At 62.2% G+C, this 55,832-nt stretch carries 55 protein-coding genes (1 of these 55 running past the window's edge); 29 read left to right on the forward strand and 26 right to left on the reverse strand.

Going from position 1 to position 55,832, the window contains the following annotated elements; genetic code table 11:
* Positions 1-192 precede the first annotated feature (192 nt).
* From glgA to rsmC, 3 genes are all read right to left on the reverse strand, one after another.
* Positions 193-1,653: a glycogen synthase GlgA gene (gene glgA, locus PG900_RS15255; RefSeq protein WP_124251894.1), complete on the reverse strand. Its 1,461-nt coding sequence runs from the start codon at positions 1,651-1,653 to the stop codon at positions 193-195.
* Positions 1,643-2,860, reverse strand: a complete 1,218-nt coding sequence (gene glgC / locus PG900_RS15260; protein ID WP_011707513.1) for a glucose-1-phosphate adenylyltransferase — start codon at positions 2,858-2,860, stop codon at positions 1,643-1,645. The genes glgA and glgC overlap by 11 nt, the downstream gene beginning before the upstream one ends.
* Before the next feature lie 150 nt (positions 2,861-3,010).
* Positions 3,011-4,039, reverse strand: a complete 1,029-nt coding sequence (gene rsmC, locus PG900_RS15265) for a 16S rRNA (guanine(1207)-N(2))-methyltransferase RsmC (protein WP_270797864.1) — start codon at positions 4,037-4,039, stop codon at positions 3,011-3,013.
* A gap of 280 nt (positions 4,040-4,319) precedes the next feature.
* On the opposite strand from rsmC, the gene dapA reads away from it, so the two are divergent.
* From dapA to PG900_RS15285, 4 genes are all read left to right on the forward strand, one after another.
* A complete protein-coding gene (gene dapA, locus PG900_RS15270) occupies positions 4,320-5,192 on the forward strand; it encodes a 4-hydroxy-tetrahydrodipicolinate synthase (protein WP_011707511.1) in 873 nt (290 codons plus the stop codon).
* Between the two features lie 94 nt (positions 5,193-5,286).
* Positions 5,287-6,927: a GGDEF domain-containing protein gene (locus tag PG900_RS15275; RefSeq protein WP_270831747.1), complete on the forward strand. Its 1,641-nt coding sequence runs from the start codon at positions 5,287-5,289 to the stop codon at positions 6,925-6,927.
* A 4-nt stretch (positions 6,928-6,931) separates the two neighbouring features.
* Positions 6,932-8,035 (forward strand): EAL and HDOD domain-containing protein, encoded by a 1,104-nt coding sequence (locus PG900_RS15280; protein ID WP_011707509.1) that lies wholly within the window; start codon positions 6,932-6,934, stop codon positions 8,033-8,035.
* A 65-nt stretch (positions 8,036-8,100) separates the two neighbouring features.
* Positions 8,101-8,691, forward strand: coding sequence for an HAD family hydrolase (locus PG900_RS15285; RefSeq protein ID WP_270831748.1), 591 nt, complete (start codon positions 8,101-8,103; stop codon positions 8,689-8,691).
* 139 nt (positions 8,692-8,830) lie between these two features.
* On the opposite strand, the gene hfq is transcribed toward PG900_RS15285, so the two are convergent.
* Complete coding sequence (gene hfq, locus PG900_RS15290; protein ID WP_011707507.1) at positions 8,831-9,193, reverse strand: RNA chaperone Hfq; 363 nt, start codon at positions 9,191-9,193, stop codon at positions 8,831-8,833.
* Positions 9,194-9,370: 177 nt separating this feature from the next.
* Between hfq and PG900_RS15295 the strand changes: the two genes are divergently transcribed.
* The 3 genes from PG900_RS15295 to PG900_RS15305 are packed head-to-tail and all read left to right on the forward strand — an operon-like array spanning position 9,371 to position 12,859.
* The gene (locus tag PG900_RS15295) at positions 9,371-10,651 is read left to right on the forward strand and encodes a paraquat-inducible protein A (protein WP_270831749.1); all 1,281 of its coding nucleotides are present in this window, start codon (positions 9,371-9,373) and stop codon (positions 10,649-10,651) included.
* A complete protein-coding gene (gene pqiB, locus PG900_RS15300) occupies positions 10,644-12,290 on the forward strand; it encodes an intermembrane transport protein PqiB (RefSeq protein ID WP_270831750.1) in 1,647 nt (548 codons plus the stop codon). Before PG900_RS15295 ends, pqiB begins: the two co-directional genes overlap by 8 nt.
* A complete protein-coding gene (locus PG900_RS15305; RefSeq protein WP_270831751.1) occupies positions 12,290-12,859 on the forward strand; it encodes a PqiC family protein in 570 nt (189 codons plus the stop codon). Before pqiB ends, PG900_RS15305 begins: the two co-directional genes overlap by 1 nt.
* An 85-nt stretch (positions 12,860-12,944) precedes the next feature.
* Here PG900_RS15305 and ompA read toward each other — a convergent pair whose 3' ends face one another.
* The gene (ompA, locus tag PG900_RS15310) at positions 12,945-14,003 is read right to left on the reverse strand and encodes a porin OmpA (protein WP_270797867.1); all 1,059 of its coding nucleotides are present in this window, start codon (positions 14,001-14,003) and stop codon (positions 12,945-12,947) included.
* A 233-nt stretch (positions 14,004-14,236) separates the two neighbouring features.
* Here ompA and PG900_RS15315 point away from each other — a divergent pair, with 233 nt between their 5' ends.
* Positions 14,237-14,971, forward strand: a complete 735-nt coding sequence (locus PG900_RS15315; protein ID WP_270831753.1) for a substrate-binding periplasmic protein — start codon at positions 14,237-14,239, stop codon at positions 14,969-14,971.
* A gap of 59 nt (positions 14,972-15,030) precedes the next feature.
* On the opposite strand, the gene PG900_RS15320 is transcribed toward PG900_RS15315, so the two are convergent.
* Complete coding sequence (locus PG900_RS15320) at positions 15,031-16,047, reverse strand: SGNH/GDSL hydrolase family protein (RefSeq protein WP_270797869.1); 1,017 nt, start codon at positions 16,045-16,047, stop codon at positions 15,031-15,033.
* 237 nt (positions 16,048-16,284) lie between these two features.
* On the opposite strand from PG900_RS15320, the gene PG900_RS15325 reads away from it, so the two are divergent.
* Entirely contained in the window at positions 16,285-16,665 is a 381-nt protein-coding gene (locus tag PG900_RS15325; protein ID WP_011707500.1) for a YgiW/YdeI family stress tolerance OB fold protein, read from the forward strand.
* A 68-nt stretch (positions 16,666-16,733) separates the two neighbouring features.
* Here the strand turns inward: PG900_RS15325 and mltC are convergent, their stop codons facing one another.
* From mltC to exeA, 5 genes are all read right to left on the reverse strand, one after another.
* A complete protein-coding gene (mltC, locus tag PG900_RS15330) occupies positions 16,734-17,834 on the reverse strand; it encodes a membrane-bound lytic murein transglycosylase MltC (protein WP_270831755.1) in 1,101 nt (366 codons plus the stop codon).
* 93 nt (positions 17,835-17,927) lie between these two features.
* Positions 17,928-18,200 carry an oxidative damage protection protein gene (locus tag PG900_RS15335; RefSeq protein ID WP_005305420.1) on the reverse strand — a complete coding sequence of 91 codons (273 nt, stop codon included), beginning with the start codon at positions 18,198-18,200 and terminating at the stop codon, positions 17,928-17,930.
* An 8-nt stretch (positions 18,201-18,208) separates the two neighbouring features.
* Complete coding sequence (gene mutY / locus PG900_RS15340; RefSeq protein WP_270831756.1) at positions 18,209-19,270, reverse strand: A/G-specific adenine glycosylase; 1,062 nt, start codon at positions 19,268-19,270, stop codon at positions 18,209-18,211.
* Positions 19,271-19,467: 197 nt separating this feature from the next.
* Positions 19,468-20,148: a GspB family T2SS assembly factor variant ExeB gene (gene exeB / locus PG900_RS15345; protein ID WP_024944708.1), complete on the reverse strand. Its 681-nt coding sequence runs from the start codon at positions 20,146-20,148 to the stop codon at positions 19,468-19,470.
* Positions 20,148-21,794 (reverse strand): type II secretion system protein ExeA, encoded by a 1,647-nt coding sequence (exeA, locus tag PG900_RS15350; protein WP_270831757.1) that lies wholly within the window; start codon positions 21,792-21,794, stop codon positions 20,148-20,150. The genes exeB and exeA overlap by 1 nt, the downstream gene beginning before the upstream one ends.
* Positions 21,795-22,066: 272 nt before the next feature.
* Between exeA and PG900_RS15355 the strand changes: the two genes are divergently transcribed.
* Complete coding sequence (locus PG900_RS15355; protein WP_270831759.1) at positions 22,067-23,305, forward strand: multifunctional CCA addition/repair protein; 1,239 nt, start codon at positions 22,067-22,069, stop codon at positions 23,303-23,305.
* An 82-nt stretch (positions 23,306-23,387) separates the two neighbouring features.
* Here the strand turns inward: PG900_RS15355 and PG900_RS15360 are convergent, their stop codons facing one another.
* The 4 genes from PG900_RS15360 to PG900_RS15375 form a co-directional block, all read right to left on the reverse strand.
* Positions 23,388-24,266: a hypothetical protein gene (locus PG900_RS15360; RefSeq protein ID WP_269384284.1), complete on the reverse strand. Its 879-nt coding sequence runs from the start codon at positions 24,264-24,266 to the stop codon at positions 23,388-23,390.
* 76 nt (positions 24,267-24,342) lie between these two features.
* Positions 24,343-25,257: a hypothetical protein gene (locus PG900_RS15365; RefSeq protein WP_029302122.1), complete on the reverse strand. Its 915-nt coding sequence runs from the start codon at positions 25,255-25,257 to the stop codon at positions 24,343-24,345.
* A gap of 96 nt (positions 25,258-25,353) precedes the next feature.
* Complete coding sequence (locus tag PG900_RS15370) at positions 25,354-26,043, reverse strand: LrgB family protein (RefSeq protein ID WP_011707492.1); 690 nt, start codon at positions 26,041-26,043, stop codon at positions 25,354-25,356.
* Positions 26,036-26,437 (reverse strand): CidA/LrgA family protein, encoded by a 402-nt coding sequence (locus PG900_RS15375; RefSeq protein WP_011707491.1) that lies wholly within the window; start codon positions 26,435-26,437, stop codon positions 26,036-26,038. Before PG900_RS15375 ends, PG900_RS15370 begins: the two co-directional genes overlap by 8 nt.
* 127 nt (positions 26,438-26,564) lie before the next feature.
* Here PG900_RS15375 and PG900_RS15380 point away from each other — a divergent pair, with 127 nt between their 5' ends.
* Positions 26,565-27,458 carry a LysR family transcriptional regulator gene (locus PG900_RS15380; RefSeq protein WP_270831761.1) on the forward strand — a complete coding sequence of 298 codons (894 nt, stop codon included), beginning with the start codon at positions 26,565-26,567 and terminating at the stop codon, positions 27,456-27,458.
* A gap of 15 nt (positions 27,459-27,473) precedes the next feature.
* Here PG900_RS15380 and pdxR read toward each other — a convergent pair whose 3' ends face one another.
* On the reverse strand, positions 27,474-28,901 hold the full coding sequence (pdxR, locus tag PG900_RS15385; protein ID WP_269384285.1) for a MocR-like pyridoxine biosynthesis transcription factor PdxR: 1,428 nt from the start codon (positions 28,899-28,901) through the stop codon (positions 27,474-27,476).
* A gap of 128 nt (positions 28,902-29,029) precedes the next feature.
* Here pdxR and PG900_RS15390 point away from each other — a divergent pair, with 128 nt between their 5' ends.
* Genes PG900_RS15390 through PG900_RS15400 form a run of 3 tightly spaced genes read left to right on the forward strand, consistent with a single transcriptional unit; the run spans position 29,030 to position 30,670 of the window.
* Positions 29,030-29,497 (forward strand): OsmC family protein, encoded by a 468-nt coding sequence (locus PG900_RS15390; RefSeq protein WP_011707488.1) that lies wholly within the window; start codon positions 29,030-29,032, stop codon positions 29,495-29,497.
* A gap of 17 nt (positions 29,498-29,514) precedes the next feature.
* Positions 29,515-29,952: a rhodanese-like domain-containing protein gene (locus tag PG900_RS15395; RefSeq protein ID WP_017409504.1), complete on the forward strand. Its 438-nt coding sequence runs from the start codon at positions 29,515-29,517 to the stop codon at positions 29,950-29,952.
* Complete coding sequence (locus PG900_RS15400) at positions 29,942-30,670, forward strand: GNAT family N-acetyltransferase (RefSeq protein ID WP_039214023.1); 729 nt, start codon at positions 29,942-29,944, stop codon at positions 30,668-30,670. The genes PG900_RS15395 and PG900_RS15400 overlap by 11 nt, the downstream gene beginning before the upstream one ends.
* A 51-nt stretch (positions 30,671-30,721) precedes the next feature.
* On the opposite strand, the gene ybaK is transcribed toward PG900_RS15400, so the two are convergent.
* From ybaK to PG900_RS15415, 3 genes are all read right to left on the reverse strand, one after another.
* Positions 30,722-31,192 carry a Cys-tRNA(Pro) deacylase gene (gene ybaK, locus PG900_RS15405; protein WP_016352096.1) on the reverse strand — a complete coding sequence of 157 codons (471 nt, stop codon included), beginning with the start codon at positions 31,190-31,192 and terminating at the stop codon, positions 30,722-30,724.
* 147 nt (positions 31,193-31,339) lie between these two features.
* Positions 31,340-32,605 (reverse strand): inorganic phosphate transporter, encoded by a 1,266-nt coding sequence (locus PG900_RS15410; protein ID WP_016352095.1) that lies wholly within the window; start codon positions 32,603-32,605, stop codon positions 31,340-31,342.
* Positions 32,606-32,628: 23 nt separating this feature from the next.
* A complete protein-coding gene (locus PG900_RS15415) occupies positions 32,629-33,309 on the reverse strand; it encodes a TIGR00153 family protein (RefSeq protein ID WP_005305357.1) in 681 nt (226 codons plus the stop codon).
* Between the two features lie 169 nt (positions 33,310-33,478).
* Between PG900_RS15415 and PG900_RS15420 the strand changes: the two genes are divergently transcribed.
* Positions 33,479-34,438: a CYTH domain-containing protein gene (locus PG900_RS15420; protein ID WP_270831762.1), complete on the forward strand. Its 960-nt coding sequence runs from the start codon at positions 33,479-33,481 to the stop codon at positions 34,436-34,438.
* A 110-nt stretch (positions 34,439-34,548) separates the two neighbouring features.
* Here PG900_RS15420 and PG900_RS15425 read toward each other — a convergent pair whose 3' ends face one another.
* Together PG900_RS15425 and lpxL are read right to left on the reverse strand one after the other, a co-directional pair.
* A complete protein-coding gene (locus PG900_RS15425) occupies positions 34,549-35,016 on the reverse strand; it encodes an energy transducer TonB (RefSeq protein WP_042064773.1) in 468 nt (155 codons plus the stop codon).
* 152 nt (positions 35,017-35,168) lie between these two features.
* Positions 35,169-36,092, reverse strand: a complete 924-nt coding sequence (lpxL, locus tag PG900_RS15430; RefSeq protein ID WP_077095186.1) for an LpxL/LpxP family Kdo(2)-lipid IV(A) lauroyl/palmitoleoyl acyltransferase — start codon at positions 36,090-36,092, stop codon at positions 35,169-35,171.
* Positions 36,093-36,397: 305 nt separating this feature from the next.
* Between lpxL and hldE the strand changes: the two genes are divergently transcribed.
* Positions 36,398-37,825 (forward strand): bifunctional D-glycero-beta-D-manno-heptose-7-phosphate kinase/D-glycero-beta-D-manno-heptose 1-phosphate adenylyltransferase HldE, encoded by a 1,428-nt coding sequence (gene hldE / locus PG900_RS15435; RefSeq protein ID WP_016352090.1) that lies wholly within the window; start codon positions 36,398-36,400, stop codon positions 37,823-37,825.
* 103 nt (positions 37,826-37,928) lie between these two features.
* Here the strand turns inward: hldE and tolC are convergent, their stop codons facing one another.
* The gene (gene tolC / locus PG900_RS15440; protein WP_024944694.1) at positions 37,929-39,254 is read right to left on the reverse strand and encodes an outer membrane channel protein TolC; all 1,326 of its coding nucleotides are present in this window, start codon (positions 39,252-39,254) and stop codon (positions 37,929-37,931) included.
* 304 nt (positions 39,255-39,558) lie between these two features.
* Here tolC and nudF point away from each other — a divergent pair, with 304 nt between their 5' ends.
* The 12 genes from nudF (at position 39,559) to PG900_RS15500 (ending at position 51,900) form a co-directional block, all read left to right on the forward strand.
* Positions 39,559-40,200 (forward strand): ADP-ribose diphosphatase, encoded by a 642-nt coding sequence (gene nudF, locus PG900_RS15445; RefSeq protein WP_162498783.1) that lies wholly within the window; start codon positions 39,559-39,561, stop codon positions 40,198-40,200.
* Positions 40,201-40,246: 46 nt separating this feature from the next.
* A complete protein-coding gene (locus tag PG900_RS15450; protein ID WP_198426826.1) occupies positions 40,247-40,648 on the forward strand; it encodes a DUF1249 domain-containing protein in 402 nt (133 codons plus the stop codon).
* Positions 40,649-40,674: 26 nt separating this feature from the next.
* Positions 40,675-41,493, forward strand: coding sequence for a 3',5'-cyclic-AMP phosphodiesterase (gene cpdA / locus PG900_RS15455; protein ID WP_011707475.1), 819 nt, complete (start codon positions 40,675-40,677; stop codon positions 41,491-41,493).
* 9 nt (positions 41,494-41,502) lie between these two features.
* Positions 41,503-42,090, forward strand: coding sequence for a YqiA/YcfP family alpha/beta fold hydrolase (locus PG900_RS15460; protein ID WP_270831764.1), 588 nt, complete (start codon positions 41,503-41,505; stop codon positions 42,088-42,090).
* Positions 42,091-42,092: 2 nt separating this feature from the next.
* Positions 42,093-42,716, forward strand: a complete 624-nt coding sequence (locus tag PG900_RS15465) for an NUDIX hydrolase (RefSeq protein WP_241871703.1) — start codon at positions 42,093-42,095, stop codon at positions 42,714-42,716.
* Positions 42,717-42,753: 37 nt separating this feature from the next.
* The gene (locus PG900_RS15470) at positions 42,754-43,155 is read left to right on the forward strand and encodes a GFA family protein (RefSeq protein ID WP_101614321.1); all 402 of its coding nucleotides are present in this window, start codon (positions 42,754-42,756) and stop codon (positions 43,153-43,155) included.
* A gap of 66 nt (positions 43,156-43,221) precedes the next feature.
* Positions 43,222-43,491: a DUF1656 domain-containing protein gene (locus tag PG900_RS15475; RefSeq protein WP_043158843.1), complete on the forward strand. Its 270-nt coding sequence runs from the start codon at positions 43,222-43,224 to the stop codon at positions 43,489-43,491.
* On the forward strand, positions 43,484-44,350 hold the full coding sequence (locus tag PG900_RS15480) for an efflux RND transporter periplasmic adaptor subunit (RefSeq protein ID WP_270831766.1): 867 nt from the start codon (positions 43,484-43,486) through the stop codon (positions 44,348-44,350). Before PG900_RS15475 ends, PG900_RS15480 begins: the two co-directional genes overlap by 8 nt.
* A 1-nt stretch (position 44,351) precedes the next feature.
* A complete protein-coding gene (locus PG900_RS15485) occupies positions 44,352-46,361 on the forward strand; it encodes an FUSC family protein (protein ID WP_270831767.1) in 2,010 nt (669 codons plus the stop codon).
* Between the two features lie 114 nt (positions 46,362-46,475).
* Complete coding sequence (gene parE / locus PG900_RS15490; protein WP_206865898.1) at positions 46,476-48,386, forward strand: DNA topoisomerase IV subunit B; 1,911 nt, start codon at positions 46,476-46,478, stop codon at positions 48,384-48,386.
* An 83-nt stretch (positions 48,387-48,469) separates the two neighbouring features.
* Positions 48,470-50,761, forward strand: a complete 2,292-nt coding sequence (gene parC, locus PG900_RS15495) for a DNA topoisomerase IV subunit A (RefSeq protein ID WP_270831769.1) — start codon at positions 48,470-48,472, stop codon at positions 50,759-50,761.
* Positions 50,762-50,883: 122 nt separating this feature from the next.
* A complete protein-coding gene (locus PG900_RS15500) occupies positions 50,884-51,900 on the forward strand; it encodes an alpha/beta hydrolase family protein (RefSeq protein ID WP_270831770.1) in 1,017 nt (338 codons plus the stop codon).
* Between the two features lie 92 nt (positions 51,901-51,992).
* On the opposite strand, the gene PG900_RS15505 is transcribed toward PG900_RS15500, so the two are convergent.
* Positions 51,993-52,901: a LysR family transcriptional regulator gene (locus PG900_RS15505; protein ID WP_270831771.1), complete on the reverse strand. Its 909-nt coding sequence runs from the start codon at positions 52,899-52,901 to the stop codon at positions 51,993-51,995.
* A gap of 87 nt (positions 52,902-52,988) precedes the next feature.
* Between PG900_RS15505 and PG900_RS15510 the strand changes: the two genes are divergently transcribed.
* Positions 52,989-54,233, forward strand: coding sequence for an MFS transporter (locus PG900_RS15510; protein ID WP_270831772.1), 1,245 nt, complete (start codon positions 52,989-52,991; stop codon positions 54,231-54,233).
* A gap of 191 nt (positions 54,234-54,424) precedes the next feature.
* On the opposite strand, the gene PG900_RS15515 is transcribed toward PG900_RS15510, so the two are convergent.
* From PG900_RS15515 to atcC, 3 genes are all read right to left on the reverse strand, one after another.
* Positions 54,425-54,799, reverse strand: coding sequence for a hypothetical protein (locus tag PG900_RS15515; protein WP_270831773.1), 375 nt, complete (start codon positions 54,797-54,799; stop codon positions 54,425-54,427).
* A 59-nt stretch (positions 54,800-54,858) separates the two neighbouring features.
* On the reverse strand, positions 54,859-55,110 hold the full coding sequence (locus PG900_RS15520) for a hypothetical protein (RefSeq protein ID WP_026080289.1): 252 nt from the start codon (positions 55,108-55,110) through the stop codon (positions 54,859-54,861).
* Positions 55,111-55,346: 236 nt separating this feature from the next.
* Positions 55,347-55,832: the 3' portion of a cold adaptation protein AtcC gene (gene atcC / locus PG900_RS15525; RefSeq protein WP_270831774.1), read on the reverse strand. Its footprint extends 417 nt past the window's final position; 486 of the gene's 903 nt are visible here — the last part of the coding sequence; the start codon falls outside the window, past its right edge; the stop codon is at positions 55,347-55,349.

Raw genomic sequence — 55,832 nt, forward strand, 5'->3', positions numbered from 1 at the left:
AGAGGGACTCGAACCCTCACATCCGTGGGACACTAACACCTGAAGCTAGCGCGTCTACCAATTCCGCCACCTTCGCATCACTGCGGTGGGGGATTCTATAGAGTTTTGAAGGAGCGTCAACAGCCAAAGGGGACTTTTTTCGCTGTTGACGTTCAAAGCAGCATCAAGGGGACAAAACTTCAGCAATCAGCCTCAGTGGCGGGCCAGTGCGTCCTGATACATCTGCTCGTATTGAGTGACCGAATCCGGCCAGTTGAAGCGGGTGTTCATGGCATTGCGCTGCACCCTGGCAAACTGTTCGGGATCCTGCAGGTAGTAGAGCAGGCTGCGGCGCATGGCATCGAGCAAGATGTTGGCGGTCGGATCGTTGAAGCAGAAGCCGGTGGCGTGCTCCGGGTCGGCATCCCAGTCCACCACCGTATCTTTCAGGCCGCCGACGGCCCGCACCAGCGGCAGGGTGCCATAGGCCAGGCTGTACATCTGGTTGAGTCCGCACGGTTCGAACAGGGAGGGCATCAGGAAGAAGTCGGCACCCGCTTCCACCAGATGAGCGAGCCGGTCGTCATAGGTGTTGATGAAGGCGAGCCGGTCCGGGAATTGTTGCGTCAGGGTCTGCAGCTGAGCTGCGAGGGAGGGATCCCCCGAGCCGACGATCACCACCTGCACCTTGTGATGCAGAAACTTGTCCAGCACCGGCAGCAGCAGGTGAACGCCCTTCTGCTCGGTCAGCCGGCACACCATGCCATAGATGGGCAGATCCACCACCGGCAGGCCGGTCTCCTGTTGCAGGCTCTGTTTGCAGATGCACTTGCCGGCGAGGTTGTCGACGTCATAGGTGGCCGGCAGGAAGTCGTCAAACGCCGGATCCCAGTCCTGATAGTCACAGCCGTTGAGGATGCCACGCAGATCCGCCGCCCGTTGCTGGAAGATGCTGGCCATGCCGTGGGCACCCAGGTGGGTCAGCAATTCGCTGGCATAGTTGGGGCTGACCGCGTTGATCTTGTCGGCATAGAGCACACCGCACTTGAGCAGGTTGACGTGGCCGTAGTCGTAGCTGATGCGCTGTTCGTAGTCGGCAATCTCGGGCACGGCCCAGAACTGCTGGCGCTCGAATACCCCCTGAAAGGCCGCGTTGTGAATGCTGATCACGCTGCGAGTGTGCTGGAAGAAAGGGTTGTGGGCGTGACGGGTTTTCAGCAGCAGCGGCAGCAGGCCAGTGTGCCAGTCGTTGCAGTGCACTATGTCGGGGGCAAAGGCGAGCTGCTCGCTGGCATGCAGCGCGGCCGCGGCCAGAAAGGCGAAGCGCTCGCCGTTGTCCGGATAGGCCTGGTTGTTCTCGGCGTAGAGCTGGGGGCGATCGAAGTACTGCGGACAGTCGAGCAGGTAGACGCAGACTCCCTCCAGATCCATCTGATAGATGCGATAGCCGATATCCGGCAGGCCCGGGTGGGTTGGCAGCCAGCGCGAGACCAGCAGTTTGGCCTCATCCCGTCGCTTTATCGTCTTGTAGAAGGGCAGCATGATCCTGACATCATGCCCCTTCTGGGCCAGGTACAGCGGCAGGGCTCTGGCCACGTCCGCCAGGCCCCCGGTCTTCACAAGCCCCTCAACTTCCGAGGCAACGAACAGGATTTTCAGTGGGTTAATAGCCAACTCTTGCTCCCTTAGGTACCACGACGATACCGCCTTCGGACACGGTAAATCGTTCTCTGTCATGGTCCAGATTTTCACCGATCACGGTGCCGGGCGCAATTTCAACGTTCTTGTCGATGATGGCGCGGCGAATGGAGCAGCCCTCGCCGATCTTCACGTCCCCGAGCAGAACCGACTCGCTGATGTGGCTGCAAGGCCCCACGTTGCAGCGAAAACCCAGGATGGAGCGCTGGATCTGGCTGCCCTGGATGAAGCAGCCGCCGGAGATCAGCGAGTTGGCAATCTTCACCTTGCAGTCGTCGGTATCGACGAAGGTGGCGGGCGGCAGCGGCGGGTAGTGGGTATGCAGCGGCCACTTGCGGTTGTAGAGAGAGAAGGGGGCATCGTCGGCCACCAGGTCCATGTGCGCCTGCCAGTAGGAGTCCAGCGTCCCCACGTCGCGCCAGTAGACGTTGGGTTTCTCGCCCGGAATGACGTTGGTGCTGTAGTCATAGACATAGACGGGAGCGCGCGGGAACAGGCTGGGGATGATGTCCTTGCCGAAATCGTGGCTGGAGTTCTCCTCGGCGGCATCGCGCTTCAGTTCGCGATAGAGCGCCTCGGTCTCGAAGATGTAGTTGCCCATGGAGACCAGCGCCTGGGTGGGATCGCCGGGGATGTGCTTGGGCCGCTTGGGCTTCTCTTCGAAGCCGATCATCCGGCCCTCCTGATCCACCTCGATCACCCCGAAGGCGCTCGCCTCCTCGATGGGCATGCGCAGGGCGGCGACGGTCAGGGCGGCGGCCTTCTGCTTGTGGAAGGTCACCATCTGGCTCACGTCCATCTTGTAGATGTGGTCGGAGCCGAAGATGCAGACGTGCTCGGGGTCGGAGATCTCGATGAAGCGCAGGTTCTGGTAGATGGCGTCGGCGGTACCGTCATACCAGCGTTTGCCCATCCGCATCTGGGCCGGGATCGGGTCGATGAAGCGATCCGTGATGCCGACGATGTTCCAGCCCTTCTTCATGTGCAGATAGAGGGACTGGGACTTGAACTGGGTCAATACGTAGATGCGCAGGAAGTCGGCGTTGACGAAGTTGTTGAGGACGAAGTCGATCAGTCGGTAGCTGCCGCCGAAGGGAACCGAGGGCTTGCTGCGGGTGGTGGTGAGTGGCTGGAGGCGAGTACCTTCGCCGCCGGCCAGGATCATGGTGAGTATGCCTGCCATCGTATTTCTCTCCCTGAATTCATACTATGAAAAGGTTTTCAGCTTGATGCAAAAAAAACACCCCTAAAGGGGTGGTTTGAGGTGTGACAATTACCTTATCAGATCCCGTATGGGGCTCTCTACCTGTTTCCGGTGACTGGTTACACTTATTTACACTTTGCTCAGATAGACCTTGAATTTGGCATCGCTGCTGATCACTTCAGTCCGTTTGAAGTGCGTCTCCAGTATAGGCTGATATCGCAGGAAGGCGTTGGCAACTATCGTCAGCGAGCCCTGGGACTGCAGATGATCCGGCGCCTTGGCCAGGAAGGTCTCGGTGGCCGCGTAGAAGGTCTTGAGGCCGGCGTGGAACGGCGGATTGGAGACGATCCGGTCAAATTTCCCCTGAATGTCGGAATAGACATCGGATGCCCGCACCTCGCCCTGCAGGCCGTTGATGGCCAGAGTGCGGCGGCTGGACTCCAGCGCCAGCGCGTTGATATCCACCATGGTGACCTTGAGCCCGGGATTGCGCTTGGCCAGCACCGAGCCAATCACCCCGGCGCCGCAACCGAAATCGAGCAGCGATCCCTGCATGGCCGGCAGGCTGGCCAGCAGCATCTGGCTGCCGAGATCCAGTTCGGATGCACTGAACACGCCGGGTAGGGCCAGCACGGTCAGTTCGGTGTCGCCGGCCTGGCATTGATAGCGACCAAACCAGCTATCCAGCTCGAACGGTTCAACCGGTTTGCTCAGCTCGCCGTGATAGAGCGAGCAGCGGCGCGCCGAGTCGCGTTTGACCGGCTTGTCGCCGTAGGGGGCCAGCAGCTTGTCGGCCCCATTGATGCCACCGCGGTTTTCACCGGCGAGGAACAGCTCGGCACCGGCTTCCAGCAGCGGGGTCATCATGGCCAGCAGATACTGGGCCTCGGCCTTGGCCTTGGGCATCAGCAGCAGCAGAGCATCGAAACGGGGGGCGCCGCCGAGCTGATGGTCGAACAGGATGGCATCCCCCAGCGCGGCCTGCTGGCTGCGGTAGTAGCAGTAGTCCGTGGTAAAGACGGTGAGGGAGTGGGCCAGGGTCGCCAGCTGGCGGGGATAGTCATCCTCCAGCGCGCCGCACACCAGCAGCCGCTTGCCGACAAAGAGGGCTTGGTTTCGTTCCAGCATCTGGCTGACGGCACTGATCGGGCTGCTCATCGGGTCTCTCCACGCAATTTTGGGCGGCCATTATACATAGCCGCTTTCGCCTTGACATTTATGCCGTGTTCCCGAAATATGCCCAGACACTATTTTTTGAGCAGAGATGACGCAATGCGGTTCAACGGGTTGAAACGAAAGCATAAAAAAAGCCTGACATTCGGGCCTGCCGACGTTCGCGCGTAACCTCTCATCCCTGAGCAGATTCAAACCCCGGTTGCGCACATCGTACCGGGGTTTTTTATTGCCACATTCATGAGTCAACGGAGAAGGAAATTCCATGTTCAAAGGTTCAATCGTCGCCCTGATCACCCCCTTTCGACAGGGCAAGCTGGATGAAGAAGCGCTGGCGCGTCTGGTGGAGTGGCATATCGAACAGGGTACCCACGGCATAGTGCCGGTGGGCACCACGGGCGAGAGCCCGACCCTGACCCATGACGAACACTGCCGGGTGGTGGAGCTGGTGGTCAAGCTGGTGGCGGGCCGCATTCCGGTGATCGCCGGGGCCGGCTCCAACAACCCGGTCGAGGCGATCGAATACACCCGTCATGCCGAGCAGGCGGGGGCTGATGCCACCCTGCACGTGGCCGGTTACTACAACCGCCCCAATCAGGAGGGGCTCTACCACCACTTCAAGGCGGTGCACGACGCCACCAGCAAGCCGATCATCGTCTACAACATCCCGCCACGCGCCATCGTCGACGTGCAACCGGCCACCCTGGCCCGCCTGGCCGAGCTGCCGCGCATTGCCGGGGTGAAAGACGCCACCGGCGATCTGGCCCGCCCCTGGACCGAACGCCAGCTGATCAAGAAGCCGTTTGCCTGGCTGTCCGGTGAAGATGCCACCGCCGTGGCCTACAACATTGGCGGCGGTCAGGGCTGCATCTCGGTGACCGCCAACGTGGCGCCCAAGCTGGTGGCCGAAGTGCAGAACCTCACGCTGGCCGGCCAGTGGCAAGCCGCGCGTGAGCTGCAAGATAAGCTGATTCCGCTCCATCAGGCGATGTTTGCCGAGCCGAGCCCCGCCGGCGCCAAGTATGCGGTCTCCCTGCTGGGCTTTTGCAGCGAGGAGTGCCGCCTGCCGGTGATGCCGCTGTCCGAGGCGACGCGCACCCGCATTCGTGACGCGATGCAGGCATTGAATCTGTTATAAAAAGTGGGCTCTGGATCGCGCTTTTGACTGGCTAGTCAATTAAAGTGCAAAGTTTGCCGATATACTCGCTTGGATACAACCAAGGATGGCAGGCATGCAGGAATGGGATCCAGAGCACTTCACCAGTTTTGAACATCTCTGTGAAGTGACGCTGGCGGCAGTCAGGGAAAAAACCGAAGCCGAACAGATCTACTTGTGGCTGCGGGCGCCCGAGTCCCAGCTATACAGCTTTCAGCTCGAACAGGGGCTGATCTGCCTGACTGCCGACGCCCTTGCTACGCTCCAGCTGCCAATCGTTTTCATCGAGCATGCCCTCGACAAGGGACAGCTGGTGGTGGAGCAGCTAGCCCACCCTCACGACATCTGGGAGACGGTTGAACCGCAGACGACACGCCTGCGCGCCTGTTTCCCGCTCAAGCGCCACAAGGGGCTGGAGGCGGTGGTCTATCTGGAGACCCGTCGTCGCCTCGATCGCCTCTCCCGTCGCCAGCAACAGAGCATTCAGCTGCTGATGCACTATCTTGCCGCCGAGCTGGAGAGCCGGTTGCTCGCCAGCCAGATCGATCTGGAGCGGGATCAACGACTGCATACCCAGGCAGACCTCATCCGCAGCCAGGCGCTGCAAGGCTCCTTCCTCAGCATGTTGCAGGCGCTACATCAGGTGGGAGTTCAGCTCTCCCGCTGCGACAGCGAGCATCAACTGCTGCGTGAGGCCGTGGTGCTGGCCCGCCAGGATCTGCAGTTCGATCGCATCGCCATCTTCCTGGTCGACGCCGAGTTCAAGACCATGCACGGCACTTGGGGTACCAACGAGACGGGCGAGCTGATCGACGAACATCACTTCATCAGTCCCATTCCGGATCACCCCACGGTGCAGGAGGCGCTGCGCCGCAAGGATTATGTGCTGGTGCTGGAGGATGCGCCGCTCTACTACGAAAAGCAGGAGGTGGGTCGCGTCTGGAACGCCATGGTGTCGCTGTGGGACGGCGCCACCCCGATCGGCTGGATTGCGGCCGACAACCTGCTGTGGCGTCGACCGCTCAAGGCCTATCAGAGCGAGATCTTCAAGCAGTATGCGGCCATGCTCTCCCAGTTGCTGATCCGTCAGCGTACCCAGGAGGCGCTTGAGCGTTTCAATCGTGAACTGGAGCAGCGGGTCAGCGAGCGCACCATGCAGCTGGCGGAGACCAACCGGGCGCTGGAGGAGGCCAACAAGCGCCTGTCGCTGCTGTCGCTGGAGGACCCGTTGACCGGCATCGCCAACCGCCGCCACTGGGATCTCACCATGCAGCGGGAATGGGAGTGGGCGCGCCGCCATCAGAACCTGCTGGCGGTGCTGATGATCGATGTGGATGAGTTCAAGTCCTACAACGATCACTTCGGTCACGCCAAGGGGGACCAATGTCTGCAACAGGTGGCCCGTCTGCTGCAAGAGGCGGAGCGGCGGCGCACCAACCTGGTGGCACGCTACGGTGGCGAGGAGTTCGTGATCCTGTTGTGTGGTCCGCAACCCGGCGAGGCGGAGCGATTGGCGGAACAGATTCACCAGGGGCTCAGCGAATTAAAGATCCCGCATCCGGCCTCTCGAGTTGCTGATTTCATTACGGTTAGCATAGGCTTTAGCTATCTGGTTCCCTCGCTGGATGGAACATGGCAGAGCTTGACCGAACAGGCTGATCAGGCGCTCTATCATGCCAAATCGCAGGGGAGGGCGTGTACGCTAGCCTATCGGTGAGCCCATGTTGTTACGTCGCTATCCCATCTTCAACCGCCGCCTCGCCCTCGTTGCCTATGGCATCGACTATCAGCTTGCCGACCCGTCCGAATGGACGCTGCTGGCGGCCCAGTGCCGGCTGCTGGCACAGGGGCGGCAATATCTGCTGCCCTTCACCCACGAGCAGCTCGATGAACTGCGCCCCCTGCTGTTCGATCAGGACACCATACCACTGGTCGAGGCCTCGGCCGATCGGTTGCCCGCCTCCTTCCCCGTGCTGGAGCAGTGGCGAGACTACCGGCGCCGGTTGGCGGTGCACGGTGCTCAGCGCGAGCCGCGCTGGTTCAACGCCTCCCGGCTGCTGGTGTTCTGGATGGGTGAAGAAGGGATCCGCCAGCCGACCGAGCACAAGCGGATGGCGCTCGACATCGAGACCTGGGGAGACTTCCTGCCGCTCAAGGAGGCGGGAGTCGACTTCTTCGCCGGCGGTTTTCTCGCCCGCCCCGAGCTGGTCAACCAGCGCGCCGCCCAGCCGGACATGAAGCTGGTGCAGGAGATACTGCAGCTGATCTGCCGGGAGGAGTTCTCCTTCGCCCGGGTGGCCACCCTGCTGGAGCAGGATGCCTGGTTGCCGGGGCAGTTGCTGAGCTATGTCAACGCCCCCGGTTTCGATCATGCCAGCCCCATCGTCTCGGTCACTCGGGCGCTCTCCTATCTGGGGGAGCAGGAGATCCGCAAGTTCGTGCTCATCTACGGGCTGGCCAGAGTCAGCCAGCACATGCCGGAGGCCTGCACCCGCATGGCCATCGCCCGCGGCCGCTTCTGCGAGCTGATCGCCCTGAATGCGCTCGGCAAGGCGGCTGCCAGCTGGGCCTTTCTGGTGGGGTTGGTACTGGATGGCTCGCTGCTCTCCGAGCAGCTCAAGGCCCACCTGCCCAAGGACGTGAGGCGGGCGCTGGAGTCTCGCGAGGGGCCGCTCTTTCATCTGTTCCAGCTGGTGAAGAGCTATGAACAGGGGGATTGGCCCTTGCTGGCCCAGCTGGCGCCCACTTATCAGCTGGAGCCCGCCAGACTGACGCCCATCTATTTTCAGGCACAAATGTGGGGGCAAGCGTTTCTCGCCACCTAGGTCGTGGCGAGCGGGGATGGCTCTGATTAGAATGGGGACCCTTTGTTCAGAGACAGACTCCACACATGACCCTATCCGGATTTCAAGGCCTGGTATTTGACCTCGACGGCACCCTGGTGGACTCCATGCCGCTGCACCTCGTCGCCTGGGCGCACACGGCCCGCGAATTTGGCTTTCACTTCGATGCCGACTGGTTCTATGAGCTGGGTGGCATGCCGAGCCGCAAAATCGCCCTGCTGGTGGCCGAGCAGCAACAGATCGCCCTGGATCCGCTCATCGTGACCCGCTGCAAGACCGAACACTACGTGGCCAACCTGCACAAGGCGACCGTCTTCCCGGCCATGCTGGAACTGGTTGAGCGCTACCATGGCCGCATCCCGATGGGGATCGGCACCGGTTCGCCCCGCATCAATGCCGAGGCCGTGCTGCGCAACACCGGGCTGGATCGCTACTTCCCCGTGGTGGTGACCGCCGACGATGTGGAGCTGCACAAACCCCATCCCGATACGTTTCTGCTGGTCGCACGTCGGCTGGGGGTCGAGCCGGCAGGCTGTCTGGTATTCGAGGATACGGGGATCGGCGTGCAGGCCGGTCAGGCTGCGGGGATGCAGACCTGCATGGTCAAGGATGGCAGACCGGTCGACTTGCAGTATTGAAGGAAAGAGAGAGAAAACGGATGGGTCCACTCGGAGGAAGAGTGGAGTCCATTCTCATACGGGACAGACGTGATACATGAGAATGGACTCGGTCACCCTTTGACGCAGCAGTGGCGTCGGGGTGACTCAGGCAAGAGCATTACTGCTCGCTGCTACCGCCGCCCTGGTTGTCGTCATAACGACCGGGCGCGCCGTGGGGGCGCGGCGCCATGGAGACGCGGGGTTTGCGGGCACGCTGGATGCTGACCTGCGGCCGGCCGGAGTGCATGGCGATGGTGGAAATCTTGGCCTTGTAGACCAGCTGCTGGTTGCCGTGGGCATCGGTCAACAGCACGCTGTACTGGTCGAAACCGCTGATGGTCCCCTCCAGCTTGATGCCGCTCACCAGGAAGATGGCGACCTGACTGCGATTCTTGCGCAACCAGTTGAGGGCAGAATCTTGCCCGTTCCCGAGGGAGAAGGCTTGCTCAATCGTGGAGTAGCTTGGGGATTCAGTTGTCATAAATTATTGTCCCGCGGAAAAAAAGTGGCGTTTGATTGTGCTAAATGGTCACTTGCTTGTCAAAGTCATTCTCACACCTGACCCGGATGGTGCAACGACAGGGCTGGTCGGCGCGGGCCGCTGCTGTAATAATTGGCGGCTCTGGCCCCGTGGCGGGCCTCATGCTGGGGTTTCATCTTGCATCCGGTTTCACACCAACACCAACCCACCTATACCCATGACGCCACCGCGTGCGAAGAGTGCGACCTGCTGGTGCCGGCCACCACGCTGGCCGTGGGGGAGGCGAGCAGCTGCCCGCGTTGCGGTCACACCCTGAGCCGCCATCTGCCGGAGCAGGAGCGCAGGCCCATCGCCTACGGCTTTGCGGCCATCATCATGTTCGTGCTCTCCAACTCTTTTACCTTCATGTCCTTCTCCGCCAAGGGGGTGGGGCAGGAGATGACCTTTCTGCAGTGCATCACCACCCTGGTGGATCAGGGCTACCTGTTCCTCGGGGCCGTGCTGAGCCTGACCCTGATCGGCCTGCCGCTGGTCTATATCGGTTCCATCATGCTGGTGTTGTGGCGGGTCGACAAGGATCTGCACAGCAACGCCCTGCGCTCCCTCGGCCGCCTGCTGTGCCGGATCAAGCCCTGGCTGATGGTGGATGTGTTCCTCATCGGAGTGCTCATCTCGCTGGTCAAGCTGATGGGGATGGCCGACATCAAGATGGGCCTGTCGTTCTGGGCGTTCGTCGGCTACACGGTGCTGCTGATCAAGATGATCTCGTCGCTGGACCGGATGTGGCTGTGGCAACGGTTGTTCGGGCCGAGCGAGCTGCACGGGCTGACGGTGGAGGATGACGAGGCCAGCGCCATGACCTCCGGGCTGGTGGGCTGCCACATCTGTGGCGCCCTGAGCGAGGCCGGTGTCGACAGTTGCAAACGGTGCGGCGATCATCTGCACAGCCGCAAACCGGGTGGGCTGAACCGGACCTGGGCGCTGCTCTTCACCTCGGTGATCCTCTACATCCCGGCCAACCTCTATCCCATCATGGACACCGTCTTCCTCGGGGATGACAGCCCCTCCACCATTCTCGGCGGGGTGGTGCTGCTGTGGGCCATGGGCTCCTATCCCATTGCCGCGGTGATTTTTTTCGCCAGCGTGGTGGTGCCGCTGGTCAAGATCCTGGCGCTGCTGTGGCTCTGCTACATGGTGCAGCGCGGCCAGGGGGCATCGCCCCTTGGCAAGCTCAAGCTTTATCGCATGACTGAATTCGTGGGACGCTGGTCGATGATCGACGTCTTCGTGGTGGCCATCCTGGCGGGCCTGATCCGGCTCGACAACCTGATGACCATCTATCCGGGCCCTGCGGCCGTCGCTTTTGCGGGTGTGGTGCTGATCACCATGGTGGCAGCCATGAGCTTCGATTCCCGCCTGATCTGGGATTTACAACAAGGAGAACGCGAACGTGAGTGAGCGTAAGAAAAGGTGGAAACCCGGCTCTGATTTTCTGAGCTCGGCCGCCGCTATCTGGATGGTGCCGCTGCTGGCGCTGTTCATCGGGATCTGGATGCTGTTCCAGCACTGGTATTCACAAGGTCCCAGCTTCACCCTGACGGTGGCGACGGCCGAAGGCATAGTGGCGGGCAAGACGGTGATCCGCTCCCGCGAGGTGGAAGTAGGCCGCATCGAGGCGGTGGAGCTCAGCGAGGACTACAGCCATGCGGTGCTGAAGGCCCGTTTGACCAACGCTGCCGCCGGCATGCTCAAGAAGGACAGCCAGTTCTGGGTGGTCAAGCCCAGGGTCGGCCGGGAGGGGGTCTCCGGTCTCGGCACCCTGCTCTCCGGCGCCTACATCGAACTGGCACCCGGCAAGAAGGGCAAGGCGCGCGACGAGTACGCCATGCTGGACAAGCCGCCACTGGCCTCCCAGGACGCCAAGGGGCTGCGACTATCGCTGAGCAGCCGCGACACCCGGGCGCTCGGGATCGGCTCGCCCATCAACTACCAGGGCTTCACCATCGGCCAGGTGGAAGAGGCGAAGTTCCTGCCCGAGAAGAGCGAGATGCAGTATCAGATCTTCATCAACGCCCCCTATGACGTGCTGGTGAGCAGCAACTCCCGCTTCTGGATGACCCCGGGTTTCGAGGTCTCCATGAGCAGCGAGGGGATGAAGGTGAAGATGGATTCGCTGGAGAGCCTGCTGGACGGCGGCATCACCATGGGGCTGCCGCCCGGCTGGGCACCCGGCGAGCCGGTCAAGCAGATGGACGACTTCACCCTGTTCCAGGATCAGGCCAGCGTACTGGCCGGTAGCCTGGATCAGTTCATCGACTACGTGTTCCTGTTCGAGGACAGCGTCGGTGGCCTGCATCCGGGCGCGGCGGTGGAGTATCGCGGCATCCGGGTCGGCACCGTCATCTCGGCCCCCTATCTCATCGACGAGAAAGGGGTGCAGATGTTCCAGAGCCGGCAGATCCCGGTACTGGCGCGGATCGAGGTGCAGCGCCTCTCTCACCGCTATGCCAACGCGGAGAAAGAGCAGTGGCGGGCACTGTTCGGCCGGCAGTTCAAGGAGGGGCTGCGGGCGACGCTCAAGACCTCCAGCCTGCTGACCGGGGGCAAGGTGGTGGATCTGAACTTCTATCCGGATGCGCCCAGGTTCCAGCCCACCAAGCTGGCGGGCTATCAGGTGTTCCCGACCGTGCAGGCCGGGCTGGATCAGATTGAGCGCAAGGTGAACCAGATCCTCGACAAGTTCGTCGACATGGACACCGCCAAGACGCTGAACCAGGTCAACCACACCCTGGTGACCCTGGAGCAGACCCTCAAGAACGTCAGTGCGGTGAGCGCCAACCTGGACAAGTTCACCGGTCAGAGCGCGACCCAGCAGTTGCCGGCGTCCCTCAACGACAGCCTGAAGCAGTTGCAGAGCACGCTGCAGGAGTATGACGCCAACTCCCAGACCAACCAGGATCTGCGGCAGTCGGTGCAGTCGCTCAACCAGCTGATGCGCGAGTTGCAGCCGCTGGTGCATTCGCTCAACGAGCAGCCGAGCTCGTTGATTTTCGATCGGGCTCGTCCCCGTGATCCCGAGCCCAAGCGAGGTCAATGATGAAGAAACAGATGATGGCGCTGGCCTTGCTGGGCCTGCTGGCGGGTTGCAGTTCTGCGCCGACGCAGCTGCACTACTACTCCCTCGACGCCGAGGTGCAGCAAGCGGCCGCAGTGGTGACTCAGCCGCAGCACCAGCTGGTGCTCAAGCCGGTGTCCCTCTCCGGCCAGCTGGATCGGATGAGCCTGGTCTATCAGCTGGAGGGCAAGGAGCTGCACTTCGCCGAGTACCATCGCTGGGCGGGGTCGCTGGATGCCCAGCTCGATCAGCTGACCCTGAACGGCCTCTCCAGCCGCTTGCCGGGTTGGGTGGTGCGGCAGGACGGTGCCCGCAAGGGGCCGGTGTTGACCATTTCGGTGGAGCGCTTCCAGGGCCGCCACGACGGTCGCGCCGTATTGAGCGGCCGCTGGCGCCTGCTGACCGAAGAGGGCACGGTACTGCGTGACGTTCCCTTCCAGCAGGTGCGGGTGTTGCCGGCCGATGGTTACGGCACTCTGGTGAGCGAGCTGGGAGCTGGCTGGCAGCAACTGCTCGACCAGATTGCGGCAGAGGTGCGCAAGGGCGCCTGACGCTGTGCTTATGCACGACCCAAAATGAAACGGGAGGCCTTGGCCTCCCGTTTTTTCATTCGTGGCCGTCAGCCACGCTTGAGGATCACTGCTGAACTTCCGAGATCCCTTCGACCTTGACCTCAACCCGGCGATCCGGGGCCAGGCAGACGATCAGCTCTTTCTTGGACTTGCTGGTGCAGCTGTCGCCGGTGACCGGATTGCCCTTGCCGCGACCTTCCACGTTGACCTTGCCTGCCGGCAGGCCCTTGCCGACCAGATAGTCGGCGACGGTCCGGGCGCGCTGCTCGGAGAGCTTCTGGTTGTAGGCATCGGAGCCGATGCGGTCGGTATAGCCGATCACGGTGGCGACGCCATCCTTGGGTCTGGCCTGCTCAATCTGGCTGTAGAGGTTATCCAGCGCCTGGCCGGCGGCCGGTTTGAGGGTGGCCTTGTTGAAGTCGAACAGCACGTCCGAGCTCAGGGTGAACTGTTTGTCGACCACCACCGGCTCGGGCGCCGGGGCCGGCACCGGTGCGGCCACCACGGGGGCTACCTGACCGAAGCGATAGACCACGCCGACCGCCAGCAGACCGTTGTCGAGTTCGGCCCCGGTCTTGTCGAGTGCCTTGTCGCCGAGCGGGGTGGTGTATTGGTATTCGAGACGGGCGGCCCAGTCGCGGTTGAAGGCGTATTCGGCGCCCAGGGCACCGACGAAGGCGGCGCCGTTGTCATTGTCCAGCTGCTTGCTGTCGGTCCAGGCGTAGGCGCCACCCAGGCGGGTATAGAGATCCAGGCTCTCGCTGACCGGCAGGCCGATCTTCATGGTGAGCTGGGCCAGCTGGGCCTTGATCTCGTCCCGGCTGATGTCGGTGGGGACCAGCTTGTCGGTCGCCGTGTACTTGTATTTGCCGAGCCAGTCATAACCGAGCTCGACACCGAGGTTCTGGTTGATTTGATAGCCGAGGAAGGCGCCGGCGCCGACGTCATTCTTGTCTTCTTCGCTGATGGCGTAGTTGTCCTTGATGTCCTGGTTGTGATCGACGCCATAGAAGTTGGACCAACCCAGCTTGGCACCGCCATACCAGGTATTGTCTTGTCCGGCTGCCTGGGCGTTGGCCGTAAGCAAGCCTGAAACCAGCAAGGTAATCAGTGTTTTATTCATGTTGAGCCTCTGCAATTTCATATTGTCGGGGGGAGGTTGACAGGGTCGCCTCTCCTTATGGGTCGGGGCTTATAGCATAGCCACAACAGATTAAGGGTAGTCGCTTTAAGCAGGTTCTCAACCAACTGATATAAAACATAATGTGATTACCATTGCCGCAATTTGCCGCGGGGATTTGCGCTCTGGCGAGGGAGCGCAATAGTTAACCGAGGCGGATTTGCTGCGAGGTGGGCATGAACATCAGATGGATATGGCTGTGCTGGGCATTGTGGCTGGCGCCGGGCTGGGCGGCCGAGACCCTGCAGGTGGTGACCGAGGACTATGCGCCCTACAACTATCTGGAGGAGGCTGACGTCAAAGGGCTGGGCACCGAGGTGGTGGAGGCCATGCTGGAGCAGGCCGGCTTCGAATATACGCTGGACATCTACCCCTGGGCGCGGGCCATCTCGCTGGCGCGCAGCCGCCCCAACGTGCTCATCTACAGTATCAGCCGCTTCCCCGAGCGCGAGGCGCAGTTCCAGTGGATCGGGGCGATAGCGCAGATCAATTTTCACGTCTTCGCCCTGGCCAAGCGGGACGACATCAAGCCGTTCAGCCAGCTGTCGCAGGCACGGGCCTGGTCCATCGGTACGGTGCGCAACGACGCGCTGGAGCAGTACCTGATCAGTCGCAAGTTCTCCAACCTGCAACGCAACAACAACCACGAGGCCAACATGCTCAAACTGCTGATGGGGCGCATCGATCTCTGGCCGGTCTCGCAGGAGACGGCCAACTACTATGCTCGCCAGGCGGGCTATGGGCCGGAGGCCCTCAAGATAGTGCACGACATCGAGGATTTTACCGGGGGCGATCTGTACGTGGCGGCGAGTCTGAAGACGCCGCCCGAGGTGATCAAGCGACTGCAGGAGGCGCTGGCCACCATCAAGCAGAACGGCATCTACGACGGCATCGTCAAGCGCTACCGCTGAGCGGTGGGCCCGCCGGGGCTGCACAACAAAAAGGGCCGACTGTCGTCGGCCCTTTTTCATCAGTGGGCGAGGAACTCGTATTGAGCCTCGATGAAGGCTCCGGCCCGCTCGCTCAGGGCGGCGTGTACGACGGTGGTGGGGTGCACCTGATCCCAGAACATCTTGCCTTCGCAGTCGAGGGCGCTGGCACTGCGCCGTACCATGGGGCTGGCAACGGCCTGGGCCAGCAGCGGGTTGCCGGCGATGGCGAGCCGCTCCTGCGGGTTGAAGGCGGAGAGGCTGCTGTCGCTGGCGACGCTGGCTGCACTGCGGGAGGCAAACGGCTTCCACACATAGCCGCCGCCGTAGCAGGCGTTCTCGGTGTCGCTCAGACCGAAGTTCTGCGGCTCGCGCAGCATCTCGGCGAACTGCTTGTCGATCTCGAACAGCTTGACGATGCCGGTGGGGGCCAGCTGGCGTGCCAGGTTCAGCAGCAGCTGGTTGTGGTAGGCGGAGACATGGCTGGCCGCCTCGACCACTTTCTGGCTGCGGGCCGAGGGGTTCTGGCCCAGATCCGGCAGGTTGAACAACAGAATCTGCTTGGCGCCGTTCAATACCATGCGGTTGGCCGCATCGCTGATGGCGTCGCGCACCCGCTTGGCATCCTGCTCGGTGTTCCAGCCATAGGCCAGGTAATCGTTGGCACCGACCCAGAGGATCACCAGATCATCGGGCTTGAAGCTGTCCTTTTGCAGGAACTGGGTCACCTCGTAATCCAGGTTGTTGATGACCTGATACTTGGGATTCCAGGAGATCTTGTTGTAGGCCACCGCGGTGGCGCCCCCTTCCGCCTCGTTGGCGATGGTCAGCCCCGGGAACTGCTGGGTCAGCTGTTCCAGCCAGACCGGCCCGTTGGAGAAGCGGCCCTGATAGTAGGGGGGGCTGGAGGGGAGGTAACCGCGCATCTTGCTGTACATCTTGCCGGTATCGGAGAGGCTGTCGCCAAACATCACGATCCGGGAAAAGGCGGGGCGACTGTCGGCTGCCTGAACTGTCAGCGCGAAGAGTCCCAATAAACACACAAACCATTTCTTCATCTTGTTGTTCTCATTGGTTGGAAGCAGGTGGTGCCTGCAGACTGTTCCTCGATAGGCAAAGGTGCTGGGAAGCTGTTTTGCCATCTTGCAGGGTATCTAGCCGAATTTAATTTCGCAGTATGCGATATGGATTAAATCGATTACGGTCACACCGCTGTCCCCCAGATGGGGAGGCTTCACGTTTGTTTCACGCACCGGCCGGCACACTGCTCCCGTACCCAATGACAGGAGCATGAAATGAACAAGGCAAGCGTAATCGGTCTGTTGACCCTGATGTCCATCTCTTCTTTCGCCATGGCGGCCTATACCGGCCCGCAGGAGCAGAACAAGGTGTCCGTCGCGCAGTTGAAGGATCTGGCCGATGACAGCTGGGCCACCCTGGAAGGGAAGCTGGTCAAGCACCTGGGCGGCGAGAACTACATGTTCCGCGACGCCAGTGGCGAGGTGGAAGTGGAAGTGGATCAGGATGTGTGGCGTGGCACCGAGGTGGGCCCGGACGATCTGATCCGCATCCGTGGCGAGGTGGACCACAGCTGGAACAAGACCGAAGTAGAGGTGGAGAGCCTGGAGAAGGTGGGCGCCGCCCCGCAGAGCAAGGGCGGTTTCATCGCCAAGTAAGGCCTGAACCCCTACGCCAGACGTAACAAGGGCGCCTCCATGGAGGCGCCCTTTTGCTGTTGATCTGCTTAGCCGGTGCGGGCCAGCGTGCGCTTGAAGCCCTTCTCGGCCTGATTGACCTTGTAGAGATAGCGCCTGGCTTCCGCCTTGGGGTGCTGTTCGGTCAGGATCTGGTATACCGCCTCGGGCGAGAGCTGGTTGATCATGCCGGGCGCCGCCTTGCGGTCGCTGGAGAAGGTGTTGAGCACCCCGCCGGCGCCGCCGTTGTAGGCGGAGATGACGGCGTAGCGGCGCGAGCGCGGATCCTGGATATCCACCAGATAGACGGTCTGCAGCAGGTGCAGGTAGGCGGTCCCGACGTCGATGTTGTAGGCCGGGTTGAACAGAGCCTCCCGGGTCGGCTGGCCGCTCTTGCCCTTGACCCGCACGTAGACGTCCCGCCCGGCGGTGGCCGGGATCACCTGCATCAGGCCGTAGGCGTTGGCATGGCTGACCGCATAGGGGTTGAAGCTGCTCTCGGTCTTGATCACCGCGTAGATCAGGCTCTCGGCCACCCCGTACTTGCGGGAGGCTTCCCGGATCAGGCTGGCGTACTTGTAGCCCCGTCGATCCTCGTGGTTGGCTACCATGGGGATGTCGACGAAGAAGATGGTGCGAATGCCCAGGGTGCGCTTCTTCATCGCTGTATTGAGCAGGTAGTCGGCATAGCGCTCGGCGCGCCAGTCGAAGCGGATCGGCTGGCCCTGGTTGTCCAGCACCTGGCCGTAGAGGAAGGGCTCGCCGCCGGGCAGGATCTCGGCGTCGGAGTAAAGATCCACTTCCGCCGGATCGTCCGGGGTGAGCAGGGTCTCGATGATGGCGCGGCGCAGGTGGGAACGCGGGTCGATGCCGGAGACGGTCTCGACCATGATGTGGCCGCTGGAGAAGTCGATGTGGGCCCGGCTCTTGTACTGATCCGTGTATTTGACGTAGTCAAACTTGCCCGCAAACAGCGCCTCACGCCCCCATATCTCGTTCACGTTGTGGGAGAGCGCGCTGATCATGTGTTCGAAACCGCGGATGTCCTTGCCGTTGACGAGATCGTCATCCTCGTTGCCATTGGGCTTGGGGGAGGATGAGCAGGCAGAGAGAAACAGCAGGGTGCACAGCAGCCAGAAAATTCGGCCCATAGAGTCCTCAAACTGGGCGGCGGGCCGCCCGTCACTTCCGTCGTTGCCGTGAGTCGGCGGGGCCGGCCTGCGCAGGCCGGCCCCGTTCACGGATTATTTGCTGGGCGGGGTATAACCGTCGATGGCCACTTCACCCGCTTCGAACAGGTAGTTCACCATCTCTTTCTCCAGCAGCTGGCGATGCTCGAGGTTCATCATGTTCAACTTCTTCTCGTTGATCAGCATCACCTGCTTCTTCTGCCACTCGGTCCAGGCTTCCTTGCTGATGTTGTCAAAAATGCGCTTGCCGAGTTCACCGGGGTAGAGCTGGAAATCGAGACCCGGGCCCTCTTTTTTCAGGCGCTGGCAAAATACGGTACGGCTCATGTTGACCTCTATGGTTGTAAGTCCGGATAGGCGAGCAGACGGGCCGTGGCGGCCGCCAGACCCACCTCTGCAGGATGGCGTAAGTTATACCAGAGTCGGTTATCCGCTTCCATGAGCAGGGGGGCCGGCGGCGCGTCGGTTTCGAGCAGCATGGGCCGGATATCGAGGTGAAAGTGGCTGAAAGTATGGCGAAAACCGGCCAGTTCACGGGGTTCGCTGCCGGTCAGGCCGAGCCGCTGCAACAGCCCCGCCACCTCGGCGTCCGACTCCACCTGGGGGAAGCAGTAGAGCCCGCCCCAGATCCCTTGCGGTGGCCGTTTTTCCAGCAGCAGCTGATCGCCGTGGCGGATGAGCAGCATGATGCCGGTACGGGCCGGGATGCTCTTCTTGGGCTTGCTGTTGGGGTAGGAGGTGGGGTTGCCCTGCGACAGCCCCTGGCAATCCTCCCGCACCGGGCAGCGCTCGCAAGCGGGCTTGCTGCGGGTGCAGACGGTGGCCCCCATGTCCATCATGGCCTGGTTGTAGTGGGCCACCCCGAGCTTGGGGGTGAGGCGGGTGGCCAGCTCCCACAGATTGTTCTCCACCTGCTTCTGGCCGGGCCAGCCGGGCAGGGCCAGCCAGCGGGTGAGTACCCGCTTCACGTTGCCATCCAGAATGGCGTGGGGCTGGCCAAGGGAGAGGGAGAGCACGGCGCCCGCGGTGGAGCGGCCGATCCCCGGCAGCGCTATCACCTCCTCCAGCCGCTCCGGGAAGAGTCCACCATGGAGGTCGCGGATCTGCTGGGCCGCCTTGTGCAGGTTGCGGGCGCGGGCGTAATAGCCGAGCCCGGTCCAGTGGTGCAGCACTTCGTCGATGGGGGCGTCGGCCAGCGCCAGCACATCGGGAAAGCGGGCCATGAAGCGCTGATAGTAGGGAATGACCGTAGCGACCTGGGTCTGCTGCAGCATGATTTCCGAGACCCAGACCCGGTAGGGGGTCTTCTCCTGTTGCCAGGGCAGGGTCTTGCGGCCGTGGATCTGATACCAGTCCAGGATCCTGGTGGCGAAGGTCGCGTTATCTGAGTTGCTCACATTATGCTCATGTTATTGATTTAAAACTAAATTGACTAACGTGCAGCGGTCTTGGCGCTGATACCAGTGCAACGCCCGGTTGGCGAAGGTGGTGTTGTCCGGATTGCTCACGTTGTTCTCATGTTATTGATTAAAAAGGGGAGCTCTCAGGCTCCCTCTTGAAATGGTGGCCAGCCTCGGGCTGGCAGGGGCGCGCTTCAGCCGCGCCAGTCCTGCAGCGCCTTGAGGCTGACGTTCTGGCCGCCCACCTGCAGGATGATGTAATCCTGGGCGATGGCGAGCAGGGTGACGCCGGGGGCGACCTCGCTACCTTCCCGGTAGGTGCGCCCGTTCAGGGTCACGGCCCGGTTGGCCGGGTTGGAGGAGAAGACGTGGGCACCGTAGGCCAGCGGCGGCACCTGCTGGCGGAGCGCCTGCGGCAGGGCGCTGAGCGGCGTGGCCTGCAGTTCGGCCGGCACCTGCGGTGGCGTGCTCTGCTGCAACGGGGTGTTGTTGAGGGCATTGAGGATGCGCTCGGCCAGCCCCTGGCTGCTGTCGGCGGGTGCCGGTGCGGGTTGGGCATCGGCCTTGGGGATGACCACGGGTTCGGGCGGCGGCGGTGGCAGCGGACGGGTGATCATCGGCCTGGGCTCGACCCGCACGAAGGGCGGCGTCACCACCTCTTTCACCTCCACCGTCTTCTCGATGGGGCGGTTGTTGAGCAGGTGCCAGCCGTAGTTGGCGGCGGCCCCCATCACCAGCGCCAGCGGGGCCAGCAGCCACCAGATCCAGCGCCTGGGTTGTTCCTCTTCCTGGCTGACCGGCAGCCCCATCGCCGGGATGTGCGGGGTGAACTGGGGCTGGTCGGCCCGCCGCAGCGCCTTGAGCAGGGTGGACATCAGGAAGCCTCCTCCGACAGTGTGTTGATAGCCTCGTCATCCTCTGCCGGATCCAGCTTGGCCGGCTTGCTGGCCCGCTGGGCAGGGTCTTCCAGCTTCGGCATGGGTTCGCCAGCCATCACGTTGAGGCGCAGCAGGGTGTTGCTGCCGGCGATGCCGTCCGGGTTCAACCCCTGGGCGCGCTGGAACTGCTGCAGCTTGGTCTTGAGCTCGGCATCGAAGCGGCGGACCTTGCGATCCGGCTGCTGCAGGGCCCGGCTGAGGGCGTTGTCGAGCCACTGCACCTGGTTGGGGCCGGCGTTGTTGCCGATCAGGGTGACGCCCCCCTTGGGCATGCGCCACAGCAGGGTGTAGCTGCCGCCCCAGTAATCGCTCAGCCACTGCCTGTCCACCTGCCAGCTTTGGTTGCCGATGAGCAGGTTGGCCTTGTCGGGCCCGAGGTTGACCAGGGTGGCGTAATAGGTGCCGCCGGTCTCGTCGGTCAGGCTGACGAGGGCGGGATACTGCAGGGCCTGCAGATCGGCCAGGGAGGCCTCGCCCTCCTGGCAGCGCAGGCCGGCGCGCGGCGCGTTGTCGCAGGTCGCCTCTTCCAGCTCGGTCTGGTAGCCCCACACCTTGTAGAGATTCTGCATGGCGCTGTCCGGTTCCAGCGCCTGATTGATGGCGCGGGTCAGCTGTTCCTGCTGCTCCGGGGTATCGTCCACCTTGACCGGCACCTCCACCGTGACCACCGGGCGGGTCGGGAAGAAGCCGAAGAACTGCCAGCCCCACCAGCCAGTGGCCACCAGCAAGGCGCCGACCAGCGCCACCATCAAACCGGACTGCCAGGTGCCCTCGTCACGGATGCCGCTCACCTCGAAGGCCGCCAGGCTGATGTCACCGTGGACTATCTTGTGGCTGCCGCGGGCGAAGGCGGCGATCAGGGCGCGGTCGCAGATGAGGTTGATGAGGCGCGGGATGCCGCCGGAGAGGCGGTGCAGGGTCTGGATCGCTCTGGGGGTGAAGATGGGCTGCACGCAACCGGCCACCTGCAGGCGAAAACGGACATAGGCGTCCACGTCCTGGCAGGAGAGCGGCAGCAGGTGGTAGCGGGCGGTGATGCGCTGGGCCAGCTGGCGCAGCAGGGGCTGGCGCAGCATCTGCTGCAGCTCGGGCTGGCCGATGAGCACCACCTGCAGCAGCTTCTTCTCGTCGGTCTCCAGGTTGGTAAGCAGGCGCAGCTGCTCCAGCACGCCGGGCAGCAGGTGCTGGGCTTCGTCCACCAGCACCACGCTGCGCTTGCCTGCCGCCAGATTGGCCAGCAGGTGATCGCGAATGAGGTCGAACAGCTGCTTGAGGCCGGCATCCTGGCCATAGGCCAGCTGGAACTCGTCGCAGATGGCCGCCAGCAGATCTCGTTCGGTCAGGGATGGATTGAGGATGTAGGCGATCTCGGTCTCGGCCGGCAACTGCTGCAACAGGCAGCGGGAGACGGTGGTCTTGCCGGTGCCCACTTCCCCGGTCAGCAGCACGAAGCCGCCCCCATCCTGCAACCCGTAGTTGAGGTGGGCGAGTGCTTCCCCGTGGCGTTCACTCATGTAGAGGTATTTGGGATTGGGCGAGATGGAGAACGGGTGCTCCGACAGACCGAAGAACTGTGTGTACATAAGGATCCATTCCGTTGTTATGGGCGGCAGGTTAAAGCCTCCCCAAAGGGATGTCAAAGACCCGGATGCCATAAGGGGGGCCAGCGCGCACCCTGATTTGCCGGCGGGAGAAAGGGCGTTGCCGGGTTGGCTGGCGAGGCGGGTGGCGAGGGGCGTTTTGCCTCTCACTGGGCCGTCATGGGCTCGTTCCCGCCGACGGGGGATGGGGGCAGCCATAGTCTCCACCGGCCAAACCGGTATAATCGGGACAGGTTTATCAAGGGAGACACAGCTTGCAGACTTATCTGGTTGGGGGCGCGGTGCGGGATCGCCTGCTGGGATTGCCGCAGGGCGACAGGGATCACCTGGTGGTCGGGGCGACCGTGGAACAGATGCTGGCACTGGGCTTTACCCAGGTGGGCCGCGATTTCCCCGTGTTCCTGCACCCCAAGACCCAGCAGGAGTACGCGCTGGCCCGCACCGAGCGCAAGCAGGGGCGCGGTTATACCGGCTTCGTCTGCCACGCCTCGCCGGAGGTGACGCTGGAGCAGGATCTGCTGCGCCGGGATCTCACCGTCAACGCCATCGCCGAGGATGAGGCGGGGCAACTGCACGATCCCTATGGCGGCATCGAGGATCTGAAACAACGGCTGCTGCGCCACGTCTCCCCCGCCTTTGCCGAGGATCCGCTGCGCATTTTGCGGGTGGCCCGCTTTGCCGCCCGCTTCCACGCCCAGGGCTTCGTGGTGGCCCCCGAAACGCTGGCGCTGATGCGCGAGATGACCGAGGCCGGCGAGCTGGCTCACCTGACCCCAGAGCGGGTCTGGAAGGAGCTGGAGAAGGTGCTGCTGGGACCGACTCCGCAGGTGTTCTTCGAGGTGCTGCGCGAGTGCGGCGCCCTGGCGGCGCTGTTCCCCGAGCTGGATGCCCTGTTCGGGGTGCCTGCCCCCGCCAAGTGGCATCCGGAGATCGATACCGGCATCCACACCATGATGGTGCTGGCACAGGCCTGCCGGCTTTCGTCCGAACTGGCGGTGCGCTTCGCGGCGCTGTGCCACGACTTTGGCAAGGGGCTGACCCCGCCGGAGTTCTGGCCGAGTCACCACGGCCACGGCCAGAAGGGCTTGCCGCTGATCCGCGACTTCTGCGAGCGCTTTCGGGTACCGAACGAGTGCCGCGATCTGGCGCTGCTGGTGAGCGACCTGCACACCCATATTCACATCGCCTTCGAGCTCAAACCGGCGACCCTGCTCAAGGTGTTCGACAAGGCCGATGCCTGGCGCAGGCCGGAGCGCTTCGCCCAGCTGCTGGACGCCTGCCGTGCCGACTTCCACGGCCGCACCGGCTTCGAGGTGCGGGTCTATGCCGAGCCCGACTATGTGGCGCAGGCGCTGGCGGCGGCCCAGGCCGTGCCGGTGAAGGATATAGTGGCAGCCGGGTTCAAGGGGGAGGCTATTCGCGAGCAGCTGGCCAAGCGGCGGCTCGACGCCATCAGCCGGGTGCGCGACGAGTGGACCTTCCTCGAAGATTGACGAGGCAGGAGACGAAGCATGGACAAAAAAGCCCGGGTCACTGACCCGGGCTTTTTCATTGCTGCGCTTGCACGGCAGGCGGCTATTCACCGAGGCCGAAGCGCCCCTGTACGGGGTCGTAGTAGTAGGCCTCATAGTTGAAGTCAATCCCCTCGATGTAGGGATTTTCCAGCCGAAACAGCCGGCGGGTATGGAGGTGGGCGAAGCTCAGGGAGGGTTTGAAGGTCTTCAGCCAGAGTGCTTGCAGGGAGCCGTCGCGCCAGGCGGCCTTGAGCCCCTGTTGCACCCGGGCGATGGCCTGTTGGTTGCTGTTGTGGGTGAAGAAGACCCTGGGCAGCGGATAGTAGAGCGCCACATTCTCATCCATCACCAGCCCGGGGACATCCCTGTGATTCAGCTTCTCCTGGGGCAACTCGTTGATCCCGCGGCAGAAGAGTGCGAAACGGCCGCGTGCCACCATCTTGAACAGCTGCTCGTAGCCCTCTACCTCCTGCACCTTGAAACCGGCCCGCTGCAGGATCTGCACGTCGAGCCAGCCCTTGCCCTGACCAATGTCGAAGCGTTTGAGCCCCTCCAGGCTGGTCACTCCGGCGACGGCGCTCTGCTGCTCAGGACTGACGAAGCAGATGCGGTAGCTGACGATGCCGAGGTGGATGGGAAAGCGCACGTAGTCGATGCCGCTCATGTCCCGATCGGAGCGGTAACTGTCCATGGCGAACAGGTTGGGGTAGTCATTGAAGCGCAGGCTGACCCACATCCGGGCCAGGGTCATGGGGGGCGCGGCCTGCATCCGGTAGTCGCCATGGCTGGCGCGGGTCTTCTCCAGCGCCAGGCGCAGCAGCTCGCGATCATAGGTGCTTCTGGGATCGTGCTCGCTCTCCGGACTCATGTAGGTGAACAGGGTCGGGCTGGCCAGCACGGGCAGGGCCAGCAGCAGGGCAAGCAGCGGGGTCCAGTGCATCATGAGCTCCTGTGAAAGGCTGAGACTCCTCTGAGTGTAGTGGCTCTCCCCGGCGGTGAGCGGGGAGCCGCCGGGCTCACTGCTTGCCGCTGGCCGGCTCGCCGGGCCCGAAGCGCTGGGTGAGGGGATCGTAAAGGTAGGGCTGGTAATCGAAGTCGAGCCCCTGCAGCAAGGGGTTGTCCAGCCTGAACAGCAGCCGCTGGTCCAGCCTGGCGAAATCCAGCGCCGGCTTGAAGGTCTTGAGCCAGAGCGCCTGCAGGGAGCCGTCCTGCCAGGCCAGTTGCAGGCCGGCCCGAACCCGGCGCAGGGCGTGCTGGTTGTCCTTGTGGCTGTAGAAGAGGTGGATGAAGGGGTAGTAGAGCGCCAGATGCTGGTCGACCGTCAATTGCCCCAGATCCCGGTGCGTATCCAGCTCTGTCAGCAGCTCGTTGGCCCCCCGGCAGAACAGATCCACCCGGCCGCGCACCACCAGCTTGAACAGCCGCTCGTAACCCTCCACCTCCTGCACCTTGAAGCCGGCACTGCGCAGTATGTCGGCATCCTGCCAGCCGCGGCCCTGGCCATGGCTGAACTGCTGCAGCTCGTGCAGGGTACGTACCCGGGCCACGGCTTGCTGCTGTTTGGGGCTGACGAAGCAGATGCGATAGCCGAGGATGCCGAGATCCACCGGAAAGCGGACATAGTCGAGATCGTGGCTGCCCTCCGGGCGCGGGAAGCTGTCGATGGCCAGCAGGTTGGGGTAGAGGTTGTACTGCAGCACCTGACGCAGCCGGGTTCGGCTCATGGGCGGGGCCGGGCGCAGCTCGTAGTCGCCGAAGCTGTCGCGGGTCTTCTCCAGCGCCAGTTGCAGCAGCTGCTGGCCGTAGAGGGTGCGCAGGTCCCGCTCACTCTCCGGGCTGACGTGGGTCACTATGTCCAGGGCCGGCAGAAGGGGGGAGAAGAACAGGCTGCCGGCCAGCAACCCGAGGATCATCACTCTGTGGTTCATCATACCGCTCACTGCTGTCACATTGAGTTGAGTGTAGCGGCTGTGGCGCCAAGGCTGGGGGCCTGGGCCCGGGAAACGCGGCTTTTACCGACGCGCTGGTTACCAGAACAGCTGGCCGAGCAGGGGGGCCAGCAGCACGGTCACCATGCCGGCGATCATCATCACCATGCTGGAGACCACCCCCTCCTCGTTGCCCATCTGATAGGCCTTGGCGGTGCCGGCGCCGTGGGCCGAGGCACCAAACCCCGCCCCCTTGCCGAGGCGGCTGCGAATGGCCAGCAGGGTGAGCACGCTCTCGCCGACGGCCATGCCGATGACGCCGGTCAGCACCACGAACAGGGCGGTGAGATCGGTCTGGCCGCCGATGGCGCGGGTCGCTTCCACCGCAAAGGGGGTGGTGATGGAGCGCATCGCCAGACTGCGCTGCAGCATGTCGGAGAGATCGAGCCAGCGGGCCAGCAGCACGGTACTGCCCACCGCCATCACCACCGAGGCGACCACTCCCACCGACAGCGACAGCCAGTGGCGGCGAATGAGCTGGCGGTTCTCGTAGACCGGCACCGCGAAGGCGACGGTGGCCGGACCCAGCAGCCACAGCAGCCAGTGAGATTCGGCCATGTAGTCCTGATAGGGGATGTGGAACAGCATCACCACCGCCACCAGCAGGGTCGGGGCCAGCAGCAGAGGCATCAGGGGCAGGATGCGCTTCTTGCCGTAGAGCCACTTGCTGGCGTAATAGAACAGCAGGGTGAGGGCGAAGCAGAGCAGGCCGAGCAGGGTATCAGACATGACGACGACTCCGGCGGGCCAGTTTCAACTCGAGGCGATAGACCCGGTCCACCACCAGCGCCGTGGTGCCGAGCACTAGTATGGTGCTGAGCAGCAGCACCACCATGATGCGCCACCCCTCCTGCAGCAACAGATCCTGATAGTTGACCACCGCCACCACCGCCGGCACGAAGAACAGCAACATCTCGGCCAGCAGCCAGCGGGCGCCGGCGCTGAACCAGTGGGTCTTGACCACGCCGAGCAGGATCAGGGCCAGTAGTGCCAGCATGCCGGTGAGGTTGGCAGGCAGCGGCAGATGGAAGGTACGTACCGCCAGATCCGCCAGCAGCCAGATGGCGGCCAACAGGGCGATTTGGAAGGGGGTCTGGAACCAGCGAATGCAGAGGGCTTTCATGATCTAGGTCTTTCTGTGAACTTGCTCACAGTATAGAGAGAGGCCAAACCTGCAAAAAATGAATTTAAATTATCAAAATTATGCCAAAGATGCATGATCAGGTTTTGCCGTCCGCCAGGAGAGAGCCATGGACATCCGCGCCCTGCGTTACTTTGTCGAACTGGTGCGGGAACAGAGCTTCACCCGCGCCTCCGAGAAGCTGTTCGTCACCCAGCCCACCATCAGCAAGATGATCCGCAACATGGAGGAGGAGCTGGGTCAGCCGCTGCTGAGCCGCGTGGGGCGCCGTTTCACCCTGACCGACAGCGGCCGGGTGCTGTTCAACCGGGCCCAGACCATCTTGGCCGAGATGCAGCAGCTGGAGGCAGAGCTCGCCGATCTGCAGAGCCTGCAATTCGGCCGGCTGGCGCTTGGCATTCCGCCCATGGTGGGCCACGTCTATGCCGATCTGATCCGCGCCTACCGCAGCCGCTACCCCAAGGTCGAGCTCTCCATCGTCGAGTACGGCGGCAGGCGCATCGAGCAGGCGGTGCTGGAAGGGGAGCTGGATCTCGCCATCACCATGCTGCCGACCAGGGAGGGGGGCGCCCTCAGTGCGCTGGAGCTGGACCAGTACCCGATCCAGGTGGTGCTGCCCGACCTGCCGCGCTGGCGGGATTGCCCTGAAATCCGGCTGGAGGCGCTCTGCGACGAGCCCTTCCTGCTCTACACCCAGGCCTTCACCCTGAGCGAGCGGCTGGAGCAGGCGTGCCGAGCGGCCGGCTTCGAGCCTCAGGTGGCGGCACGCAGCAGCCAGTGGGACTTTCTCACCGCCATGGTGCGCAGTGGTATGGGGGTCGCTTTTTTGCCCGAGCCCATCTGCCGGCGGCTGGCGCCGGATGGCCTGGTGTTGCGACCGCTGGTGCCCGAGCTGAGCTGGCGGCTCGGGGTGATCTGGCCGAGCGAGCGCTATCTTTCCCGCACCGCCGAGGCCTGGCTGGCGCTCTGCCGCGAGCAGGGGCAAACCGGCTCCCAAGGCTGAGTAGACGGGCCGCCTTCAGCCGGTAGCCAGCAGGCTGCCCAGCTGGCGGCAGAGACGGCGCAGGGCCTGGTTGTCGAGGGAGGCAAAGCCGAGCAGCCACCCCTCCTGTGTCGGCGGGCTCAGGTAGAACTGGCCGAGGGGGCGCAGCCCCAGCCCCTGTGCGTTGGCGGTCTCTGTCCAGCGCGCCTCGCCGCCGGGGGGCAGCAGCACGGCGCACTGCAGGCCGGCCCCGCTGTGAATGGGGGTGAGGGTGGGGCAGTGGCTGGCCAGCTCGGCCAGCAGCAGGTCGCGGCGGCTCTGGTAGACCAGCCGGCTCTGGCGCAGGTGGGTGGCGAAGTGGCCGGCGCGGATGAAGTCGGCGGTGACCGCCTGCAGCAGCTGGTTGCTGTGGCCGTCGACCGCGGCCCGGGCCCGACAGAAGGACTCCATCAGCGGCCTGGGCAGCACCAGGTAGGCGAGGCGCAGCGAGCCGAACAACACCTTGCTGAAGGTGCCCACGTAGAGCACCCGTCCCTGACCATCCAGCCCCTGCAGGGCGGGGAGCGGCCGCTGATCGTACTGGTACTCGCCGTCGTAGTCGTCTTCCAGGATCCAGGCGCCGTGCCGCTCGGCCTCGGCCAGCAGCGCCATCCGCCGCGGCAGGCTCATGGGCACGCCGAGCGGATACTGGTGGGCCGGCGTGGTGTAGATGAGCCGCGGCGCCGGGTGTTCCCCCTGCGGGTTGAGCCCCTCTTCATCCACCGGCACCGGGTGCACCCGGGCACCGGCACTCTCCATGGCGGTGCGGGCCCCGGGGTAGCCGGGATCCTCCACCCAGACTGTATCGCCGGCATCGATCAGCAGCTGGGTCGCCAGCAGGATCCCCTGCTGGGAGCTGGTGAGGATCAGGATCTGGTCCGGCTCGCACACCACGCCGCGCGATTGCACCAGATAGCTGCTGATGGCGCCGCGCAGCGCCTCCAGCCCCTGCGGCTCCCCGTAATTCATCCAGTCGCCGGCGTGCCGGCGCCACTGCTGCTGCATCAACCGGCCCCACAGGGCCTGGGGGAAGAGGCGGGGATCCGGCTGGCTGGAGGCAAAGGAGCGGCCCACCTCGGGCACGTCGTGACAGGCGCCGCTGTCGGCCATCTCCTGACCTCGGCGCGACAGGCCGGCCGCCGACTGGGGCGGGCGCGGAGTCGGGGAGACCGCGGCCAGCGCCACGAAGCTGCCGGCCCCCACCTTGCGCACCAGATAGCCCTCTGCCTCCAGCCGGCCATAGGCCAGCTCCACCGTGCTGCGGGATACCCCCAGATCGGCGGCCAGCATGCGGCTGGCGGGCAGCCGGCTGTGCTGGGGCAGGTGGCCGGCCAGCATGGCCGAGCGCAGGGTGCGGACCAGCTGTTCGTGCAGCGGCAGATCGCTGGCTTGCTGGGTGGCAAACAGGGTGGGCAGGGCAGGCATGGGGATCTCCCGGGCGCTAATTGGTCTGCTCATATTGGCAAAATTGGTCGGCGTGGCAAGGCCATTATGTCGCTACATTGAGGCTCAAGGTTCGGGATTCACAACTATTGGCAATGAAAGGAGTCTACATGTCGGAGTACAGCGCCACCATCAGCTGGCAGCGCGGGGCCAGCGAGCCCTTCGTCGATCAAGGTTACAGTCGGGCCCACTGGTGGGAGTTCGACGGCGGCGTCAGGGTACCCGCCTCCTCGTCTCCCCACGTGGTGCCGCTGCCCTGGTCGGTGGCCGAGAACGTCGACCCGGAAGAGGCCTTCGTCGCGGCGATCTCCAGCTGCCACATGCTCACCTTCCTCTGGCTGGCAGCCAGGGCGGGTTACCTGGTGGAGAGCTACCGGGACGAGGCGGTGGGCATCATGGAAGCCAATGCCCGCGGTCGTCAGGCCATCACCCGGGTCACCCTGCAGCCGCTGGTGCAGTTCGGCGGTGAACGTCAGCCGGATCTGGCCGCGCTGGAGCAGTTGCACCATCAGGCACACGAGGAGTGTTTCATCGCCAACTCGGTCACCACCGACATCACCACCCGGATCCGGGTTTGAGTACAAGGAGCGTCACTATGAGTCATGTATTGAGCAGCGGGTTGGCCAGTGCCGAACAAGCCCGCCTCTTCTTCGAGGCCCAGTTGGCCTTGCGCACCGATCCGGCGGATCTGGCCGCCGATCTGCTGGCCGGCGAAGAGCGGATCGTCGTCATCGACACCCGCTCTGCCGGTCACTATGCCGAGGGACACATCCCCGGTGCCATCAGCTTCCCCCACGCCACCATGAACCCGGCCACCACGGCCGCGCTGGCGCGGGACAAGGTCTATGTCTGCTATTGCGACGGCATCGGCTGCAACGGCTCGACCCGGGGCGCCTACAAGCTGGCGGCGCTCGGTTTTCAGGTCAAGGAGCTGATCGGTGGGCTGCACTGGTGGCGGCAGGACGGCTTTGCCGTCGCCACCGGTAGCGAAGCGGGCGTGCTGCAAACGGGAGGGATTGCCTGTGGCTGCTGATATCCATCTGAACGAGTTCGGCCAGCCGGTCGGTGCGCCGCTGCCAGACTGGCGGGGCGCCGAGTTTCCGCCCCGTCGCCCCCTCAACGGCTGGGGTTGCCGGCTGGAACCGCTGGATCCTGAGCGTCACGGCCCCGGCCTGTGGCAGGCCTTCAGCGCCGACAGCGGGGCCATGTGGACCTACCTGACCACAGGCCCTTACGCAACAGAGGCTGACATGCTGGTCTGGCTGCGAGAGTGCGCCGCCAAGAGCGACCCCCAGTTCTACACCATCTTCGACCAGGATGGTGAACAGCCGCTGGGGCTGGCCAGCTACCTGCGCATCGACCCCCTGGCCGGCAGCATCGAGGTGGGCTGGCTGCACTTTTCCCCTGCCTTGCAGCGTTCGCGGCTGGCGACGGCGGCCATGGCGCTGATGATGGCCAATGCTTTTTCCCTCGGCTATCGGCGTTATGAATGGAAGTGCAATGCCTTCAACCAGCCCTCCTGGCAGGCGGCGCTGCGCCTTGGTTTCAGCTACGAGGGGACCTTTCGCCAGAGCCGGGTGGACAAGGGGCGCACGCGCGATACCGCCTGGTTCTCGGTGATCGACAGTGAGTGGCCAGCGCTGCAGGCCTGCTTTGCGCGCTGGCTGGCGGAGGAGAACTTCGATGAGGCCGGCAGGCAGCGGTTGCGGCTATCCGAGCTGACCGCCGCCTGTCGAGCCAATAACGACTAACCCGGCAACATAACAGAGGCCCCGTCAGCGGGGCCTCTGTCGTTTCAGGCGTTACTCATGGTGCTCGCCGATGGGGGCGGCAATCCACTGCATCAGGCGCAGCATGTCAGCGGGCGCTACCCCCACCGAGAGGCCGCGCTTGCCACCGCTCACCAGGATCTCGTCAAACTGCATGGCCGAGTCGTCGAGCACGGTGGGCAAAAGCTTCTTCTGGGCCAGCGGGCTGATGCCGCCGACCTTGTAGCCGGTCAGCTTCTCCGCCTCCGCCGGCTTCATCATCTCCACCTTCTTGAGACCGGTGGCCTTGGCCAGCTGCTTGAGGCTGCACAGGCCGGACGAGGGGACGATGGCCACCACCGCCTGCTTGTCGTGATGGGCGATCAGGGTCTTGAACACCTGGGCCTCCGGCAGGCCGAGCTGGGTCGCGGCATGCTTGCCGAAGTCGTCGTGGGCTTCGCACTCGTAGGGGTAGAGCTTGTGGGGGATCTTGAGCTTCTTCAGCAGGTTGATGGCTGGCGTCATGATGGGTGCCTTGAGTCGAAACAAGGCCAAACAGTCTGCGCCTGTGGGGCGGGTGATGCAAGTTGCTCGCATCCCCAAGGGGTGGATGCGCGCACCGAGATAAAAAAAGCCCGGGTCAATGACCCGGGCTTTTCATTGCAGCGCGCCTCAGGAGAAGCAGATCTGCAGCACGTAGAAGATGGCGATGGCCAGGATGGCGCCCGCCGGCAGGGTGATGACCCAGGAGACCACGATGTTGCGCAGCACGCCCAGGTTCAGCGCCGCGATGCCGCGCGCCAGACCCACGCCCATGACCGCACCGACCAGGGTCTGGGTGGTGGAGATGGGCAGACCGGTGCCGGAGGCGATCACCACGGTAGCGGCGGTGGCCAGCTGGGCGGCGAAGCCGCGGCTCGGGGTCAGGTGGGTTATGCCGGTACCGACGGTGGCCATCACCTTCTCGCCCATGGTGGCCAGACCGATGACGATGCCGATGCCGCCGAGCGGCAGGATCCACCAGGCGATGTGGGAGCTGCCGCCGATCTCGCCGCCGGCCGCCACGATGGAGGCGACCGCGGAGAGCGGGCCGATGGCGTTGGCCACGTCGTTGGAGCCGTGGGCAAAGGCCATGGCACAGGCGGTGATGATCATCAGGATGCCGAATACCTTCTCCACGTTGGCAAAGTGCATCTTGCTGTCATCCTGCGGGTTGTATTGCTGGCCACGAATGTAGAGCCAGCCGGCAAACGCCACCGCGATGGAGATGGCGATGGAGAGCAGGATGCCCTCGCCGTCGGTCAGGTGCAGACCGACGTGGGTCAGCCCCTTCTTGATGGTCACCAGACAGATCACCAGCGCGGTCAGGAACATGTAGAAGGGCACGTAGCGCTTGGCGTTGTTCAGCGGATCATCGGTGTTGAAGATGAGCTTCTGCACGCTGATGAACATGAAGTAGGCGATGACGCCGGAGATGGCCGGAGTGATGATCCAGGAGCCGACGATGCCGCCGAACTTGCTCCACTGCACCGCTTCCGGGCCAATGCTCACCACGGCGAAACCGACGATGGCGCCGATGATGGAGTGGGTGGTGGAGACGGGCCAGCCGAAGTAGGAGGCCAGGATCAACCAGGCACCCGCAGCCAGCAGGGAGGCTATCATGCCGAGCACCAGCAGATCCGGCGTATCGGCAAAGGCGTTGCTGTCGATGATGCCGTTGCGGATGGTCGCGGTCACTTCGCCGCCGGCCAGATAGGCACCGGCAAACTCGAAGATCATGGCGATGATGATGGCCTGACGGATGGTCAGGGATTTGGTGCCGACCGACGTGCCCATGGCGTTGGCGACGTCATTCGCACCAATACCCCAGGCCATCAAAAAGCCGAACAAGGCCGCCACGAGCACCAGGGTGGTGCCGTAATTCGCGATAATGTCCATTCAGTGTTTACCCAGTCAGTCGATTACGAACGAGCCAGCATCAGTTCCAGACGGGCGCCAACGCGCTCGGCCTGATCTGCCAGGTCACCTACCCATTCGAGGATCTTGTAGAGGAACATAACGTCGATCGGATTGTATTTCTGCTCAACGGCTTGCAGCTGTTGGCGCAGCCCGATCTGCATGGTGTCAGTATCGTCCTCGATAAGATCCAGCTGGTGGATCATCTCGGCAACCATTTCAACTTCACGTCCTTTAAAGCCGGTTTCGAGCAGCTCATCGAGTTCTCCGATGGCTTTCTCGGCTTGGGCGGTCGCATCGATACAGCGTTTGAGATAGGCCATGAAATCGGCACGCATCTCGGAGGGGAATTCCATTTTGCGGCCAAGCATGCGGCCGGAAATATCCTTGGCACGGTTGGCAATCTTGTCCTGCTGGGTCAGCAGTTCGAGCAGGTCGGTACGGGCAACCGGCAGGAACAGGCCGCGAGGCAGTTTCAGACGGATTTCACGCTTGAGGATGTCTGCTTCTTTTTCCAGCTGGGCAATCTGCTGCCGGATCTTCTCGGCATCTTCCCAACGGTCTTCGGCAACGGCATCAAAGAAGGGAACCAACTGCTGGGAGCACTGGTGAACCTTGACGATATGCTTCTGCAGCGGCTTGATGGGGGACTTGGCAAAAAGCCCCAAAATAGTATTTACTGGCATGGCCAAACCTGTGTCGGTGAAAAAACACTCGATACGATTTTATGAGGGGCGCATGGTAACCGAACTGCGCCATCAATAAAACCGTGAATTAATCCTGATGTATCGCAGGCATTATATCCTCGCGCTTAGCATCACGCCCCCCAAAGTTGCCTGCCAGCCCGGAATGACTATGCAAACTGAGATCGAGATAAAGTTTTTTGTCTCCCGAGATATTCGACAGCCTTTTTTCAACCTTCTGAATTCACTGGAAATTATATCCAACTCTCAAGCCGAGCTCGGCAATGTCTATTTTGATACGCCAGCGCTGGATTTGCGCCGTCTGGAGATGGGATTGCGGATCCGTCGCAGCGATGATTTCGCCGAGCAGACGATTAAATGTCGGGGTCAGGCGGTGGGCGGATTGCATGCCAGACCCGAATACAATGCCCCGGTCGCTGGCGATATGCCCGCGCTTGACGCTTTTCCTGACGAGATTTGGCCGAGTCTTTCCACACTCGATGCAATCCAGGGTGCCCTGGTGGCCCAGTTTCGCACCGACTTCCTGCGCCGCCACTGGTTGATCGCCTTCGAGGGGGCCGAGATCGAGCTGGCCTGGGATCAGGGGGAGATCGTCGGCGTACTCGGCAAGAGCCTCATCGACGAGCTGGAGCTGGAGCTCAAGTCCGGCGAGGCGAGCGCCCTGTTCGGCTTGGCAGAACAGCTGGCCGGGCTTGGCGGTCTGCGGCTCGGGGCTCAGTCCAAGGCCCAGCGCGGTTATCGGCTGGCGGGGCTCGGCAAGCCGCTGGCGCTGCAAGCCTTGCCTGTATTGACCGACCTGAGCGCGGCCGAGCGTATCGCCCTCGGCCTGCAGCACTGGCAGCATCACGAGCAGTACTGGTTGGAACAGCCAGACGCCGAGGCGCAGGGGCTGGCGTTGCAGCAGCTGCGCCTGGGCATGGACCTGATTGCCGAGGCGGCCGACAGGTTGCCGGCAGCGGACTGGCTCGACGACCTGACCCGGCTCGGGCCGCGGCTGGCCTCGGTCGCCGGACAGGCCGACTGGCTGCAGGCGTTGCCGGCCCTGTTCCTTCAGGCCGACTATGTGCGCCTGCAACTGGCCATCGCCGCCTGGCTGCACCGACAAGGGTGATGAGCCGCGCGCCGCAGCGCCTGCAATGCAAAAAGGTGAGCCTGGCTCACCTTTTTCTTTGGCTGTCGATGGGGCCAGCGGGGCTGGCAATGGAGGCCTGCAAGGCTGATTCAGACCTGGGTGTAGATCAGCCCGGTGCTGCGCACCACGTCTTCCCCCTGGCAGCGCAGTTCCAGTTCGCTGGTGTCGCAGGGCTGGCCGTTGTGCTCTATGCAGAATTCGAAGCGGGTACGGGATTTTACCGGAATGTGCTGCGAGTTGGTGGGGGTGGCCTGCCATTGCCACTGCTGCAACACGGCGATGGCGGCGTCGCTGAACTGCGGGTCGCTGCTGTCCAGCACCCGGATCTGTTCGGCCCGACCCGCCGGATTGATCACGTACTCGAGTGAGCTGCAACCGGTCTGCCCGGCCAGGATGGCCTCTTTGGGATAGCGGGATTCCATCCGGGTGAGCGGGCTCCACTGGGCGTTCACTTCCTTGAGATCGCTTAAGGGGAGGGAGGTCAGATGGACGTTGTGGGTCTGCTGGCTGCAGCCGGTCAATGCGCACAGGGCGCCCAGCAAAAGAGTGGCTTTCATGTTCGCTTCCCTTCGTTATTGGTATTGCTGGCGGGCCGGGGCCCGCCGCTCGGCAGGGCCATTAATAAAATATTCAGCCACGAATGAAAACCCTTTACCGGCAACAGGTCAGAAAAAACCGCCTTTCGGCGGCTTTTTCGGTTTTTTCCGACTCAGTAATAGCCCGCATCGTCCGGGTTGGGCCTGGTCTTGAAGCGGCGGTGCAGCCACATATACTGCTCCGGCGCCTTGCGCACGGCGGCTTCTATCTCGCGGTTGGCACGGGTCGCATCAACCAGGTCGTCACCGCTCGGATAGTCGGCGAGCGGCGCCCCGATATGCAGGGTGTAACCCTCGCTGGTGCGGATGTTGTAGCAGGGCAGGGTGACGGTGTTTTTCACCCGCGCCAGGGTGGCCGTGCCGGTGATGGTGGCGGCCTGCTCCACCGCGAAGTAGGGCACGAACACGCTGGCATGGCTGCCATAGTCATGATCCGGCGCATACCAGAGCGCATCGCCGTTGCGCAGCGCCTTGATCATCCCCTTCACGTCCATCCGGTCCACCAGGTATTTGTTGGAGGCGCAGCGGCCGTGATACTGGGCATACTCCAGCACCGGGTTGGTGTTGGGACGGTAGACGCCGACCCCGGGCCGCACCAGGCCGAAGCAGCGGGCGTTGAGCTCCAGCGTGAGGAAATGGCAGGAGAGCAGCAGCATGCCCTGACCCTTCTCCATGGCGGCGATGACGTGCTCTTCCCCTTCCACCTTCATCAGGTTGCGCATCCGCCAGTCTGGCCAGAACCAGGCCATGCCGACTTCGAAGATGGCGCAGCCCACGCTCTCGAAATTCTGCTTGAGCAGTTTCTCGCGCTCATCCTTGGTCAGCTCGGGCATCGCCAGTTCCAGATTGCGGCGGGCAATCTTGACGCGGGATTTCAGCAGCTTGCGGGCCAGGCTACCCAACTGGCGTCCCAGCCACATCTGGCTGCGCCAAGGCAGCAGCACCAGCAGCCAGAGCAGGCTGAGGCCGAACCAGCTGGCCCAGTAGCGGGGATGAAACAGGCGGGGTTCGAGGCGGGGAGCATTGTCGTGGGCCATGAAAAGTCTCTTGTTCGCAATCGCCATGCACCGGGCAAGCCCGGTCGAATAAGGGGAGGCGATAAAGGCACGTGGGGATCCTGAACGGATCGTTTTATTCGCAAGCGGGGATTCTAGCCGAAAAGCGGGGTCGGGGGCGAATGGCTATGTGCTGGTCAGAGGGGCTGATGGTGGTTCACTGGCGTGACGGGAATCGTCACTACCGGTTTCTTTAAATGGAAACCGCAGGTTTGCTTTTTCTCCCTCAAATAAAAGAGTGTGATAAAATCGGCGACTGATTTTTCAGGTTTTGAGAGTCGATACAGATGAAGATCACCCTGCCCGAGTTTGAAAAAGCCCGCGTTCTGGTCGTTGGCGATGTCATGTTGGACCGTTATTGGCATGGCCCCACCGGCCGGATCTCGCCTGAGGCACCGGTGCCCGTGGTCAAGGTCGAACACATTGAGGAGCGCCCGGGTGGCGCCGCCAACGTGGCGCTCAACTCCGCCGCGCTGGGCGCCCACGCCGTGCTGCTGGGTCTGACCGGTCAGGATGAGGCCGCCGATGCCCTGGCTGGCCAGATGGCCGGCGTCAAGGTCGCCTGTGACTTCGTTCGTCTGGCCGACTATCCGACCATCACCAAGCTGCGCGTGCTGTCGCGCAACCAGCAGCTGCTGCGTCTGGACTTTGAAGAGGCCTTCCACGATGTGGACTCCACCCTGCTGATGGGCAAGGTCGAGCAGGCACTGCCGCACAGCGACGTGATGATCCTCTCCGACTACGGCAAGGGCGCCCTCAACGACGTGCCCGGCATGATCCAGCGCGCCCGCGCCGCCGGGATCCCGGTGCTGGTCGATCCCAAGGGGACCGATTTCGAGAAGTACCGCGGCGCCACCCTGCTGACCCCCAACATGTCCGAGTTCGAGGCCGTGGTGGGCAAGGTGAAGAGCGAAGAGGAGCTGGTTGCCAAGGGGCTGGAGCTGGTCAAGCGCTTCGAGCTGGAGGCCCTGCTGGTCACCCGTTCCGAGAACGGCATGACCCTGATCCGCGAAGGCCAGCCCGAGCTGCACCTGCCGGCCCAGGCCCACGAGGTGTATGACGTGACCGGTGCCGGTGATACCGTCATCTCCACCCTGGCCACCTCGCTGGCCGCCGGTAAGAGCCTGGACGAAGCCTGTGCCCTGGCCAACACCGCCGCCGGCATCGTGGTCGGCAAGCTGGGCACCTCCACCGTCAGCCCGGTCGAGCTGGCCAACGCCCTCTACACCGAGCAGGAGACCGGCTTTGGCGTCATGTCCGAAGCCCAGCTCAAGATTGCCGTGCAGGCCGCCCGTCTGCGTGGCGAGAAGGTAGTGATGACCAACGGTTGCTTCGACATCCTGCACGCCGGTCACGTCTCCTACCTGGCCAATGCCGGCAAGCTGGGGGATCGCCTGATCGTGGCGGTCAACACCGACGAGTCGGTGCGCCGCCTCAAGGGGCCGGGTCGTCCGGTCAATCCGACCGAGCGCCGGATGGCCGTGCTGGCGGCGCTGGGTGCCGTGGACTGGGTGGTGCCCTTCGCCGAGGATACCCCGCAGCGGCTGATCGCCGAGGTGCTGCCGGATCTGCTGGTCAAGGGCGGCGACTACAAGCCGGAAGAGATTGCCGGTTACGCCGAGGTGACCGCCAACGGCGGCGAGGTGCGAGTCCTCAACTTCGAGGATGGCTGCTCCACCAGCGACATCATCAAGACCATCCGCGAACGCGGCTAATACTGCTGGTCCCGTTTATCCGGGACCATCGCCAGCAAGCGACGATTCCCGGATAACAAAAAGGCGACCTTATGGTCGCCTTTTTCATTGCCGATAACGACTATCAGACTTTGGTCTTGGCTTTTGCAGTGGCAGGCATCAGACCCTGGTTTACTTCCACCAGATCCTGAGCTTCCAGCACACCGGCAGCCTGTTTCAGGCTCAGGATATTGAGGATGTAGTTGTAACGGGCTTCGGAGAGCTTCTGCTTGGCCTCGTACAGCTTGCGGGTGGAGTCCAGCACGTCAACGATGGTACGGGTGCCGACCTCGTAGCCCGCTTCGGTCGCCTTGAGGGCGCTGTCGGCGGAGATGACGGACTGGCTGTAGGCGCGTACCGAGCCGATGCTGGCGTTCACGTTGTTGTAGGAGGAGCGCACCGTGCTCTGCACCGAGCGGAAGTTCTTCTCCAGCAGTTCGCTGGCCGCCACGTAGTTGTACTGAGCCTGTTTCACTTTGGAGCTAGTGGCGCCACCGCTGTAGAGCGGCAGCTTGAAGGTCAAGCCGATGTTGGCCTGATTGTCATTGCCGCCTGGCATGCTATCCAGCTTGTAATCGGTATTGCTGGTTTGCAGTCCTGCACCCAGATCCAGAGTCGGCTCATGGCCGGTCTTGGCCAGGTCAATCTGCTCCTTGGCGATGTCCTTGCCGATGCGGGCACTGTGCAGTTGCAGGTTCTTGTCCAGCGCCAGCTCCAGCCACTTGTCGGAGCCGAAGGCGGTCTTCTGCGGGCTGAAGCGATCGGTGTTGAGCACGTCCAACTGACGGTGATCGATACCGGTCAGCTCGCGCAGGGTCTCGTAGCTGTTATCCAGCGAGTTCTCGGCGTTGATCTCGTCCGCCAGCGCCTGGTCACGAGAGGCCTCGGCTTCGTGGACGTCGGTGATGGCAGTCAGGCCCACTTCGAAACGCTGCTGGGTCTGTTCCAGCTGACGCTCTACTGCAACCTTGTTGGCGCGCACAAACTCCAGGGTATCCATCGCCTTGAGCACGTTGAAATAGGCCTGGGCAGTACGCAGCATCAGGCTCTGGATCTCGAGGTTGTAGGCGACATCAGACTGGGTTGCCTGCTTCTCGCTGATATCCAGATTGACCCAGTTACTGCGACGATAGAGGGACTGCGACAGCGTCACTTCACCCTTGGCGTTGTTGTTGCTCTGGGTATCGTTCTTGTTTTTCAGATAATTGAGTCCGGCACCCAGATCGATCTGGGGCAGCAGAGGGGCGCGGGTTTCGTTGATCTTCTCGAAGGCCTGATCGCGAACGGCTTTGGACTGCAGCAACTGCGGGTCTTTGATCTGGGCTTGCTGGTAGATGTCGAGCAGGTTTTCGGCATGGGCACCGGCACTGACGCCCAGCAACACCATGACGGACAAAAGTGTTCTTTTCATAGATCGATTTAACCTTATGTAGTAACCCAAACTGGTTGCTGGAGAGGGCAAATATTGTCACCGACCAAGCTTGATTGCAGCTTAATCACTCTACTATAAGCAAAATTTTATGATAACTGTCTCTTTTCCAGCGACAGGAACGTCAAGAACGAGGGTGAGTTTTCTCCTCCTCGTGCCTAGCCAAATGTCCTGTGGCTGCTAAAATCCGTCCCTCATCTCCGACGGGAGCGAGTGAATGAATGTTCATTCATATTCCCGGATTTTATGGTCTAACCGAGCCAAGTCAAGCTGGCGGGAGTCTCGTATGTCGCAGCAAGCCTTGCCCCAAACCCGTCACTATTCTGCCGATGACGTGAAAATTATCGATAAATCAGCAGGATATAACGGGTTCTTCAAAGTGAACGTCTATCGTCTGCAGCACAGGTTATTTGCAGGGGGCTGGAACGAGCCCATCGTCCGCGAGTTGTTCGAGCGCGGCCATGCCGCCGCCCTGTTGCCCTATGACCCGGTGCGCGACCAGATCGTACTGGTGGAGCAGTTTCGCATCGGCGCCATCGAGACCAGCGCCACCCCCTGGCTGCTGGAGCTGGTGGCCGGCATCATAGACCCGGGTGAGGTCGCTGAAGAGGTGGTGCGGCGCGAAGCGGTGGAAGAGGCGGGCATCGAGGTCGGTCGCTGCGAGCACGCCATCAGCTATCTGGTGAGCCCGGGCGGCAGCACCGAGCGGATCGAGGTCTACGTGGGCGAGGTGGATGCCAGCAAGGCCGAGGGGATCCACGGTCTGGCGGAAGAGGGTGAAGACATCCGGGTCCACGTGGTGAGCCGCGAGCAGGCCTATGCCTGGCTCAAAGAGGGGCGCATCGACAACGCCGCCTCCGTTATCGCCCTGCAGTGGCTGGCCCTCAATCACGGCGAGCTGCGTACCCGCTGGCTGGCAGGGCGCTAAGGTGGCGCTCGTTCATACCCAGGCCAAGCGCTATGTGCCTGATTTGATGTCCCTGCAGCGTACCTGCGAGGTCAACTACATGACCCTGATGAAACTGCTGCCGCCAGGCGGCAGTGTCGGCGCCGAACGCCGCTATCAGGTGGGCAACGGCCTGCAATTCCAGCTCACGGTGAGCGAGGAGAGTCGCTTCACCAGCCAGGTGATCCTGGCCCAGCACAACCCGGAATTGCCGAGTTATTTACAGGCCCGAATAGAGATTCGTTTGTACCATGACGTACGGATGGCGGAAGTGTGTGCGGCGCAACAGATTTCAAGGTTGCAACCACGTTATGATTATCCCAATAAAAATATGCACCAGCGGGATGAAAAGGAGCAGGTAAACCTGTTTCTGGCCGATTGGCTAAAATTTTGTCTCAGACATGGTACCAGCCTGATAAACATCCTCTAGTTGAACTCATAAAAAGAAGCGTGATTTTGGAAACAGAGCTACCCCAGGCGCAGGACGGCAGTGTGCGCCTGTTGCAAATTACCGACACCCACCTCTTCGCGAGTGCCGAGGGGCGGCTATTGGCCGTGCGCACTGCCGAGAGCCTGGCTGCCGTGCTGGAACGGGTGCAGGCCAATGACCATCCGTTCGATCTGATCCTCGCCACCGGGGATCTCTCCCAGGATCACAGTCCGGAGTCCTACCAGCGCTTCGCCTCCATGATGGCGCCGCTGGCGCGCCCCATCTACTGGCTGCCCGGCAACCATGACGACGGCCCCCTGATGACCGAATACCTGCATGCGGCCGGCATCAGCGAGGCCAAGCAGCTGGTAGGCGAGCACTGGCAGGTGATCCTGCTGGACACCCAGGTGCGCGGCAAACCCCACGGGGTGCTGGGGGATCACCAGCTGGCGGCGCTGGATCAGGCGCTGCGCCAGCATCCCGAGCGTCATGCCCTGATCGCCCTGCACCATCAGGCGGTGCCGGTGGGCTGTGCCTGGCTCGATCAGCACAATCTCAAGAATGCCGACGACCTGTTTGCCGTGCTGGCCCGCCACCCGCAGCAGAAGACCATTCTGTTCGGCCACGTCCACCAGGAGTTTGACGAGGTGCACCGCGGGGTGAGGCTGATCGCCAGCCCCTCCACCTGCATCCAGTTCAAACCGCTCTCTGATGGCTTCGCGCTGGACGAATCCGGCCCGGGCTGGCGCTACCTCACCCTCTACCCGGATGGCCGTATCGCCAGCCAGGTGTGGCGTCTGCCGGTGGGGCAGTTTGTGCCCGACCCCAATGCCACCGGTTATTGAGGAGTCGTGATGAAGTCCGTTCTCCTCTATCTGCACGGTTTCAACTCCTCGCCCGGCTCCGCCAAGGCGCAGCAGATGGCTGCCTGGGTGGCTGAACACAGACCCGATATCGAGGTGGTGATCCCGGCCCAGCCCAACACGCCGGCGGCGGCCTGGGCGGCCATCGAGCAGACCATTGCCAATCTGCAGAGCCGTTATGGCAACGAATTCAAGCTTGGCGCCGTGGGCAGCTCCCTCGGCGGCTTTATGGCGACCCGGGTCAGCGAGCGCTACGGCTGCCACGCCGCCCTGATCAACCCGGCGGTACGCCCGCACGAGCTGCTCTGCGACTACCTCGGCCCCCAGACCAACCCCTACACGGGGGAGCAGTATCAACTGCTGCCTGAACACATGAATGAGCTGCGGGCGCTGGCGGTGCCGGTGAGCGCCCCCGAGCGACTCTGGGTGCTGCAACAGCAGGAAGACGAGGTGCTCGACTATCGCAAGGCGCTGGACGAATACCGCTTTGCCCGGCTCTCGCTGGAGTGCGGCGGCGACCACGCCTTCGTGGCGTTCGAGCGCTACCCCGCCCAGATCGTCCGCTTCCTCGGGCTCTAGCCATGCAGCCGCCGCTGGCCACCTTTCTGGAACAGGTGCTGGCCACGGCGCAAGCGGGCCTCACCTACTCCAACGATCCCTTCGACATCGGCCGCTTCGAGGCGCTGCGAGCGGCCACGGTGGCGCTCATCGCCAGCCAGAGCGAGCTGGCGCCGGAAGCCATCAGCGACTGGATCGCCCTCGATCGCGGTTATCCCACTCCCAAGCTGGATGTGCGGGCCTTCATTCAGAACGATGCGGACCATATCCTGCTGGTGCAGGAGCGCAGTGACGGCTGCTGGACCCTGCCGGGGGGCTGGTGCGACATCGGTGACTCGCCGGCGGGGGCCGTGGTTCGCGAAGTGGTGGAGGAGACCGGCCTGGCGTGTCGGGCCGTGCAGCTGCTGGCGCTGTTCGACAAGCTAAAACACCCTCATCCGCCCCAGCTGCCCCACGCTCACAAGGCGTTCTTCCTGTGCGAAGTGACCGGCGGCCAGCTGCTCACCGAAACCGATGAAACCAAAGGGGCGGGGTACTTCCCCATCGATGACTTGCCCCCGCTCTCCCGCCATCGGGTACTGGAGTCCCAACTGCGAACTCTCCATGACCATCTGCTACAGGGGCGGCAGGATACCCTGTTCGATTGATTGGCTCGGAACCTGAACCCGTCTGCAAGGAGGCAGCATGATCAAGCGCATCGGCAATACCCCCATTCAGGAGCGACACAAGGCCAGCTGCCACTGCGGCGCCGTGGTGCTGGAGCTGACCCTGCCAGATGGCGTGGTGGATCCGCGCCGCTGCGACTGCTCGCTCTGCCGACGCCGGGGCGCCATCGTCGCCTCGGTGCCGCTGGCCGGCATCCGCATCTTGCAGGGGGAGGAGGTGCTGAGCTGCTACCAGTTCAATACCCGCACCGCCAAACACTACTTCTGCAGCATCTGCGGCATCTACACCCATCACCAGCGCCGCTCCAATCCGGCCCAGTATGGTTACAACCTCGCCTGCCTCGAAGGTGTCAATCCGTTCGAGCTGGGCGAGGTGCCGCTGCTCGACGGCATCAACCATCCGGCGGACCGGCTGGTCTGACCGGCAGGGTCTCATCTGCTCCTGTAGCACCTTGCGGGGCTGTGATAGTCTTGCCAGACCCGCCGCATGGCGGGTCGTGAGTCCGCATTTTCTCGCTTGCCAACAGGGAGCCCGCTTGTGACAACTTCAGCACTGCCGGATCTGATCCTGGGCGCCTCTCTCTACTTTCCACCGCTGTTCAAGGCGGTTCTGCTCGGCCTGCTGGGCTGGCTGCCGGTGCACCACCTGCTGCGCGACTGGCTCTACGGCGGGGATGTCTGGCATCCCCTGCTGATGGATCTCTCCCTGTTTATCCTCGCCGTCAGCGGCGCCCTATGGATATTGCTACATGGCTAAATCACCCCTCGCGACCCTCAAATACTTCTCTACCCTGCTGGTCTGCGCGCTGGCGCTGGCGGCGGGCTGGTGGCTGTGGAACTACTACATGCAGGGGCCCTGGACCCGGGATGGCAAGGTGCGGGCCGAGCTGGTCAGCATCACCCCCGAGGTGTCGGGCAAGATCATCAAGATAGCGGTGAAGGACAACCAGCTGGTGAAGGCGGGGGAGGAGATCTTTACCCTGGATCCCGAGCCCTATCAGATTGCGCTGGACAACGCCCAGGCGGCGCTGGCCAAGGCCAAATCGGATCTCGACAAGGCAGAGCACGAGGCGAGCCGGCGCAGCGGCCTGTCGCGCAGCGTCATCTCCGCCGAGGCGGTGGACGAGGCCCGCCTCAATGCCCAGGCGATGAAGGCGGCCTACCAGGTGGCCCAGGCCAATCTGGAGCAGGCCCGATGGTCGCTGGCCAAGACCCGGGTTCATGCCGCGAGCGACGGTTACATCACCAACCTGCAGACCCGGGTCGGCAACTATGCCAGCGCCGGTGTACCGCTGGTGGCACTGGTGGACATCCACTCCTTCTACGTGCAGGGCTACTTCGAGGAGACCAAGCTCAGGCACATAGCGCCGGGCAAACCGGCCGAGGTGGTGCTCTACAGCGGGGAGCAGCGGCTGCGCGGCGAAGTGGAGAGCATAGGGCGCGCCATCCACGATCAGAGCGTGGAGGGGGCCGACAACCTGCTGCTGGACGTCAAACCCAATGTGCCCTGGGTGCGGCTGGCCCAGCGGGTGCCGGTGCGGATCAAGCTGCTGGAGGTGCCGCCCGGGCTGACGCTGATCGCAGGCACCACCTGCACCATCACCATAGGGGAGTAAGGTGACCGCCTCGCTCTGGCGCCAGACCCCCTGGGGCAAGGCCAATGGCGGCCAGTGGCGCTACGCCCTGCGCAACAGCCTGGCGATGTGCCTGTCGCTCTGGCTGGCCTTCGTGCTGGAGCTGGATTCCCCCTACTGGGCGATGACCTCGGCCGCGGTGGTGAGTTTTCCCACCGTGGGCGGGGTCATCAGCAAGAGTCTGGGACGGGTGGTGGGCAGCCTCATCGGCGCCATGGCTGCGGTGGTGATCACCGGCCTTGGCATCAGCGATCCCTGGCTGTTCAGCTTCCTCATCGCGCTCTGGCTGGCGCTCTGCACCTACATCTCCAACCACCATCAGAACAACGTCTCCTACGCCTTTGCGCTGGCGGGCTACACCGCCGCCATCATCGCCTTCTCCTGCGTCAACGTGACCGACCCGCAACACATTTTCGACATCGCCCAGGCGCGGGTGAGCGAGGTGATCATCGGCATCCTCTGCGGTGGCCTGTTGATGATGATCCTGCCCAGCACCTCGGATGGCGAGACCCTGCTGCAGTCGCTGCACAAGACCCAGGCCCGCCTGCTGGAGCATGCCCAGCTGCTCTGGCTGGGGGAGGCGAGCCCGGAGGTGCGCACCGCCCACGAGGGGCTGATCGGCCAGATCCTCACCATGAACGTGCTGCGCATCCAGGCGGTCTGGAGCCACCATCGGCTGCGCCGCCACAACCGGCTGCTCAACTTCCTGCTGCACCGCCAGCTGCGCCTGATCAGCCTCATCTCCAGCCAGCGCCGCATGCTGCACAACTGGCCGGCGCAACCGGAGGGGCTGCAGGCGTTGCTGGAGCGGCTGCTGGCCGAGCTGGGCCAGCCCGGCTGCGACAAGTATCGTATCGCCCGGCTGCTGGCCCCCTTGGTGCCGACGGCGGCCAGCGACTACCGGCTGCACACCTTCTGGCGACGGCTGCGCCACTTCTGCTGGAGTTATCTGGAGTGTCAGCGCTGGCTGGATCGGTTGGCCCGCTACGACGATCAGGAGTGGCCGGCACCGCCGCGCCACTCTTCGCTCACCAGCCACACCGACACGCTGGAGGCGGCCTACAACGGCGGGCGCACCTTCCTCTGCGTGCTGCTGGGCTGCGCCTTCTGGATCCACAGCCAGTGGGATGCGGGCAGCTCGGCGCTGACCCTGCTCTCCATCTGCTGCGTGCTCTACTCGGCCACCCCGGCGCCTGCCAAGGGGGCCAACACCATGCTCAAGGCGATCCTGCTGCTGAGCCTCATTTGCTTCGCGGTCAAGTTCGGCCTGATGATCCGCCTCGACGACTTCTGGCTCTTCTGTGCCCTGCTGTTCCCCGTGCTCATCACCATGCAGCTGTTCAAGCAGCAACAGCCCAGGCAGGCGGTGTTGTGGGGCCAGCTCATCGTGCTGCTCGGCTCCTTTCTCGCCATCACCAATCCGCCGAGCTACGACTACCTGCAGTACATCAACGGCAGCCTGGGACAGGCGCTGGGGGTGATGAGCGCCGGACTGGCGTTCCAGCTGCTGCGACCGAGCTCGGATCGGCGCAAGAGCCGCCGCCTCATCCGCTCCCTGCGCCGCCACTTCATGGATCAGCTTGAGCCGGCCCCGCGCCAGAGCGAGAGCCAGTTCGAATCGCTCATCTACCACTGCATCAGCCAGCTCAGCCAGAGCCAGGATCAGACCGCCCGCCTCTGGGTGCTGCGCTGGGGCGTGGTGCTGCTCAACTGCAGCCACATCGTCTGGCAGCTGCGCCAGTGGCGCGGCGAGGATCAGCCCCTCTACCTGGTGCGCGACAACTGCATCCGCTCTCTGCAGGGGATCCTCACCGAGCAGGGGGTGCAGCACGCCTCTCTGGATCGCACCCTGGCCGAGCTGCAGCGGATCAGCGCGGCCCTGGCCAACCACAGGGAGCCGACGGCGCGGGAGCTGGCCGGCATGGTGTGGCGGCTGCACAGTTCTCTCTCCCAGTTGCAGCAGGCGCTGCCGGTCGCGGCCGAGGCGCGCTGAACGGGCCGGTGGGGTGACTTACCCCGTCCGGATCAAGCTTTGCCGCCGCCGGGTTTGTCCAATACCCTCCCAACGAGTAAGATTCTCCCCAAACGTCAATTCGCAAGGCCCTCCATGTCTACTCAATACAATGCGGATGCCATTGAGGTCCTCAATGGCCTTGAACCGGTGCGTCGCCGCCCCGGCATGTATACCGACACCACCCGGCCCAATCACCTCGGCCAGGAGGTCATCGACAACAGCGTCGACGAGGCGCTGGCGGGTCACGCCCGTACCCTGGAGGTGACCCTGTATGAAGATCAGTCCCTCGAGGTGATCGACGACGGCCGCGGCATGCCGGTCGACATCCACCCGGAGGAAGGGGTGTGCGGGGTGGAGCTGATCCTCTGCAAGCTGCACGCGGGCGGCAAGTTCTCCAACAAGAACTACCAGTTCTCCGGCGGTCTGCACGGGGTGGGCATCTCGGTGGTGAACGCCCTCTCCGAGCGGGTCGAGGTGACGGTGCGCCGCGACGGCCAGGTTTACGACATCGCCTTCGAGAAGGGCGAGAAGGTACAGGAGCTGACCATCACCGGCACCTGCGGGCGCCGCAACACCGGCACCCGGGTACGCTTCTGGCCGGAAGCCCATTACTTCGATTCGCCCCGTTTCTCGGTCTCCAAGCTGGAGCACCTGCTCAAGGCCAAGGCGGTGCTCTGCCCGGGCCTCACCATCAAGTTTCTCGACAAGAACACCGGCATCAAGCTGGAGTGGTGCTATGAAGACGGCCTCAAGGATTACCTGGTCGATGCGGTCAAGCAGTTCACCTGCCTGCCGGAGCAGCCCTTTGTCGGCGCCTTCAGCACCGAGCAGTCGGCGGTGGACTGGGCCCTCTGCTGGCTGCCGGAAGGGGGCGAATGCCTCGCCGAATCCTATGTAAACCTCATTCCTACCGCCCAGGGCGGTACCCACGTCAACGGTCTGCGTCAGGGCCTGCTCGACGCCATGCGCGAGTTCTGCGAGTTTCGCAACCTGCTGCCGCGCGGGGTCAAGCTGACCCCGGAAGATATCTGGGATCGCTGCGCCTACATCCTCTCCATCAAGATGCAGGATCCGCAGTTTGCCGGCCAGACCAAGGAGCGGCTCTCCTCCCGCCAGAGCTCGGCGTTTGTCTCCGGCGTGGTGAAGGATGCCTTCAGCCTCTATCTGAACAGTAACACCGAGCTGGCCGAACAGCTGGCCGAGCTCTGCATCTCCAGCGCCCAGCGCCGGATGCGCGCCGCCAAGACGGTGGTGCGCAAGAAGATAACCCAGGGCCCGGCCCTGCCCGGCAAGCTGACCGACTGTAACTGCGCCGACCCCATGCAGGGAGAATTGTTCCTGGTAGAGGGTGACTCCGCGGGCGGCAGTGCCAAGCAGGCGCGGGATCGCGAGTTTCAGGCCATCATGCCGCTGCGCGGCAAGATCCTGAACACCTGGGAGGTGGAGGCTGGTCAGGTGCTCGCCTCGCAAGAAGTGCACGATATCTCGGTCGCCATCGGGCTCGATCCCGACTCCGAGGATCTCAGCGGCCTGCGCTACGGCAAGGTGTGCATCCTCGCGGATGCGGACTCGGACGGTCTGCACATCGCCACTCTGCTCTGCGCCCTCTTTGTGAAGCACTTCCGCACGCTGGTGGAGAAAGGCCACGTCTATGTCGCCATGCCGCCCCTCTACCGGATCGATATCGGTAAAGAGGTCTACTACGCCCTCGACGAGGACGAGAAGAATGGCGTGTTGCAGCGGGTCGAGGCCGAGAAGAAGAAAGGCAAGGTGATGGTGACCCGATTCAAGGGTCTGGGTGAGATGAACCCGAAACAGCTGCGGGAAACCACCATGGATCCCAACACCCGCCGTCTGGTGCAGCTCACCATGGAGCCGGCAGGAGAGAGCGAAGGGGATGCGGCTGACGAGACCCTGCAGCTGATGGATATGCTGCTGGCCAAGAAGCGGGCGGGTGATCGCCGTGAATGGCTGGAAGAGAAGGGTAACCTCGCCATCATTTAAGCCGTCGGCTGGCCCGCACAGGGCCAGCAAGCATTTAGCCGGAGTCGCCCTGTGGCGGCTCCCGAACCGAAAGAGAAAATCACATGAGTGATGCTATCGAGCTCAGTCTGGACGGGGTAGAGCGCCAGCCAATGCGCACCTTTACCGAACAGGCTTACTTGAACTACTCCATGTACGTCATCATGGATCGGGCCTTGCCGCATATCGGCGACGGCCTCAAACCGGTGCAGCGGCGCATTATCTACGCCATGAGCGAGCTGGGGTTGTCGGCGCTCTCCAAGCACAAGAAATCCGCCCGTACCGTGGGTGATGTGCTGGGTAAGTACCACCCCCACGGCGACATCGCCTGTTATGAAGCTATGGTGCTGATGGCCCAGCCCTTCTCCTACCGCTACCCGCTGGTGGATGGTCAGGGCAACTGGGGTGCGCCGGATGATCCCAAATCCTTCGCCGCCATGCGTTATACCGAAGCGCGTCTGTCGCGCTTCTCCGAGCTGCTGCTCTCCGAGTTGGGGCAAGGCACGGTGGAGTGGACGCCGAACTTCGACGGCACCATGAAAGAGCCGGTGGTGCTGCCTGCCCGTCTGCCGCACATCCTGCTCAACGGGGTGACCGGTATTGCGGTGGGCATGGCGACTGACATCCCGCCCCACAACGCGCGGGAAGTGGCCTACGCCTGTGCCGAGCTGCTCGACAACCCCAATGCGGGGCTGGATGTGTTGATGCAGCACATTCAGGGGCCGGACTACCCGACCAACGCCGAGATCATCACTCCGCGCGACGATATCCGCAAAATCTACGAGACCGGCAAGGGCTCCATCAAGCAGCGGGCGGTCTGGAGCGAGGAGGATGGCGACATCGTCATCACTGCGCTGCCCCATCAGGCCTCCGGCGCCAAGATCATGGAGCAGATCGCCGCCCAGATGGTGGCGAAAAAGCTGCCGATGGTCACCGACCTGCGCGATGAATCGGACCACGAGAACCCGACCCGTCTGGTGATCGTGCCGCGCTCCAACCGGGTGGATGTGGAGGGGCTGATGGCCCACCTGTTCGCCACCACGGATCTGGAGAAGAACTACCGGGTCAACCTCAACATCCTGGGTCTGGACAACCGGCCCCAGGTGAAAGACCTCAAGACCATCCTCACCGAGTGGCTGAGCTTCCGCCGTGAGACGGTGCGTCGCCGTCTGCAGTTCCGCCTCGACAAGGTGCTGGCTCGCCTGCACATCCTCGAAGGCTTGCTGATCGCCTACCTCAACATCGACGAGGTGATCGAGATCATCCGCACCGAGGATGAGCCGGGCCGGGTGATGATGGAGCGTTTCAACATCAGCGAGACCCAGGCCGAAGCGATCCTCGAGCTGAAACTGCGCCATCTGGCCAAGCTCGAAGAGTTCAAGCTGCGCGCCGAACAGAACGAACTGGCCGAAGAGCGCGACAAGCTGGAGCTCATTCTGGGCTCCGAGCGTCGCCTCAACACCCTGCTCAAGAAAGAGCTGCTGGCCGATGCCGAGAAGTACGGCGACGATCGCCGCACCCCGCTGGTGGAGCGTGCCACCGCCGTGGCGCTGACCGAGAAAGAGCTGGTGCCCAGCGAACCGGTCACCGTCATCCTCTCCGACAAGGGGTGGGTGCGCGCCGCCAAGGGCCACGACGTGGATGTCGAGGGGCTCTCCTACAAGGCTGGGGACAGCTATCTGGCCCACGCCTGTGGCCGCAGCAACCAGCAGGCGGTGTTCCTCTCCACATTGGGAAGAACCTACGCCCTCGAATCTCACACCTTGCCTTCCGCGCGCAGTCAGGGCGAACCGCTCACCGGCCGCTTTGCGCTGGGGGCAGGGGAAGAGGTGCGCCATCTGGTGATGGGCAACGAGGGTGAGCCGTATCTGATCTGTTCCGACGCCGGCTACGGCTTCGTCTGCAAATACGACGACCTCATTGGCAAGAACAAGAACGGCAAGGCGCTGCTCACCGTGCCGGAAGGGGGCCTGGTGATGGCACCCCAGAAGATAGGTGCGCCGGAGACCGATCTCTGCATGGCCATCTCCAACGAAGGGCGCATGCTGCTGTTCCCGCTCAACACCTTGCCGGTGCTCGGCAAGGGCAAGGGCAACAAGCTGATCAGCATACCCTCGGCGCGCGTGAAGGCACGAGAGGAGTTTGTGGTGATGGCCGCCGTCATTCCGCAGGGGCAGTCCGTCACCCTGTTTGCCGGCAAGCGCAAGCTGACCCTCAAGCCAGCTGACCTTGACTACTACCGCGGCGAGCGCGGCCGCCGCGGCGCCAAACTGCCCCGCGGTCTGCAGCGAGTCGATCGCATCGAGATTGAAACTGTCGCCAGCGAGCCGGTGGCGGGGGAAAATCAGGAAGGGTAGTCAACGGATCTATACAAGATGGGAGCGAATTATTCGCTCCCATTTTTTTGTGAAAAATGACTCCTCATAGGGATAGTGGTAGCGTGTCGTCCCAATGTCGATTGGATCAGAAAGGATATCTGATGAGACTTCTTTTTCGTTATTTTTTACTTTGTGCAATATGTACGTGCAGTGCCTTGCCATCCTTCGTCGTATCGGCTGAATATACAGGGTTTAAGCGTCTCATGGTGACTGATCCTGTAGGTGGAAAGACTATGGATGCCGTATATTTCTATCCCGGTGTGGCCGCAGAAAAGACACCAAGTACGATAGGCCCTTATCAAATAGCGGCACAAAAGGCGCTGAATATAGTACCAGGACACTATCCAGTCATAGTGATCTCACATGGCAACGCCGGTAGTTTATGGAGTCATCATGACCTTGCCACGACCCTGGCTCGGCAGGGAAATATTGTTATTACCCTCACGCATCCTGGTGATAACTACAAGGATCAGACAGGGGCAGGGGCCATTAGTTCCTGGTATGGTCGTCCATTACAAATATCTGCCGTTATTACTGCTGCGATCAATGATGTTGAACTAGCCAAATATATTGATAAAGATAAAATAGCATTTATTGGTTTCTCTGCCGGTGGAGCAACAGGATTGTTGTTACGAGGAGGGGATATTGATGCAGGACGCTATGAAAATTATTGTCGTAAATATGGCATGAATGCCATATGTTCAAACAAAGGGGTGATAATAAATGATCATCCTGATCTAGTTGTGCACCCCGATTCTAGGATAAAGGCATGGGTTTTCATGGCTCCGGTGAGTATGGCATTCTCTCCCGGTTCACTCAGAAGAGTGATTTCCCCTACCCTTATTTTTACTGGTGATAAGGATGAAGAGCTCGCTTGGGAAGAAAATGCCAGAGATCTGGCCAACACGTTGGCTGCAGAAAAAGAATTTAAGGTAATACACAATGCCGGTCATTTTGTTTTTCTCTCTCCATGCTCTGCTCAATTAAATAAACTGGCATCAGCTATTTGTAATGATGCACCAGGAATAAACAGAGACGATATACATACGGTAATTAATGGTGAAATCTCTGAATTTCTCAGCAGAGCGTGGCTTAAAGTGAAAGAGCCGCGGGTCTGATGGCGACGAGTAATCAGCGTTCGAGAACGATGGCGCCGGGTTTTGGTATTTTGAAAAGCCGATGTGGCCAGCTGAGGATTTATCGGTGTTAGTTACTGATAACTCATGATGTTTTGCCGTATAAAATCAATGAATACGCGCGTCTTAGCCGGTAGATATTGACGGTTTGCATAAACAGCAAACAACTGCAATGGGGCGGCGGGTAACTCAAGTTCAATTTCGACCAAGCTGCCATCATCAATAAACGCTTGGCAAGAGACCTTGGCCAGAATGGCAAACCCGACCCCGGCTATTGCTGCCTTTAACGCCAGCTCACCACTATTGACCCGGTAATGTTCATTGACCTGAACGGTGGAAAATTCAGCGTTGGGTAGGGTGAACTGCCAAGGCATTCCCTTCAGGGCGCTCACCGTGGTGATGCAGGGGAGATCCTTTAGCTGGGCCGTGTGGTTGGGAAGTCCGCACCGCTGAATAAGATTAGGGGAACCAACCACGGTACAGGGAATGGTGGTTAGATGGCTCGCGATATAATCGCTGTCATCCAGCTTTCCTCTGTGAATGATGACGGCTATGTCCAGATCTTCTCTTAATGTCTCAAATCCTGACAGGTTGGTAATACAGCTGATCTTTATTTCGGGATGCTGACAGGCAAAGTCCGCTATCGCGGTTCCGAGCAGTCTGGGGCCGGCTTCATTGGGAATGCACAGGCGCAGTGGCCCTTTCAGCTGAATCTGCTGTGATGTCAATTCAGCCTCGGTTTGCTCCAGTGATTCCAGCAAGGGTTTTACTCGGGTATAGAGCAGCTGGCCAGCCTGAGTGAGTTTCATGTGCCGAGTACTGCGTTCAATAAGCTGGAGTGATAGTCTCTCTTCCAGCTGAGCAATGCTTCTGCTGATATTAGAAGTTGGTATTTCAAGGGTTTTGGATGCGCCGACAAAACTGCCTTGTTCAACCACGGCAATAAATATCCTTGATGAAGTAAAGTCCAGGCCGGTGCGCATCTATTGTCCCTGATATGATAACAGTCTGTGCCATTCTAAAGGATAAAAATAGATGATGGTAGTGGGTATGCTGTCTGTCTCCAAATATTGAACATGAACACTATGATGTCAGAAAAACACAAGCTAGGTAAGACACCTCATTTTAATGGTGCTGTGATGGATGTGAGTAGCGTTTGGCTGGCTGCCTTTATCCAATTGGTGAGTGCGCTGGACTTTATGATGATCATGCCGCTTGGGCCTGATTTATCTCGTGCGCTAGATATCAGTCCAACCTATATAGGATATTTGGGGGGAGGATATGCACTGGCCGCCGCATTATCATCTTTATTATGTGCCAGATATATAGATCGATTTGATAGAAAACAGGTGGCATTGCTCTCATTGCTGGGCGTTACACTATCCACCTGGGCCTGCACCTTGGCGTGGAATATGGAAAGCCTGTTCTTTACCCGTTTGTTGGCAGGCATATTTGCCGGTCCGGCAACGTCGATAGCAATGGCGATCGTCGTGGATGCCACGCCAGTCCCACAACGTGGTCGGGCGATGGCGATAGTGATGGGGGCTTTCTCATTGTCAGCCATTGCCGGTGTGCCCTTGGGATTGGAGCTGGCCATGTTGAAAGGGTGGAGCGCACCTTTTTATGTCGTCGGGGGGTTGGGCTTGTGCGTCAGCGTGATGGTATTTATGCGGCTGCCAAATATGACTTCCCACTTGGGGCAACACCAGAAGGTTTTTTCAATCACGGGTATGTTGAAACGAGCCGTGGTGTGGCATGCATTTATGGCAATCGGGTTGGCTATTTTCAGTACCTTCCTTATTGTTCCGAACATGGCAGCCTATTTTCAGTTCAATCTCGGTGTGCCTCGCAGTGATATGAGTCAGTACTATGTCATGGGCGGTGTTCTCAGCGTGATCGCGATGCAGTTGGGTGGCTATTTGATGGACCATGTTGGCGCAATGCGCGTCACGTTGTGGGCAGGGGGATTGATTATCGCCATTGTCTGGGATGGTTTCTTGGGGTCCCCCTTGTTGCCGACGATGATCATTTTTACCTTGTTCATGGTGGTGACATCGACACGGACGATCACGGCTGCTGCTGTTACTAGCCAGGTCGCAGAGCCTGGGGAGCGAGCAGGGTTTATGTCATTGCAGAATGTGTTCCAGCATATATTCAGCGGTTCGGCTGCCGTCGTATCTTCGATGCTGTTGACGGATGTCGATGGTCACCTGGGCAATATGGCTACCGTGGCCTGGCTGGTGATAGCGCTGACGCTGGTGCAACCCATCTTTCTTTATCGGCTGCTTAAACGGTTATGTGTGGTGACCGCTTAGCGTCATGTTTGATGCATGACGAGGCGGCAGGGTCACAGGCTTGATTGGCGAAGCGTGAACAGATGAGCGTGAAAGCCAGTCGCGGCAATATGTTTGGCGATTCCCTTTTGCCCCTCTCTCGTTTGGAGAGGGGCAGCGTGAAGGAAAGTAACCGTTGGGTGCATTAACAGGGGGAAAGGCACCGCTATAAATCAGTTTTCGAAATTCCACTGTATGGGCAGCTCAAGATCGAATATCAGCTGATCTCCGTCGAGATGAAAGGCCACGCTGGTCTGGTGTTGGTCGTATTCATCGATCAGCCGGCAGCTCTCGGTGAAGTTGGATTCGTAGCTGAGGCGCGCACTGCCGCCGGTGCGAGTCTCGTCGAGTTCCATCCCCAGCACCAGCAGCGGGTCTTTCTGACTGAGCTTGACCCGACTGTCACCCACATCCACCAGCCGCTCCAGCAGGGGGAAGAAATCCTGTTTGTGGGCCTCTATCGCCTGGGCGATGGCCTGTTCCAGCTCGGTAGAGCTGGCAAGGGGGCCATTCAGGGTGTAGCGGGTCTGTATCCTTTCCTGGGTCATAAACTGTTCCTCTCGGGGGGTTGCCGGCGGGCGCTTCTCCCTTGGCTGCGATGGGGCGCTCAGGCGGGGATGCGACCGTTGCGCACCAAGGCTCGGCGGATGTTTTTGCACATCTTGCCGAAGCGTTGGATCTCGTCGAAGGAGGGCGGAATGCCGCGATCGATCTGATATTGCCAGTAGCAGAGGTCCGTATCCACCAGCTCCATCAGCTTCTTGGGGCAGCCGATGCAGGTGTTGTCCGGCCCGCATTTGAAGGTATCCGGTTGATAGAGCGGAAATTCCGCCTTCACGGCGTCGATGATCTGCTGCATTGCGGTAATGCGGTCCGGCTTTCTACTCACTGCTCGTTTCCCGGCTCTGGTATGGGGGAGTCATTATATCCCTGCCAAAAATGGGGCCAATGACGCTTACGGGGTAGTTTTCTGCCAAGGGCGGCGGCCATGACAAGGGTTTCTGCTGTCAGCGGGATGCCGGATAGCACAACGCCCGGCAAGCCGGGCGTTGTGGGAGGAGAGGCAAGTGCCGTCCTGCAAGGGGGCATGGCCCCTTAGAAGTCGTGATAGAGCGGCCAGCCGAGCAGGGGGTGCTTGAGACCGGCGCGCATCTCGACGTTGTCGAGCTTCTCCGGCGAGGCGTTCTCCTGCTGCAGCAGCTGGTACTGGCGCACAAAGCCCAGGGTATGCAGCAGGTTGGCGACAAACCCCTTGCTGAGTTCCTGACGCAGACCGGCGATCAGCTCGCTTGGCAGCTCCGCCAGCAGCAGTTCCAGCTGGGCGGCCAGATAGTCGGTGTCGTACCAGGCTTCCTGCAGCACTATGTCTCGTGCCAGACGGCGTTTGAGATCCTGCTTCACCTTGAGTGGCGCGGCGCCACTGCCCTTGCCGCAGAGGATGCGGTAGAGCAGGGCTTCGGCCAGCTTGTCCTCCATGGTGGGGTGGTCGCTCTCGCAGGCGAAGAAGTGCTGGTCGATGAGTGCCATCAGGCGGCTCTTGTTGTGCTCGGTCAGCGCCTTCTCGTACTCCTGCCACCCTTG

The organism is Aeromonas sp. QDB03, from assembly GCF_027707985.1.
GTDB lineage: Bacteria > Pseudomonadota > Gammaproteobacteria > Enterobacterales > Aeromonadaceae > Aeromonas > Aeromonas hydrophila.

Excerpts from the sequence above, each read along its gene's own strand:
- lpxL (WP_077095186.1), bottom strand. The coding sequence starts at position 36,092 with ATGGCCCACGACAATGCTCCCCGCCTCGAACCCCGCCTGTTTCATCCC.
- PG900_RS15520 (WP_026080289.1), bottom strand. The coding sequence starts at position 55,110 with ATGCAGCAGATCATCGACGCCGTGAAGGCGGAATTTCCGCTCTATCAA.
- PG900_RS15360 (WP_269384284.1), bottom strand. The coding sequence starts at position 24,266 with ATGCACTGGACCCCGCTGCTTGCCCTGCTGCTGGCCCTGCCCGTGCTG.
- PG900_RS15415 (WP_005305357.1), bottom strand. The coding sequence starts at position 33,309 with ATGCCAGTAAATACTATTTTGGGGCTTTTTGCCAAGTCCCCCATCAAG.
- hfq (WP_011707507.1), bottom strand. The coding sequence starts at position 9,193 with ATGACAACTGAATCCCCAAGCTACTCCACGATTGAGCAAGCCTTCTCC.
- parC (WP_270831769.1), top strand. The coding sequence starts at position 48,470 with ATGAGTGATGCTATCGAGCTCAGTCTGGACGGGGTAGAGCGCCAGCCA.
- PG900_RS15375 (WP_011707491.1), bottom strand. The coding sequence starts at position 26,437 with ATGAAAGCCCTCTGCATTCGCTGGTTCCAGACCCCCTTCCAAATCGCC.
- PG900_RS15480 (WP_270831766.1), top strand. The coding sequence starts at position 43,484 with ATGGCTAAATCACCCCTCGCGACCCTCAAATACTTCTCTACCCTGCTG.
- PG900_RS15280 (WP_011707509.1), top strand. The coding sequence starts at position 6,932 with ATGTTGTTACGTCGCTATCCCATCTTCAACCGCCGCCTCGCCCTCGTT.
- ybaK (WP_016352096.1), bottom strand. The coding sequence starts at position 31,192 with ATGACGCCAGCCATCAACCTGCTGAAGAAGCTCAAGATCCCCCACAAG.
- PG900_RS15420 (WP_270831762.1), top strand. The coding sequence starts at position 33,479 with ATGCAAACTGAGATCGAGATAAAGTTTTTTGTCTCCCGAGATATTCGA.
- PG900_RS15410 (WP_016352095.1), bottom strand. The coding sequence starts at position 32,605 with ATGGACATTATCGCGAATTACGGCACCACCCTGGTGCTCGTGGCGGCC.
- PG900_RS15325 (WP_011707500.1), top strand. The coding sequence starts at position 16,285 with ATGAACAAGGCAAGCGTAATCGGTCTGTTGACCCTGATGTCCATCTCT.
- PG900_RS15315 (WP_270831753.1), top strand. The coding sequence starts at position 14,237 with ATGAACATCAGATGGATATGGCTGTGCTGGGCATTGTGGCTGGCGCCG.
- glgC (WP_011707513.1), bottom strand. The coding sequence starts at position 2,860 with ATGGCAGGCATACTCACCATGATCCTGGCCGGCGGCGAAGGTACTCGC.
- PG900_RS15380 (WP_270831761.1), top strand. The coding sequence starts at position 26,565 with ATGGACATCCGCGCCCTGCGTTACTTTGTCGAACTGGTGCGGGAACAG.
- PG900_RS15460 (WP_270831764.1), top strand. The coding sequence starts at position 41,503 with ATGAAGTCCGTTCTCCTCTATCTGCACGGTTTCAACTCCTCGCCCGGC.
- pdxR (WP_269384285.1), bottom strand. The coding sequence starts at position 28,901 with ATGCCTGCCCTGCCCACCCTGTTTGCCACCCAGCAAGCCAGCGATCTG.
- PG900_RS15320 (WP_270797869.1), bottom strand. The coding sequence starts at position 16,047 with ATGAAGAAATGGTTTGTGTGTTTATTGGGACTCTTCGCGCTGACAGTT.
- PG900_RS15500 (WP_270831770.1), top strand. The coding sequence starts at position 50,884 with ATGAGACTTCTTTTTCGTTATTTTTTACTTTGTGCAATATGTACGTGC.
- PG900_RS15515 (WP_270831773.1), bottom strand. The coding sequence starts at position 54,799 with ATGACCCAGGAAAGGATACAGACCCGCTACACCCTGAATGGCCCCCTT.
- mltC (WP_270831755.1), bottom strand. The coding sequence starts at position 17,834 with ATGGGCCGAATTTTCTGGCTGCTGTGCACCCTGCTGTTTCTCTCTGCC.
- ompA (WP_270797867.1), bottom strand. The coding sequence starts at position 14,003 with ATGAATAAAACACTGATTACCTTGCTGGTTTCAGGCTTGCTTACGGCC.
- nudF (WP_162498783.1), top strand. The coding sequence starts at position 39,559 with ATGTCGCAGCAAGCCTTGCCCCAAACCCGTCACTATTCTGCCGATGAC.
- PG900_RS15390 (WP_011707488.1), top strand. The coding sequence starts at position 29,030 with ATGTCGGAGTACAGCGCCACCATCAGCTGGCAGCGCGGGGCCAGCGAG.
- PG900_RS15305 (WP_270831751.1), top strand. The coding sequence starts at position 12,290 with ATGAAGAAACAGATGATGGCGCTGGCCTTGCTGGGCCTGCTGGCGGGT.
- PG900_RS15425 (WP_042064773.1), bottom strand. The coding sequence starts at position 35,016 with ATGAAAGCCACTCTTTTGCTGGGCGCCCTGTGCGCATTGACCGGCTGC.
- PG900_RS15505 (WP_270831771.1), bottom strand. The coding sequence starts at position 52,901 with ATGCGCACCGGCCTGGACTTTACTTCATCAAGGATATTTATTGCCGTG.
- dapA (WP_011707511.1), top strand. The coding sequence starts at position 4,320 with ATGTTCAAAGGTTCAATCGTCGCCCTGATCACCCCCTTTCGACAGGGC.
- parE (WP_206865898.1), top strand. The coding sequence starts at position 46,476 with ATGTCTACTCAATACAATGCGGATGCCATTGAGGTCCTCAATGGCCTT.
- rsmC (WP_270797864.1), bottom strand. The coding sequence starts at position 4,039 with ATGAGCAGCCCGATCAGTGCCGTCAGCCAGATGCTGGAACGAAACCAA.
- PG900_RS15275 (WP_270831747.1), top strand. The coding sequence starts at position 5,287 with ATGCAGGAATGGGATCCAGAGCACTTCACCAGTTTTGAACATCTCTGT.
- PG900_RS15285 (WP_270831748.1), top strand. The coding sequence starts at position 8,101 with ATGACCCTATCCGGATTTCAAGGCCTGGTATTTGACCTCGACGGCACC.
- PG900_RS15370 (WP_011707492.1), bottom strand. The coding sequence starts at position 26,043 with ATGTCTGATACCCTGCTCGGCCTGCTCTGCTTCGCCCTCACCCTGCTG.
- PG900_RS15470 (WP_101614321.1), top strand. The coding sequence starts at position 42,754 with ATGATCAAGCGCATCGGCAATACCCCCATTCAGGAGCGACACAAGGCC.
- PG900_RS15450 (WP_198426826.1), top strand. The coding sequence starts at position 40,247 with ATGTCCCTGCAGCGTACCTGCGAGGTCAACTACATGACCCTGATGAAA.
- tolC (WP_024944694.1), bottom strand. The coding sequence starts at position 39,254 with ATGAAAAGAACACTTTTGTCCGTCATGGTGTTGCTGGGCGTCAGTGCC.
- hldE (WP_016352090.1), top strand. The coding sequence starts at position 36,398 with ATGAAGATCACCCTGCCCGAGTTTGAAAAAGCCCGCGTTCTGGTCGTT.
- exeA (WP_270831757.1), bottom strand. The coding sequence starts at position 21,794 with ATGTACACACAGTTCTTCGGTCTGTCGGAGCACCCGTTCTCCATCTCG.
- PG900_RS15465 (WP_241871703.1), top strand. The coding sequence starts at position 42,093 with ATGCAGCCGCCGCTGGCCACCTTTCTGGAACAGGTGCTGGCCACGGCG.
- PG900_RS15475 (WP_043158843.1), top strand. The coding sequence starts at position 43,222 with ATGGCGGGTCGTGAGTCCGCATTTTCTCGCTTGCCAACAGGGAGCCCG.
- PG900_RS15365 (WP_029302122.1), bottom strand. The coding sequence starts at position 25,257 with ATGATGAACCACAGAGTGATGATCCTCGGGTTGCTGGCCGGCAGCCTG.
- PG900_RS15395 (WP_017409504.1), top strand. The coding sequence starts at position 29,515 with ATGAGTCATGTATTGAGCAGCGGGTTGGCCAGTGCCGAACAAGCCCGC.
- PG900_RS15335 (WP_005305420.1), bottom strand. The coding sequence starts at position 18,200 with ATGAGCCGTACCGTATTTTGCCAGCGCCTGAAAAAAGAGGGCCCGGGT.
- exeB (WP_024944708.1), bottom strand. The coding sequence starts at position 20,148 with ATGTCCACCCTGCTCAAGGCGCTGCGGCGGGCCGACCAGCCCCAGTTC.